Source organism: Lactococcus nasutitermitis, from assembly GCF_018403765.1.
GTDB lineage: Bacteria > Bacillota > Bacilli > Lactobacillales > Streptococcaceae > Lactococcus > Lactococcus nasutitermitis.
The window spans coordinates 57,672-115,342 of the sequence record NZ_BOVQ01000002.1 but is presented as its reverse complement, the minus strand read 5'-3'; the positions used below and the strand labels follow the sequence as shown (position 1 = coordinate 115,342).

The 57,671-nt window shown below is 38.2% G+C and carries 56 protein-coding genes and 1 other annotated feature (2 of these 57 cut by a window edge); of the genes, 49 read left to right on the top strand and 7 right to left on the bottom strand.

All coding sequences use genetic code 11. The features are described from left to right. From KJS36_RS01055 to KJS36_RS01035, 5 genes are all read left to right on the top strand, one after another. On the top strand, window positions 1-70 hold the final stretch of the coding sequence (locus tag KJS36_RS01055; RefSeq protein WP_213533436.1) for a 1-deoxy-D-xylulose-5-phosphate synthase. The gene continues 1,676 nt to the left of window position 1, outside the view; the window shows 70 of its 1,746 coding nt (coding positions 1,677-1,746); its start codon lies off the left edge, out of view; its stop codon occupies window positions 68-70. Between the two features lie 147 nt (window positions 71-217). After that, entirely contained in the window at window positions 218-475 is a 258-nt protein-coding gene (gene yidD / locus KJS36_RS01050) for a membrane protein insertion efficiency factor YidD (RefSeq protein WP_213533434.1), read from the top strand. 104 nt (window positions 476-579) lie between these two features. Then, window positions 580-2,007 carry a 6-phospho-beta-glucosidase gene (locus KJS36_RS01045; RefSeq protein ID WP_213533432.1) on the top strand — a complete coding sequence of 476 codons (1,428 nt, stop codon included), beginning with the start codon at window positions 580-582 and terminating at the stop codon, window positions 2,005-2,007. Between the two features lie 45 nt (window positions 2,008-2,052). Further along, window positions 2,053-2,769 carry a demethylmenaquinone methyltransferase gene (locus KJS36_RS01040; RefSeq protein ID WP_213533430.1) on the top strand — a complete coding sequence of 239 codons (717 nt, stop codon included), beginning with the start codon at window positions 2,053-2,055 and terminating at the stop codon, window positions 2,767-2,769. A 9-nt stretch (window positions 2,770-2,778) separates the two neighbouring features. Further along, window positions 2,779-4,341: a ClC family H(+)/Cl(-) exchange transporter gene (locus tag KJS36_RS01035; protein WP_213533428.1), complete on the top strand. Its 1,563-nt coding sequence runs from the start codon at window positions 2,779-2,781 to the stop codon at window positions 4,339-4,341. A 90-nt stretch (window positions 4,342-4,431) separates the two neighbouring features. Here KJS36_RS01035 and KJS36_RS01030 read toward each other — a convergent pair whose 3' ends face one another. Next, window positions 4,432-4,812, bottom strand: coding sequence for a thioesterase family protein (locus KJS36_RS01030; RefSeq protein WP_213533426.1), 381 nt, complete (start codon window positions 4,810-4,812; stop codon window positions 4,432-4,434). 235 nt (window positions 4,813-5,047) lie between these two features. Here KJS36_RS01030 and KJS36_RS01025 point away from each other — a divergent pair, with 235 nt between their 5' ends. The 17 genes from KJS36_RS01025 to KJS36_RS00945 all read left to right on the top strand — a co-directional run bounded on the left by KJS36_RS01025 (window position 5,048) and on the right by KJS36_RS00945 (window position 21,329). Further along, on the top strand, window positions 5,048-5,521 hold the full coding sequence (locus tag KJS36_RS01025) for a glutathione peroxidase (protein WP_213533424.1): 474 nt from the start codon (window positions 5,048-5,050) through the stop codon (window positions 5,519-5,521). Window positions 5,522-5,621: 100 nt separating this feature from the next. Then, window positions 5,622-6,302 carry a DUF1361 domain-containing protein gene (locus KJS36_RS01020; protein WP_213533422.1) on the top strand — a complete coding sequence of 227 codons (681 nt, stop codon included), beginning with the start codon at window positions 5,622-5,624 and terminating at the stop codon, window positions 6,300-6,302. Between the two features lie 34 nt (window positions 6,303-6,336). Then, the gene (locus KJS36_RS01015; protein ID WP_213533420.1) at window positions 6,337-6,540 is read left to right on the top strand and encodes a DUF2969 family protein; all 204 of its coding nucleotides are present in this window, start codon (window positions 6,337-6,339) and stop codon (window positions 6,538-6,540) included. Between the two features lie 128 nt (window positions 6,541-6,668). Continuing rightward, window positions 6,669-7,355, top strand: coding sequence for a type I 3-dehydroquinate dehydratase (gene aroD, locus KJS36_RS01010; RefSeq protein WP_213533418.1), 687 nt, complete (start codon window positions 6,669-6,671; stop codon window positions 7,353-7,355). A gap of 147 nt (window positions 7,356-7,502) precedes the next feature. Beyond that, on the top strand, window positions 7,503-8,798 hold the full coding sequence (gene purB / locus KJS36_RS01005) for an adenylosuccinate lyase (protein ID WP_213533416.1): 1,296 nt from the start codon (window positions 7,503-7,505) through the stop codon (window positions 8,796-8,798). A 132-nt stretch (window positions 8,799-8,930) separates the two neighbouring features. After that, window positions 8,931-9,914: a LacI family DNA-binding transcriptional regulator gene (locus KJS36_RS01000; RefSeq protein WP_213533414.1), complete on the top strand. Its 984-nt coding sequence runs from the start codon at window positions 8,931-8,933 to the stop codon at window positions 9,912-9,914. Window positions 9,915-9,920: 6 nt separating this feature from the next. After that, window positions 9,921-10,832, top strand: a complete 912-nt coding sequence (rbsK, locus tag KJS36_RS00995) for a ribokinase (protein ID WP_213533412.1) — start codon at window positions 9,921-9,923, stop codon at window positions 10,830-10,832. Further along, window positions 10,807-11,205, top strand: coding sequence for a D-ribose pyranase (gene rbsD / locus KJS36_RS00990; protein ID WP_213533410.1), 399 nt, complete (start codon window positions 10,807-10,809; stop codon window positions 11,203-11,205). The genes rbsK and rbsD overlap by 26 nt, the downstream gene beginning before the upstream one ends. 18 nt (window positions 11,206-11,223) lie before the next feature. Next, window positions 11,224-12,699 (top strand): sugar ABC transporter ATP-binding protein, encoded by a 1,476-nt coding sequence (locus KJS36_RS00985; protein ID WP_213533408.1) that lies wholly within the window; start codon window positions 11,224-11,226, stop codon window positions 12,697-12,699. Between the two features lie 125 nt (window positions 12,700-12,824). Continuing rightward, window positions 12,825-13,712, top strand: coding sequence for an ABC transporter permease subunit (locus KJS36_RS00980; RefSeq protein ID WP_213534021.1), 888 nt, complete (start codon window positions 12,825-12,827; stop codon window positions 13,710-13,712). Window positions 13,713-13,735: 23 nt separating this feature from the next. Beyond that, window positions 13,736-14,701 carry a substrate-binding domain-containing protein gene (locus KJS36_RS00975; protein ID WP_213533406.1) on the top strand — a complete coding sequence of 322 codons (966 nt, stop codon included), beginning with the start codon at window positions 13,736-13,738 and terminating at the stop codon, window positions 14,699-14,701. A gap of 157 nt (window positions 14,702-14,858) precedes the next feature. Next, window positions 14,859-16,853, top strand: coding sequence for a BglG family transcription antiterminator (locus tag KJS36_RS00970; protein ID WP_213533404.1), 1,995 nt, complete (start codon window positions 14,859-14,861; stop codon window positions 16,851-16,853). 1 nt (window position 16,854) lies between these two features. Beyond that, window positions 16,855-17,154, top strand: a complete 300-nt coding sequence (locus tag KJS36_RS00965) for a PTS sugar transporter subunit IIB (protein WP_213533402.1) — start codon at window positions 16,855-16,857, stop codon at window positions 17,152-17,154. A 22-nt stretch (window positions 17,155-17,176) separates the two neighbouring features. Further along, entirely contained in the window at window positions 17,177-18,550 is a 1,374-nt protein-coding gene (ulaA, locus tag KJS36_RS00960) for a PTS ascorbate transporter subunit IIC (RefSeq protein ID WP_213533400.1), read from the top strand. Between the two features lie 156 nt (window positions 18,551-18,706). Next, complete coding sequence (gene tkt, locus KJS36_RS00955; RefSeq protein ID WP_213533398.1) at window positions 18,707-20,683, top strand: transketolase; 1,977 nt, start codon at window positions 18,707-18,709, stop codon at window positions 20,681-20,683. A gap of 156 nt (window positions 20,684-20,839) precedes the next feature. Next, window positions 20,840-21,022, top strand: coding sequence for a hypothetical protein (locus KJS36_RS00950; RefSeq protein WP_213533396.1), 183 nt, complete (start codon window positions 20,840-20,842; stop codon window positions 21,020-21,022). Window positions 21,023-21,077: 55 nt separating this feature from the next. Continuing rightward, the gene (locus KJS36_RS00945; RefSeq protein ID WP_213533393.1) at window positions 21,078-21,329 is read left to right on the top strand and encodes a hypothetical protein; all 252 of its coding nucleotides are present in this window, start codon (window positions 21,078-21,080) and stop codon (window positions 21,327-21,329) included. 31 nt (window positions 21,330-21,360) lie between these two features. Here KJS36_RS00945 and KJS36_RS00940 read toward each other — a convergent pair whose 3' ends face one another. Continuing rightward, window positions 21,361-22,512 carry an MFS transporter gene (locus KJS36_RS00940; protein ID WP_213533391.1) on the bottom strand — a complete coding sequence of 384 codons (1,152 nt, stop codon included), beginning with the start codon at window positions 22,510-22,512 and terminating at the stop codon, window positions 21,361-21,363. A gap of 155 nt (window positions 22,513-22,667) precedes the next feature. Between KJS36_RS00940 and KJS36_RS00935 the strand changes: the two genes are divergently transcribed. The 4 genes from KJS36_RS00935 to rplS all read left to right on the top strand — a co-directional run bounded on the left by KJS36_RS00935 (window position 22,668) and on the right by rplS (window position 26,047). Further along, a complete protein-coding gene (locus KJS36_RS00935; protein WP_213533389.1) occupies window positions 22,668-23,060 on the top strand; it encodes a winged helix-turn-helix transcriptional regulator in 393 nt (130 codons plus the stop codon). Between the two features lie 282 nt (window positions 23,061-23,342). Further along, entirely contained in the window at window positions 23,343-24,425 is a 1,083-nt protein-coding gene (locus KJS36_RS00930; RefSeq protein WP_213533387.1) for an aspartate-semialdehyde dehydrogenase, read from the top strand. A 258-nt stretch (window positions 24,426-24,683) separates the two neighbouring features. Then, window positions 24,684-25,577 (top strand): 4-hydroxy-tetrahydrodipicolinate synthase, encoded by an 894-nt coding sequence (gene dapA / locus KJS36_RS00925; protein WP_213533385.1) that lies wholly within the window; start codon window positions 24,684-24,686, stop codon window positions 25,575-25,577. Window positions 25,578-25,696: 119 nt separating this feature from the next. Then, window positions 25,697-26,047: a 50S ribosomal protein L19 gene (rplS, locus tag KJS36_RS00920; protein ID WP_213534019.1), complete on the top strand. Its 351-nt coding sequence runs from the start codon at window positions 25,697-25,699 to the stop codon at window positions 26,045-26,047. A gap of 175 nt (window positions 26,048-26,222) precedes the next feature. Here rplS and KJS36_RS00915 read toward each other — a convergent pair whose 3' ends face one another. Then, window positions 26,223-27,182: a ribose-phosphate diphosphokinase gene (locus KJS36_RS00915; protein WP_244842516.1), complete on the bottom strand. Its 960-nt coding sequence runs from the start codon at window positions 27,180-27,182 to the stop codon at window positions 26,223-26,225. A gap of 261 nt (window positions 27,183-27,443) precedes the next feature. On the opposite strand from KJS36_RS00915, the gene KJS36_RS00910 reads away from it, so the two are divergent. The 9 genes from KJS36_RS00910 (at window position 27,444) to KJS36_RS00870 (ending at window position 38,377) form a co-directional block, all read left to right on the top strand. Beyond that, window positions 27,444-29,360 (top strand): KxYKxGKxW signal peptide domain-containing protein, encoded by a 1,917-nt coding sequence (locus KJS36_RS00910; RefSeq protein ID WP_213533381.1) that lies wholly within the window; start codon window positions 27,444-27,446, stop codon window positions 29,358-29,360. Window positions 29,361-29,501: 141 nt separating this feature from the next. After that, the gene (locus KJS36_RS00905; protein WP_213533379.1) at window positions 29,502-30,479 is read left to right on the top strand and encodes a glycosyltransferase family 2 protein; all 978 of its coding nucleotides are present in this window, start codon (window positions 29,502-29,504) and stop codon (window positions 30,477-30,479) included. Between the two features lie 18 nt (window positions 30,480-30,497). Then, window positions 30,498-31,403, top strand: coding sequence for a glycosyltransferase family 2 protein (locus KJS36_RS00900; protein ID WP_213533377.1), 906 nt, complete (start codon window positions 30,498-30,500; stop codon window positions 31,401-31,403). A 7-nt stretch (window positions 31,404-31,410) separates the two neighbouring features. Further along, the gene (locus KJS36_RS00895) at window positions 31,411-32,964 is read left to right on the top strand and encodes a glycosyltransferase family 39 protein (protein ID WP_213533375.1); all 1,554 of its coding nucleotides are present in this window, start codon (window positions 31,411-31,413) and stop codon (window positions 32,962-32,964) included. A gap of 29 nt (window positions 32,965-32,993) precedes the next feature. Beyond that, entirely contained in the window at window positions 32,994-33,809 is an 816-nt protein-coding gene (locus KJS36_RS00890) for a LicD family protein (protein ID WP_213533373.1), read from the top strand. After that, complete coding sequence (locus tag KJS36_RS00885) at window positions 33,806-34,702, top strand: glycosyltransferase family 2 protein (RefSeq protein ID WP_213533371.1); 897 nt, start codon at window positions 33,806-33,808, stop codon at window positions 34,700-34,702. Before KJS36_RS00890 ends, KJS36_RS00885 begins: the two co-directional genes overlap by 4 nt. Beyond that, the gene (locus KJS36_RS00880; RefSeq protein ID WP_213533369.1) at window positions 34,699-35,655 is read left to right on the top strand and encodes an alpha-1,2-fucosyltransferase; all 957 of its coding nucleotides are present in this window, start codon (window positions 34,699-34,701) and stop codon (window positions 35,653-35,655) included. Before KJS36_RS00885 ends, KJS36_RS00880 begins: the two co-directional genes overlap by 4 nt. After that, on the top strand, window positions 35,652-36,608 hold the full coding sequence (locus KJS36_RS00875) for a glycosyltransferase family 2 protein (protein WP_213533367.1): 957 nt from the start codon (window positions 35,652-35,654) through the stop codon (window positions 36,606-36,608). The genes KJS36_RS00880 and KJS36_RS00875 overlap by 4 nt, the downstream gene beginning before the upstream one ends. Further along, window positions 36,605-38,377, top strand: coding sequence for a putative glycosyltransferase family protein (locus KJS36_RS00870; protein ID WP_213533365.1), 1,773 nt, complete (start codon window positions 36,605-36,607; stop codon window positions 38,375-38,377). Before KJS36_RS00875 ends, KJS36_RS00870 begins: the two co-directional genes overlap by 4 nt. Here KJS36_RS00870 and KJS36_RS00865 read toward each other — a convergent pair whose 3' ends face one another. Next, window positions 38,378-39,916, bottom strand: a complete 1,539-nt coding sequence (locus KJS36_RS00865) for a lipopolysaccharide biosynthesis protein (RefSeq protein WP_213533363.1) — start codon at window positions 39,914-39,916, stop codon at window positions 38,378-38,380. Window positions 39,917-39,927: 11 nt separating this feature from the next. After that, window positions 39,928-40,788: a LicD family protein gene (locus tag KJS36_RS00860; protein WP_213533361.1), complete on the bottom strand. Its 861-nt coding sequence runs from the start codon at window positions 40,786-40,788 to the stop codon at window positions 39,928-39,930. Window positions 40,789-41,061: 273 nt separating this feature from the next. On the opposite strand from KJS36_RS00860, the gene pnp reads away from it, so the two are divergent. The 9 genes from pnp to KJS36_RS00815 all read left to right on the top strand — a co-directional run bounded on the left by pnp (window position 41,062) and on the right by KJS36_RS00815 (window position 50,917). Further along, window positions 41,062-43,353, top strand: coding sequence for a polyribonucleotide nucleotidyltransferase (gene pnp / locus KJS36_RS00855; protein WP_213533359.1), 2,292 nt, complete (start codon window positions 41,062-41,064; stop codon window positions 43,351-43,353). A 146-nt stretch (window positions 43,354-43,499) separates the two neighbouring features. Beyond that, the gene (locus tag KJS36_RS00850; protein ID WP_213533357.1) at window positions 43,500-44,273 is read left to right on the top strand and encodes a hypothetical protein; all 774 of its coding nucleotides are present in this window, start codon (window positions 43,500-43,502) and stop codon (window positions 44,271-44,273) included. A gap of 98 nt (window positions 44,274-44,371) precedes the next feature. Next, window positions 44,372-44,962, top strand: a complete 591-nt coding sequence (locus KJS36_RS00845; RefSeq protein WP_213533355.1) for a TMEM175 family protein — start codon at window positions 44,372-44,374, stop codon at window positions 44,960-44,962. Further along, entirely contained in the window at window positions 44,963-45,562 is a 600-nt protein-coding gene (gene cysE, locus KJS36_RS00840) for a serine O-acetyltransferase (protein ID WP_213533353.1), read from the top strand. A 94-nt stretch (window positions 45,563-45,656) separates the two neighbouring features. After that, the gene (cysS, locus tag KJS36_RS00835) at window positions 45,657-47,015 is read left to right on the top strand and encodes a cysteine--tRNA ligase (RefSeq protein WP_213533351.1); all 1,359 of its coding nucleotides are present in this window, start codon (window positions 45,657-45,659) and stop codon (window positions 47,013-47,015) included. After that, window positions 47,008-47,409 (top strand): Mini-ribonuclease 3, encoded by a 402-nt coding sequence (locus tag KJS36_RS00830; protein WP_213533349.1) that lies wholly within the window; start codon window positions 47,008-47,010, stop codon window positions 47,407-47,409. Before cysS ends, KJS36_RS00830 begins: the two co-directional genes overlap by 8 nt. A 67-nt stretch (window positions 47,410-47,476) precedes the next feature. Then, window positions 47,477-47,851, top strand: coding sequence for a DUF1033 family protein (locus tag KJS36_RS00825; protein WP_213533347.1), 375 nt, complete (start codon window positions 47,477-47,479; stop codon window positions 47,849-47,851). A 470-nt stretch (window positions 47,852-48,321) separates the two neighbouring features. Then, on the top strand, window positions 48,322-50,202 hold the full coding sequence (gene mnmG / locus KJS36_RS00820; RefSeq protein ID WP_213533345.1) for a tRNA uridine-5-carboxymethylaminomethyl(34) synthesis enzyme MnmG: 1,881 nt from the start codon (window positions 48,322-48,324) through the stop codon (window positions 50,200-50,202). A 28-nt stretch (window positions 50,203-50,230) separates the two neighbouring features. Beyond that, window positions 50,231-50,917, top strand: a complete 687-nt coding sequence (locus KJS36_RS00815; RefSeq protein ID WP_213533343.1) for an HAD family hydrolase — start codon at window positions 50,231-50,233, stop codon at window positions 50,915-50,917. Window positions 50,918-50,949: 32 nt separating this feature from the next. Here the strand turns inward: KJS36_RS00815 and KJS36_RS00810 are convergent, their stop codons facing one another. After that, a complete protein-coding gene (locus KJS36_RS00810) occupies window positions 50,950-51,498 on the bottom strand; it encodes a hypothetical protein (protein WP_213533341.1) in 549 nt (182 codons plus the stop codon). A 207-nt stretch (window positions 51,499-51,705) separates the two neighbouring features. Then, window positions 51,706-51,828: a sequence feature (ribosomal protein L20 leader region), on the top strand. Window positions 51,829-51,960: 132 nt separating this feature from the next. Here KJS36_RS00810 and infC point away from each other — a divergent pair. The 4 genes from infC to KJS36_RS00790 all read left to right on the top strand — a co-directional run bounded on the left by infC (window position 51,961) and on the right by KJS36_RS00790 (window position 55,111). Further along, the gene (infC, locus tag KJS36_RS00805) at window positions 51,961-52,455 is read left to right on the top strand and encodes a translation initiation factor IF-3 (RefSeq protein WP_280520322.1); all 495 of its coding nucleotides are present in this window, start codon (window positions 51,961-51,963) and stop codon (window positions 52,453-52,455) included. Between the two features lie 120 nt (window positions 52,456-52,575). Then, window positions 52,576-52,776: a 50S ribosomal protein L35 gene (rpmI, locus tag KJS36_RS00800; protein ID WP_213533337.1), complete on the top strand. Its 201-nt coding sequence runs from the start codon at window positions 52,576-52,578 to the stop codon at window positions 52,774-52,776. Between the two features lie 133 nt (window positions 52,777-52,909). Continuing rightward, complete coding sequence (gene rplT / locus KJS36_RS00795) at window positions 52,910-53,269, top strand: 50S ribosomal protein L20 (protein ID WP_213533335.1); 360 nt, start codon at window positions 52,910-52,912, stop codon at window positions 53,267-53,269. A gap of 138 nt (window positions 53,270-53,407) precedes the next feature. Next, window positions 53,408-55,111, top strand: coding sequence for a bifunctional lysylphosphatidylglycerol flippase/synthetase MprF (locus KJS36_RS00790; RefSeq protein WP_213533333.1), 1,704 nt, complete (start codon window positions 53,408-53,410; stop codon window positions 55,109-55,111). A 92-nt stretch (window positions 55,112-55,203) separates the two neighbouring features. Here KJS36_RS00790 and KJS36_RS00785 read toward each other — a convergent pair whose 3' ends face one another. Then, window positions 55,204-55,641 carry a universal stress protein gene (locus KJS36_RS00785; RefSeq protein ID WP_213533331.1) on the bottom strand — a complete coding sequence of 146 codons (438 nt, stop codon included), beginning with the start codon at window positions 55,639-55,641 and terminating at the stop codon, window positions 55,204-55,206. Between the two features lie 197 nt (window positions 55,642-55,838). On the opposite strand from KJS36_RS00785, the gene KJS36_RS00780 reads away from it, so the two are divergent. Further along, window positions 55,839-57,671 carry the 5' portion of a helicase C-terminal domain-containing protein gene (locus KJS36_RS00780; protein ID WP_213533329.1) on the top strand. Its footprint extends 534 nt past the window's final position, so 1,833 of the gene's 2,367 nt are visible here — the first part of the coding sequence; its start codon is at window positions 55,839-55,841; the stop codon falls past the right edge of the window.

Below are 57,671 nucleotides of genomic sequence, written 5' to 3'. Positions count from 1 at the left end.
ACTCTATACACGTTATCACCTCACACCAGAACTCATGACAGCAGACATTTTGACAGCTCTCAAGGACTAAAATATTTTTGACAGACTGGCACAGAATTCCCACTTTTCTTTTGAAAGGGTACAAACTTACAACTTCGTTATAAGTTCACTCTGTCCGAGAAGGCTGAGAATAAATTATCTAGTCTCTAAGACATTCTGTCAAAAAAATAATAAACATATGAAAAAAATTTTTATCGCTTTTGTCCGATTTTACCAACGTTTTATCTCACCTTTAACGCCACCATCTTGTCGCTACTATCCGACTTGCTCAAACTACATGATACAGGCAATTCAAAAGCACGGCGCAGGAAAAGGCATTCTCATGGGAACGGCACGTATCTTGCGTTGTCATCCTTTTTGCAAGCCAGGATATGACCTCGTACCAGAGCATTTTAGTTTAAGAAGAAATTGGGAAAGACCAAAAAAAGAAGATTGATTTATCTTCTTTTTTTTCTCACAAAATCATCAAGAAATCGTTATCATTTTTAAGTTAATTTTGCTATAATAATTAGAGAAAACAAAGAAAAAAAGGAGAAAATCATGGCATTAAAAAAAGATTTCCTGTGGGGTGGCGCAACAGCTGCTAATCAATGCGAAGGTGGCTACAACCTTGATGGACGTGGACTAGCAAATGTCGATGTCGTACCACATGGAAAAGACCGTTTTCCGATTATTTTGGGCGAAATGAAGCATCTCGATTTCGATGACACGCATTTTTATCCAGCAAAAGAAGCGATTGATATGTATCATCATTGGAAAGAAGACCTTGCTCTCTTTGCAGAAATGGGCTTCAAGACTTACAGAATGTCGCTTGCTTGGACACGGATTTTCCCAAATGGCGATGAAAATGAACCCAATGAAGCAGGTTTGGCATTCTACGAAGAAATTTTCAAAGAATGTCAACGTTTGGGCATTGAACCGCTGGTCACGATTACGCACTTTGACTGCCCGATTCATCTGATTAAAGAGTACGGTGGCTGGCGTAATCGTAAAATGGTTGACTTTTATGAAAATCTCGTGCGCACGATTTTCACGCGTTACAAAGGTTTGGTGCATTATTGGCTGACTTTCAATGAAATCAATATGTTACTTCATGCACCATTTATGGGCGCAGGAATTGTCTTTGAAGAAGGCGAAAATAAGGAGCAGGTCAAATATATCGCCGCCCATCATGAACTCCTCGCTTCTGCACTCGCCACCAAGATTGCACACGAGATTGACCCAGAAAATAAAATCGGTTGTATGCTCGCAGCGGGTGATTTTTACCCTTACGACTGTCATCCGGACAATGTCGCCGAAGCCCAAGCAAAAAATCGCGAAAATTTCTTTTTCATTGACGTCCAATCACGTGGAAACTATCCGAATTATGCTCTGAAATCCTTGGAACGCCAAGGAATAAAACTTCCGATTGAAACGGGAGATTTGGAAATTCTCGCAGAAAATACCGTCGATTTTATTTCCTTTAGCTACTACTCAAGTCGCGTGGCGAAAGTGACCGGCGAGAGCGAAAAGTCAGCAGGAAATATCTTTGAAGCCGTTAGCAACCCTTATCTGGAGTCGAGCGAATGGGGCTGGCAGATTGACCCGAAAGGTCTGCGGATTACGATGAACACGATTTACGACCGCTACCAGAAACCACTTTTTATTGTAGAAAATGGCTTGGGAGCAGTGGATACACCAGATGAAAAGGGTGAGATTAACGACAATTACAGGATTGCTTATCTCGCGGCGCACATTGCCGAGATGAAAAAAGCGGTTGAACTTGACGGCGTAGAGCTACTTGGTTACACAAGCTGGGGCTGTATTGACCTCGTCTCAGCAGGGACGGGCGAAATGAGTAAGCGTTACGGCTTCATTTATGTTGACCGTGATGATGTTGGCAATGGTAGTCTCAAACGCACAGCGAAAAAATCTTTCTATTGGTACAAAAAAGTCATTGCCACAAATGGCGAAGATTTGGAAAATTAGACGGAAAAGACAGCGATTGAGCTGTCTTTTTGTTATAATAAAATTATGACGAAAGTAAATGAAGAGCGTGTTCACGAGATTTTTAATACAATTTCTGGCGATTATGATAAAATGAACGCGATTATTAGCTTTAAACAGCATGATGTCTGGCGTGCAAAGACAATGAAGAAAATTGCCAGCGAACTTCCGACAGACAAAACACTCAATGTCCTTGATTTGTGCTGCGGAACAGGCGATTGGACTTTTGATTTGGCTGATTTTGTTGGGAAAAATGGCAATGTTACAGGACTTGATTTTTCAGAAAAAATGCTGGCTATTGCTGAGGAAAAAAAGCGAAAATCTGACCTTAAAAATGTGACTTTACTTCAGGGAAATGCAATGGCTCTGCCTTTTCCTGATAAAAGTTTTGATTTGGTGACGATTGGTTATGGATTGCGCAATACACCTGATTATTTGACTGTTTTGCAGGAAATGCAAAGAGTGCTAAAAGCGGGCGGTCTTGCGGTTTGTCTGGAAACGTCACAGCCAAGCTTTCCTGTCTATAAGCAGTTGTTCGGCTTTTATTTTCATACTATTATGCCACTTTTTGGGCGAATTTTTGCGAAATCTTATGCTGAATATCGTTGGCTCCAAAAGTCGGCGCGCGAATTTCCAGACGCAAAGAAGTTGAAACAGCTTTTTGAGCAGGCGGGATTTGTCAATGTGGAAGTGCAAAAACATAGTGGTGGCGCAGTTGCCAGCCACTACGGATATAAAAATTAGAAAAATAAAATGAAAAATCATTTCAAAGATTTGGAAAAATCTTCAAATAAAAATCTTTATCTGTTATTTTTGAGCGGGCTTGTCGGACTTACGGCAGGCTTTTTGGCGAGTATGTATCGTTTAGCATTGGAAATCGCAGAAAATCTCGGACGAGGGCTGTATCGTACACTCGTGTTACAACCAATTTATCTCTTAGTTGCCTTAGCAGTGATTCTGTTATTGGTTTTGCTTGTCACTTTCTTGATGAAAAAATACCCGATGTCTGCTGGGAGCGGAATTCCGCAGGTCAAAGGACAGTTGCAAGGCTATTTTAAGATAAATTGGTTCACAACAGCTTTTGCAAAATTCATCGGCGGAACTTTGGCGATGTTTGCAGGACTTTCTCTGGGACGTGAAGGGCCCTCTGTTCAACTCGGCGCATCAATGGGACAAGCTGTGAGTGAAAAATTGGCGCAGACAGAACGACACAGACGGATTTTGATTGCTTCGGGAGCGTCAGCAGGACTTTCAGCGGCATTCAATGCACCTTTATCAGGTGTGATGTTTACCTTGGAGGAAGTTTTTAAGTATTTTTCTCCATTGATTTTGCTGACGTGTATGACGTCGGCAATCGTGGCAGATGGTGTGTCGCGCCTTATTTTTGGCTCAGCGCCAGTTTTTCATTTTAAAATTATTGCGAGCATTCCTTTGCATGATTATTGGATTTTGTTGCTTTTAGGTGTAGTTTTGGGATTTTTTGGTGCTTTTTATAATATCAGTTTGCTTGCCAGTCAGCGCTGGATGAAAAAAATCAAATCCCTTTATCTGCGCGTTTTATTGAGCTTTTTGGTAGCTGGTATTTTTGGTTTGACTTTTCCTGCGGTGATTGGGAGCGGACATACGTTGATTAATTCGCTCAATCTGAGCCTTGGTTTGGGATTTTTAGCCTTACTTTTTATTTTTAAATATTTTATTTCGATTGTGAGTTATGCGTCGGGTGTTCCCGGTGGAATTTTCTTTCCTCTCTTGGTTTTGGGGGCGAGTTTAGGTTCTGTTTTTGCAACGTTGGTCATTAACGGACTGCATTTACCAGAGACTTTATTTGCCAATCTGGTGATTTTGGCGATGGCGGGAACTTTCACAGCGATTGTCCGCGCGCCAATGACGGGGATTTTGCTCTTGGTGGAAATGACTGGAACTTTTGACCATTTGCTACCTTTGGCTCTGGTTTCACTGGTTGCTTATGTTGTTGCGGATTTACTGCATTCTGCGCCGATTTATGATTCTTTACTTGAAAATATGCTGGTGGGAAATGAGCAAAAAGAAGCTGTTTCAGAGGAAGGGCAGATGATGTTTGAAACGATGGTACAGTTTGATTCGCAGGCAGATAAGCAACTTTTGGGAAATTTGGCTTTACCTGAAAATTGTCTGTTGGTGGCTGTTCATCGTTCGGGAAAAGATTTAATTCCGCAAGGAAATACACAGCTTCAAGCTGGCGATTATCTGACTTTTTTAATTCAACGTTCAGAGGAAAAATTTGCTCGTGCAGAAATTCAGAAAATTTTTATGGAAAAAGAAAATGCCGCTCAATGAGAGTGACATTTTTTTGATTAAAAATTTTTGATGGAATTGTCAAAAATGTTTGAGTGACTTGTATGTTTAGATTTTTCTGTCAAAAAATATTCAGATAAGTTTGTCCAAAAATTTTTGACTATCCACGATAAAACGGCTGTGAGTGCCTTTGCCAATGATTTTACCATTTGCAGTTGCTTGCACTTCAAAGTCAATTCTGCGGCGGTCAAGCGCTGTAACGATTGCTATGGCTACGATTTGACTTCCAACAGGACTTGCAAGTTCGTGGCTGACAGACATTTGCGTACCGACCGTTGTTTGCCCATTTTCGAGAAATGGGGCAAGACTGGCACAAGCTGCTTTTTCCATGAGCGCAATCATCATCGGTGTTGCAAAGACTGGCAAGCTCCCACTACCAACAGCAAGCGCAGTATTTGTAGCATCAACAGTAGTTTCAGCAGTTCCACGACTGCCAATTTTTATTTCAGACATGATTTTTCTCCTTCAAAATTTTTGACAGAACTGCCGTAGGGCTAGAGAATTTATTCTCAGCCTTCTCGGACAGGGTGGACACCCTATCAAAAACTCTGTCAAAAATTTTTATCAAATTAATTTTATCACAAATTGGTAAAAGTAAGAAAATTTATCACAAAAAAGTGAACAACTTTTTTGACAAAACTGTCAAATTTGCTATAATCGTGGTAACAGAAAGAACGAGGAAGAAAAAATGGGATTTTATGATTATAAAGCTGTCAAAATGGACGGCACAGAAATTTCGATGCAAGATTTTTCAGGAAAAGTTGTATTGGTTGTCAATACAGCGAGTAAATGTGGTTTCACACCGCAATTTGAAGAATTAGAAAAATTATATGAAAATTACAACGAAGAAGGACTAGAAATTCTAGGCTTTCCTTGTAATCAATTCGCCAATCAGGACAGTGGGACAAATTCAGAAATCGAAGAATTTTGTCAGCTCAATTATGGCGTGAAATTTACTATGTTTCAAAAAATTGATGTCAATGGAGAAAAGGCAGCGCCACTGTATAAATATCTGAAACAAGAAGCGAAAGGTGTTCTCGGCGGTGCCATCAAATGGAATTTTACAAAGTTCTTAATTGACCGCAATGGAAAAGTCGTTGACCGCTTCGCACCAGCCACTAAACCACTTGATATCGAAGATGTCATCACAAAATTGCTTTAAAAATTTTCAAATCATTGACAGCTAAGTCAGTGATTTTTTTGTAGAAAAAATATAAAATAAACGCAATTTACTTTGCAAAATTTATGTTATAATGTAACTCATGTTAAAAGATAAGAAATTTATAGGATTACAAGTATTTACTTTGGCTTATATTATGTTTTGTATTCTGGCATCCTTGATTTTTACAGGAGAAATCACTTTACATACAAATATAAATCTACCGATGAGCATGGCATGGAACATCATTCTAGCTTTGATTGCTTTTGATTTTTCCTACTTTTTCGTAACTAGCAAAAATATCATTGGACAAGTGATTTTCGGCTTGATTTGGCTGATTTTTTATCCCAATACTTTTTATTTATTGACAGATGCAAAGCACTTTTCTGACTGGTTTCCAGCCGATAGTGTGTCAAATCTAAGTTCCATTCGCACCGTCGTAAATTTCAATATTCTCATTTTCGGAATAATCTTCGGAGTTGTTCTTGGTGCTTGGTCGGCAAGACTTGTTTTAGAGCGTTTTACAAAGAAAATCACATGGAAAATTCTCATTACTATTCTTCTCTCATTTTTAGGAGCTATCGGGATTTTTGTTGGACGTTCAGCCTCTCTACGACTGAACTCATGGGATTTATTTACCCAACCTTATCAAACTTTTTTACTCATTTTGCGGTCAATCTCGCAAGAAAATCTGCCCTTTATCCTTAGTTTTATGCTAACGCAATGTGCAATTATCCTGCTCTTTTATCTCGCAGTGGATTTCCCAAAAAAGGCAAGAAAATGATATAATAGAACATATACTATTTAAGGAAAAAAAGATGAGTAAGAAAAAAGATACAGAAGTTGAAGTTGTAGATACTGCCACAGGCGTAGCGATTAATGTTGGAAAAAAGACAATCGCTGAAATTAACGAAGAAAATGGACAATTCATTGTTCGGATTTCAGGCAAAGAAGTAGCCGTTAGTCGCACTTTTGAAGATGCCTTAGAAGAAGCGATTAAAGCTTATAATTTATCTGTTTAAGCTCAAATCTAATTATCCCAGCAAAAGGGAGCGAAAGCTCTTTTTTAATTTTCAGAGGAGATTTGAGCGTGAGAAAGAGTTATGTTACAATAAAAGTAAGAAAAAACTAAGAAAGAAAGGAGAAAAATATGAAAAACACACAAATCGTAGTCCCAATTATGCCAACAAATCAAGCAGATATTGCTGAAATTTCTGTTGTTGATTATAAAGACGCAGATATTATCGAATGGCGTGCAGATTTTTTGCCAAAAGAGGAGATTTTAGCAGCTGCAACACAGATTTTTGAAAAATTTAAGGATTTTAAAATTCTATTTACCATTCGTACAGCGCGTGAAGGCGGAAATATTGAACTTTCCGTGAAAGAATATAGCCAACTTTTGCAAGAAATTTTGGAATTTAAACCCGATTTCATTGATATTGAGTATTTTTCCTACAAGCCAGCACTTGCTCAGTTAGAGGATTATCGCGATAAAATCGTTCTTTCCTATCACAATTTTCAAGAAATGCCGACAGATTTAACGCGCCGTCTCATTCAAATGTGGCAAGAAAAAACAGCCTTTGTCAAAGCAGCTGTCATGCCGCAACGCGAATGTGATGTGCTTGATTTATTGCAAATTACGCGTGATTTAACACTGGAATATGGCGACAATTTCATCACAATGGCAATGGGAGATTTAGGAAAAGTCACACGTTTGTCAGGTTATTTAACAGGCAGCCGCTGGACATTTGCCAGTCTCAAGGAAGCCAGTGCCCCAGGACAAATCGCCTTGTCAGACGTTAAACACATTTTAGATATTTTTGAAAATGAAAACTGATTGTTCGTCTTTGACGGATGATTTTTTTATTTACAGAAAATTTGACAGAAATTTCCGAATAAGAAAAGTCTGATCATGTTATAATAAAGTGAAAAAAGTTTTTGACAGTTCTGTCAAAAAATAATCCAGTCCTAAAAGGAGAAAAAAGTGGTAATTAGCAGATACTCTCGTCCAGAAATGGCAGAAATATGGTCAGATGAAAACAAGTACAAAGCATGGCTCGAAGTCGAAATTCTCGCCGACGAAGCTTGGGCAGAATTAGGCGAAATTCCCCACGAAGATGTCGCAAAAATCCGCGCCAATGCAACATTCAGTGTTGAACGCATTCTCGAAATAGAAGAACAAACGCGCCACGATGTCGTCGCTTTTACCCGCACAGTCTCAGAAAGTCTTGGCGAAGAACGCAAATGGATTCACTACGGATTGACGTCAACTGATGTCGTTGATACAGCTTACGGCTATCTTTACAAGCAAGCAAATGACATTCTGCGCCGGGATTTGCAAGAGTTCACAGCCATTATCGCCGATAAAGCGCGTGAACACAAATATACCGTGATGATGGGGAGAACGCACGGTGTCCACGCAGAACCCACAACATTTGGCTTAAAACTCGCCACATGGTACAGCGAAATGAAGCGTAATATTGAACGCTTTGAACAAGCAGCGCGCGGTGTCGAAGCAGGTAAAATTTCAGGCGCAGTTGGTACTTTTGCCAATATCCCCCCTTTTGTTGAAAAATACGTGACCGAAAAACTCGGCACGCGTGTCCAAGAAATCTCCACGCAAGTCCTGCCACGTGATTTGCACGCCGATTATTTCGCCACACTTGCCCTGATTGCCACATCTATTGAGCGCATGGCAACCGAAATTCGAGGACTTCAAAAATCTGAACAACGCGAAGTCGAAGAATTTTTCGCCAAAGGTCAAAAAGGCAGTTCAGCCATGCCTCACAAGCGTAATCCCATTGGCTCTGAAAACATGACAGGTCTGGCGCGTGTCATTCGCGGACACATGATTACTGCCTATGAAGACGTCAGCCTTTGGCACGAGCGCGACATCAGCCACAGCTCAGCCGAACGCATCATCACACCAGACACGACTGAGCTTCTCGACTATATGCTTCACCGTTTTGGAAATATCGTGAAAAACCTGACCGTTTTCCCAGAAAATATGAAACGCAACATGAACGCGACTTTTGGTTTGATTTACAGCCAGCACGTCATGTTAGAATTGATTGCCAAAGGAATGACCCGCGAAGCCGCTTATGACCTCGTTCAACCGTTGACTGCAAAATCATGGGACGAACAAATCATGTTCCGCCCACTCGTCGAAGCAAATCCAGAAATCCGTAGCTACCTAACAGACGCAGACATTGATGCAGCCTTTGATTACCACTACCACCTCAAACGCATTGATGAGATTTTTGAGCGAATTGGCTTGTGAAAATAAAAAAAGTTGCAGTAAAGCACTTTTTTATTTTGTAACGAAAAAGAAATAAAATTCTCTTGACAAATTTAAAAGAAAGCGGTATATTTATTTTGTAAATAAATGGGAACGGTACCATAAGGAGGAAATGTGGTTACAATTAAACAAGTTGCACAAGAGGCTGGAGTGTCAAAATCAACAGTTTCGCGTTATATTTCTCAAAATGGCTATGTAGGAAAAGAAGCGCAAGAAAAGATTGAAAAAACAATTAAGAAATTAAAATTTGTTCCTAATCTTTCAGCACGTTCTCTAAAGACAAAGAGAAATCAGCTTGTTGGCTTACTTTTACCAGATATTTCCAATCCATTTTTCCCCATGCTTGCCAAAGGTGTAGAAGAATTTCTGCAAGAAAAAGGTTACAGAGTGATGCTTGGAAATATCGGAGAGGACGAAGCATTAGAAGAAGATTATCTTAAAGTTCTTGTTCAAACAAATGCTGCTGGAGTTATCACAACTCACGATTTTTCAGAGAAATTTCCTGACATTGACCTTCCAATGGTTATCGTTGACCGAGTAGGTCATAAAAGTAATTATGGTGTTTTTTCCAATAATGAAGAGGGGGGCAAACTTGCAGCAAAAATCGTAGTAGAAGCAGGTGGAAAAAATATTGCTGTTGTTAGTGGACCAGTAACAGCCATCAATATCAATAATCGTTTTAAAGCAAGTGTTGATTTTCTTGAAACCACCAATGTTCATTATCAAAAGTTTTATAGCAATAGTTACAATTTTGAAGATATTCAAGTGGAAGCCAATAAACTACTTAATGAATTTCAAGAAGTAGATACTATCATTGCACCATCGGATATTCATGGTATTGCATTTATTCATGAGATTTTGGCTAGAGGTAAGAAAATTCCAGAAGATATTCAAGTGATAGGCTATGATGATATACTCATTAGCCAATTTGTGTATCCAGCCTTATCAACGATTCATCAATCTGCTTATAAAATGGGAGAAGAAGCTGCAAAACTCATTTATGAGATTGACAACGAACAGCATATTGAAAAAAAGAGAATTGAATTGCCCATCCATTATGTAGAACGGGAAACTTTAAGAAAAAGAAAGGAACACTAAAAAGGAATGAAAAAGATAACAGTCGTTGGAAGTATTTCCATGGATTTAGTGACAAGTACTAAAAAAATACCAGAAGCAGGAGAAACAATCGTCGGACAAAGTTTTTCAATGGTTCCCGGAGGTAAGGGAGCAAATCAAGCTGTTGCGATCTCAAGATTATCTACCGAAAAGACAAGCGTAACAATGCTGGGAGCAGTAGGAGATGACACTTTTGGCAAAGAACTTATTTTAAATTTGAAAAATAATCAAATTTTTTGTGATAATGTGGGAACGATACCACAAATAACAGGGATTGCTCAAATTACGATTTATGATAATGATAATCGCATCATCATCATTCCAGGAGCGAACAGTGCAATCACCACCGAAACATGGACACAAGAATGGGAAACAATAAAAGAAAGTGAACTTGTTGTTCTTCAAAATGAAATTCCTCATGAGGTAAATTTACAAATAGCAAAATTTTGTAAGGCAAACACTATTAAAGTATTGTATAATCCAGCACCAGCAAGAAAAACAGATACAGAAATGCTTGACTTTGTAGATTATATTACCCCCAATGAGCATGAATATAAAGATTTATTTCCTGATCTGAGTTTAGAAGACGGATTAAAAAAATATCCGAATAAATTGATTGTGACATTAGGTATAAAAGGTGTGGCTTTACATGATGGCACTCAATTTCAAGTGATACCAGCAATTCCAGCAAAAGCAATAGATACAACTGGAGCAGGAGATACTTTTAACGGTGCTTTTGCAGTTGCAATCAGCAAAAAGTTGGAAATTAAAGAAGCGATAAAATTTGCTGTTATTGCCTCACATCTCTCTGTACAAAAATTTGGTGCACAAGGAGGAATGCCGACGTTGAAAGAAATAAAGGGGCATGAGAACTATGAAAAAAAATGGAATCTTGAATAGTGAGTTAGCAAAAGTTGTAGATGACCTAGGACATACTGACCAAGTATGTATTAGTGACTTGGGCTTACCAGTTCCAAAAGATATCAAAAAAATTGATTTGGCATTAAGAAAGAACTTACCAAGTTTTCAAGATGTGATTGATAGTTATCTTGAAAATGTCCTCGTTGAAAAAATATATCTTGCTGAGGAAATTAAAGAAAAAAATCCCTTGCAATTAGAAAAGTTTTTGGAAAAACTTCCGCAAGATGTAGAAGTAGTCTTTGTCAGTCACGATGAGCTAAAAGCAATGACAAAAAATGTAAAAGCTATTGTGAGAACAGGAGAAGCAACACCATATTCTAATGTTATCTTACAATCTGGTGTGATTATTTGAAAGGAAAAAAGTGTAGAAATGAAAATTGAAATGCACAATATTTCAAAATCCTTTGGCTCAAATAAGGTACTTGAAAACATTGATTTAACGATTCGTTCAGGTGAGGTTCATGCACTGATGGGAGAAAACGGTGCAGGAAAATCTACTTTGATGAATATTTTAACAGGTTTATTCCCAGCAACTGGAGGAAAAATTATTATTGATGGTGTAGAAAAAGTTTTCCATAATCCACAAGAAGCCGAACATTTTGGCATTAGTTTTATTCATCAGGAAATGAATACTTGGCCTGATTTAACTGTCCTTGAAAATTTATTTTTAGGACGTGAAATCAAAAATAAATTTGGTTTGTTAGATACAAAAAGTATGCAGAAAAAAGCGAGTGATGCTTTTGAACAACTTGGTGTAGATATTCCTCTCAATATTGAAATTTCACATCTTTCCGTTGGGCAGCAACAAATGGTAGAGATTGCAAAAAGTTTTTTATCATCACTAAAAATTCTCATCATGGACGAGCCAACAGCAGCGTTAACAGAGCATGAAGTTGAACGACTATTTAATGTCATTCATGGATTGAAAGAAAAAGGTGTAGGAATTGTTTATATTTCACATCGTATGGAAGAAATTTTTAAAATCACAGATTTCGTTACAGTAATGCGTGATGGATTAGTCATTGACACTCAGCTAACAAAAGAAACAAACGTTGATGATTTAGTACGAAAAATGGTAGGACGAGAAATCACGGATTATTATCCTGAGAAAACAGCGACAATTCGAGAAGTAATATTTGAAGCTCAAAATCTCACAGGAGGATTATTTAAAAATATATCTTTTGAAGTAAAAAGTGGAGAAATTCTAGGATTTTCAGGATTGATGGGCGCAGGGCGAACAGAAGTGATGCGCGCAATATTTGGAATTGATAAACTTCATTCGGGAACAATCAAACTCAATAATCAAGAAATCAAAATTAAAAATCCAGCAGAAGCAATTAGACAGGGCATTGGATTTTTAACAGAAGATAGAAAAGAAGAAGGGTTAGTACTTGATTTTTCAATCAAAGATAATGTCACTTTACCAAGCACAAAAGATTTCATTCATCATGGACTCTTTGATGACAAAACAGCTCATACTTTTGTTAAAAGTTTAGTTGAACGTCTAAAGGTTAAAGCAACCGATGAAGAAATGCTCGTTGGAGATTTATCAGGTGGTAATCAGCAAAAAGTTGTTTTAGCTAAATGGATTGGTATTGCTCCTAAAGTGTTGATACTTGATGAACCGACACGAGGAGTTGATGTCGGAGCTAAGCGTGAAATTTATCAGTTGATGAATGAACTTGCTGAGCGTGGTGTACCTATCATCATGGTTTCCTCTGACCTTCCAGAAATTCTCGGTGTCTCTGACCGTATCGTTGTGATGCACGAGGGCGAGATTGCAGGAGTATTATCAAAGGCAGAAGCAACGCAAGAAAAAGTCATGTCACTTGCCACGGGAAGTTAATGATAGTGTTCAATAAAAATATGTAAATAAAAAACTTTGCCTTGCAAAGTGATAAGGAGAAAGAAGTGAAAGCACTCACTAAAAAATTGAGTAGTCTAACGACACTCATTGCTTTAATTGCTTTGATGATAATTATTACAGCGATTAATCCAAACTTTTTAACAACGAATAATCTTTTAAACTTACTTTTACAAGTAACTGCAAATGGCTTTATCGCCTTTGGTATGACTTTTGTTATCTTAACTTCAGGAATTGACTTGTCTGTTGGTGCGATTTTGGCATTATCTAGTGCGATTTCCGCGGGACTAATTGCACAAGGAATGCCGTTACCTTTGGCTGTACTCATTGCTATTTTACTTGGTGGATTTTTGGGAGCAATCAATGGATTGTTAGTTGCATATGGAAAATTGGCACCGTTCATCGTCACTTTAGCAACACAAATGGTGTATCGTGGTGCAACCTTAGTTTTTACTAATGGAAATCCCATTACTAAACATATGAGCGGATTTTTCTTAGCTTATATTGGACAGGGGTATTTATTTGGCATCCCTTTTCCAGTTATTTTAATGGTTATTGTGTTTATCATTTTATATATTTTACTTCACAAAACAGCATTTGGAAAATCAGTATATGCTCTAGGAGGAAATGAAAAAGCAGCGTATATTTCAGGTGTTAAGCTCAATAAAGTTAAAGTTATCATTTATACGATTTCTGGTGTAATGTCAGCTTTGAGTGGTTTAATCATCACATCACGCTTATCATCAGCAACACCACAAGCAGGTACTGGCTATGAGATGTATGCGATAGCCGCTGTTGTTCTTGGCGGAACATCATTGATGGGCGGAAAAGGTCGAATGACTGGGACGATTATTGGTGTATTGATTATAGGCGTATTAAATAATGGACTGAATATCATTGGTGTCTCTGCTTTTTGGCAACAAGTGATTGAAGGAATTGTTATTCTTATCGCTGTATTAGTCGATGTTTTGAGAAATAAAACAAGTAAATCTTAATAAAAATAAAGGAGAAAAATTTCATGAGAAATTTAAAGAAAATCATTTTAACAGCAGTAGCAACAGCTGCTCTTGTAACGCTCGCAGCGTGTGGTGGCACAGGGTTAAGTAATGGCTCTGGAAATAATAGTTCTACCAGTCATAAAAAGCCAAGCGAATTGAAAATCGGTGTGTCAATTTCAACAACGAACAATCCTTATTTTGTCTCAATGGATAATGCTATCACAAAAATGGCAAAAAAAGATGGTGCAAAAGTGACAATTTCTGATGCACAAAATGACTCAGCAACGCAACTGAATGATGTTCAGAACTTTGTAAGTCAGAATGTAGATGCTATTTTGATTAATCCTGTAGATTCCGATGCAGTAGTACCTGCAATCAAAGCTGCAAACAATGCACATATTCCTGTGATTTGTATGGACCGTGGGGCAAATGGCGGAACAGTGCTTGCAACAGTAGCTTCAGATAATGTAAAAGCAGGGAAGATGGCAGCAGAAGCTGTTGAAAAATACGTAGGAAAAGATGCAAAAGTGTTAGAACTCTCTGGTACTCCAGGTGCTTCATCAACGATTGACCGTGGAAATGGCTTTAATAGTGAAGCAAAAAGTCTTGGTTTAAGTATTCTTTCTAGTCAATCAGCGAATTTTGACCGGACAACAGCCTTGAATACAACACAAAATATGCTTCAATCTCATAAAGATGTTCAAGCAATCTTTGCACAAAATGATGAAATGGCTCTTGGTGCTGCAAAAGCTGTACAATCTGCTGGACTGAAAGTGGCTATCTTTGGAATTGATGGAGAAGATGAAACGCACACAGCTATTAAAGATGGTACAGTGACAGCAACAGTTGCTCAACAGCCTGCAAAGATTGGACAAATGGCTTTACAAGCTACATTTGACCATTTTGATGGTAAAAAAGTAGATAAGACAATCAACTCACCTATTTATCTCATTACTAAAGATAATGTGAATGAACATAAATGGTGAAAGTCATTCATTAGAATTAAAAAATAATCAGCTTTTAAACTGATTATTTTTTATACATCGGTCAAGTTGAAACAAAATATGATAGCCCTAAATTGTACCAAGTAAGTGATTTTATGAGGAAATTTTGTATTATAATAAATGCTGTAAGGAGGAAAAAATGATTGGCTATAATCTTGATAGGTTCTTTTATGCAAAACAAAGCTTTTGGAAAGTAGAAGCAATCTTAAAAGAGACACGATTGAATAAAAAAGAATTGTTTAAGTTAGTTGAAGCAATCAATAGAAATTTAAAAACTTTAAATATCAGGGAAATTGAAGTTCAAAATAATGTTTTGGCTTTTCCTCAGCAAGCTATAAATCTTGAAAGAGTTCGTTTTGCTATTGATAATCCTTACTGGCTTTCGATCAAGAAAATAGAACGTCAAAGTTTGATTTATTTGATATTTTTCATGGAATATGAAGGAGCATCTGTGAGTGTTCTCAAAGAATTTTTTGAGACGAGTAAAAATACTATTTTGGCAGATATTAAGCAGTTGAGAGAAGAGTTAAATTTAGAAAAAATAAGCATTAATTATTATGCTTCACAAGGCTTTTTACTCAAGGGGGAAGAAATTCTCTTGCGAAAAGTTGCCTATCAAAAAATCCAAAATTTAACTGAAAATGCTGGCTATTATCTTCTTTCAAAAATTCTCAATGAAAATAATCCCTTAGCAGTTTCTCAAACACATCAACTTTTACAGGAAATTATTCATGAAAGTAAGCTAAAGATTGTTTATAGCAGATATTATCCTTTGTTATTTTTTACTCACCTTATCGTGTTGAGAAGAGAAAACCATAGTATTACGACAAATCTTCCACATTTAGTGACAGCATTTGACTTTCGAGAATTAGAATTGCGTGCGAGTGAAAAAGATTATTTGACTGCCTTAATCATTGGTGCAAGTGATGCAGCTTTTCAAGATAGACAACTTGATTTTCTATATCGGATTAGTTTTCAAATCATGGAAAATATTATGAAGTTAGCAGCAATGGAATTTGATGATTTCAGCAAGACTTTTGATGTTTTACTTGCTCATTTAATTCCTGCATATTTTCGTTTGACTTATAATTTTGAATTGGGAAATCCTTTGTTATCAAGGATAAAACAAGAGTATTCGGAACTTTTTCCTTTAGTGAAAAATGCTCTAAAACCTTTACTTTCCTTGACTGGGAACATTTCAGAAGAAGAACTTGCTTATTTTGTGATTTTATTTGGTAGTGAGATTTATAAAAAGAGAAATAATAAGACGATTAAAGCGATTATACTTTGCGCCAATGGGATTAGCTCAAGTTTAATCATGAAAAAACGTTTGGAAAACTTATTTCCTAGTATGGAATTTGTATTGGCAACTTCGATTGTACAACTTGATGAAATTCCGCTAAATTCCTATGATGTTATTTTTTCAACTTTGGAAGTCAGAACAACTAAAAAAATATATCTGTTTTCTCCTTTTCCAGATGAAGAAGAAATTCGTCTGCTCTATAATCAAGTGGTGCAGGATTTAGCATTACCAAGTTTTATTGCCTTATCAGCAGAACGTATCTTGAAGTTAATGACACCTTTTCTAAAGGAAAATGTGGATTATGAAGAAATTAAAAAAATACTTTTAAAAAAAGTAACGATTATCAATAATAGAGAGAAGGAGAAAAATAATCCGATGCTTTCAGAGCTTTTAACAACAAACACCATTCAGTTTACTACTGAAAAACTCAACTGGGAAGAAGCGATTGCGCGTGCTGCTCAGCCATTACTTGATTCGGGAGCGATTGAAGAAACTTATATTGCGGCAATTATAAATCGTATTAAAGAATTTGGACCATTCATAGATTTGGGGATGGGAATTGCACTTCCTCATGCCCGTCCAGAAGATGGAGTCAATAAGGTTGGAATGTCACTTTTAAGATGCGAAAATCCTGTTAATTTACTGGAAGATTCAAAGCATGAAATAAAAATGTTTATCGTTCTTTCAGCAGTCGATAATGAAGCTCATCTTCGTGCATTGTCTTCACTTACGAAAATCTTATCAAACAAGGATGAGCTACAAAGGTTATTAAATGCAACAACAGTTGCAGAAATACAAACAATATTAGCAACAGAAGAAAGGAGCGAATAAAATGAAATTTGCTTGTGTATGTCAATCAGGATTGGGAACCAGTTTTATGGTTCAGATGAATTTGCAATCTATTTTGCAAGAGGAGGGACTTGACTTGGATCAATTTCAATTAGACCATATGGATGTTGGCTCAGCAACACCAGATGCTGCGGATTATTTCTTTGTCGAGGCAACATTGGTGAGCGCACTTCCTAATATTCCAGCGGAAAAAATTGTGCCATTGACAACAATCATTGATAGAGAAATTGCCCGTGAAGCACTTAATAAAGTATTGGATATTGAAAATATTTCACATCAATAGTGAAAATGGAGGAGAATAGAAAATGAATGGCTTTTTGAATTTTATTGTTTCATTTGCGACAACGCCGGCTTTATTGGTCGGAATTATCGCGATGATTGGCTTGATTTTGCAAAAGAAACCAGCAACTGCTGTTATTCAAGGTGGTGTGAAGACTTTTGCAGGCTTTCTAGTATTGACTGGTGGAGCAGGGATTTTGGTAAATTCTTTAACACCTTTTTCGGCAATGTTTCAGCACGTTTTTAATGCAAAAGGGATTGTTCCATCAAATGAAGCAGTGGTGGCACTTGCTTTGGTCAAGTTTGGAACACCGGCTGCTTTGATTATGCTTGTTGGCTTTTTAGTTAATATTATTTTGGCGCGTGTGACACGTTTTAAATATATTTTTTTGACGGGACAAGCCATGCTTTACGTATCAACAATGTCTGCTGTTGTACTTATTTCAGCTGGACTTGGTAATGGTTGGCTGACGATTTTACTTGGGGGAATTTTTGAGGGAACATTATTGACGGTAACACCTGCACTTACGCAACGTTATATGCGTAAAATGACGGGAAATGATGGTGTTGCAATGGGACATACTGGGAATATGGGCTATGCGCTTTCTGGTTGGCTTGGTGAAAAATTTGGAAATAAAGATCCAGAAAAATCAACTGAAAAACTGAATATCCCTCAAAATCTAGGATTTTTGCGAGATTCAACGGTTTCGATTTCTTTAGTCATGATGGTTGTTTATATTGTTTTGGCTTTGATTGCTGGACCACATTTTGTTGAAGCAAAAGATATGTCTGCTGGGACAAACTATATTGTCTATGCCATCACGCAAGCAGGAACATTTGCAGCTGGTTTTGTTGTTGTCTTGCAAGGAGTACGAATGATTTTGGCAGAAATTATTCCTGCTTTCCAAGGAATTGCTCAAAAATTAGTTCCAAATTCTAAACCTGCACTTGATGTACCGATTGTTTTTCCTTATGCTCCTAATGCTGTTCTGATTGGTTTCTTCGTGTCATTTATTGTGGGGATTTTCTCAATGCTTGCGATGTTAGGCTTGCATACAACGGTTATCATTCCTGGTGTTGTTGGAATTTTCTTTTGTGGTGGTGCTGCTGGTGTCTATGGAAATTCTTTTGGTGGTGTCCGTGGTGCTGTGATTGGTTCATTTGTTAATGGTTTGATTTTGGCTTGGGGACCATTATTAATCATGCCAGCGCTTGGTTCGTTTGGTGCTGGAGCTGCTTCCACTTTTGCAGATTCTGATTATATTGTTTCTGGAGGTTTGTTAGGATTGACTGGAAAAGCAGGAAGCGCAGCATTAATTGCTTTGATTATTGGCTTCTTGATTGTCGTTCTCATTCTAAACACTGTACTCAATGCGCGTGATAGAGCAAAAATAAAATAATTTAAATGAAGTCAGATTTGAATTCTGACTTTTTATCATGAAAATTTTTTTCATAAAGAAAAGGTAAAAAGAAAAATATTTGATTTTTATATGAAAAAACATAAGAAAGTTATGATATAATTAGATTAAAAATAATGTGAAAATTGGAGAAAAAATATGTTTGACTACACTGATGAACTCGCTGTCAACACAATTCGTACTCTGTCTATGGATGCGATTCAAAAGGCAAATTCAGGACATCCAGGATTGCCTATGGGCGCTGCGCCGATGGCTTATGTGCTTTGGAGCAAGTTTTTGAATGTAAATCCAAAGACAAGTCGTAAATGGTCTAATCGTGACCGTTTCGTGCTTTCTGCTGGTCACGGTTCTGCAATGTTGTACAGTTTGTTGCACCTTGCAGGCTATAAAGTGACGATTGATGATTTGAAAAATTTCCGTCAATGGGAATCAAAAACACCAGGGCATCCAGAAGTTGATTGGACAGATGGGGTTGAGGCAACAACAGGTCCGCTGGGACAAGGGATTGCAAATGCCGTTGGTATGGCAATGGCTGAGGCACATTTGGCTGCGCAATATAACAAACCTGGCTTTGATATCGTTGACCATTACACTTATGCGTTGAATGGTGATGGCGACTTGATGGAAGGCGTGTCACAAGAAGCAGCATCACTTGCTGGAAAATTGAAACTTGGCAAATTGATTTTGTTCTATGATTCAAATAATATTTCCCTTGATGGCAAGCTTGATATGGCTTTCATTGATGATATCAAAATGCGTTTTGAAAGTTACGGTTGGCAACATATCTTAGTCAAAGATGGCAATGATTTAGATGAAATTGCTGCGGCAGTGACGGAAGCACAACTTGAAAAGAATAAACCAACGATTATCGAAGTGAAGACGGTTATTGGTTTTGGTGCGGAAAATGAAGGAACAAATAAAGTTCATGGCGCACCACTTGGTGCTGAGGGAGTTGAGCACGCAAAAGCTGCTTATGGTTGGAATTATCCTGACTTTACTGTGCCTGCGGAAGTTTCAAAACGTTTCCTTGAAACACTTGTTGCACGTGGCGAGAGCATGGAACAAGTCTGGAATGAAATGTTCAAAGAATACAGTGAGAAATATCCTCGTGAAGCCATGCTTTATGCACATTCATTCGATAATTTGACACCACCAAACTTGACATTGACGAAGCACGAACTGGGCTCATCAAAAGCTTCACGTGTGACATCACAAGAAGCTATCCAAGAACTTTCTGCACAACTTCCTAATTTCTGGGGCGGTTCAGCGGATTTGTCGGCTTCAAACAATACAATGGTTAAAGTTGAAAATGACTTTATGCCTGAAAATTATGCAGGACGTAATATTTGGTTTGGTGTTCGTGAGTTTGCGATGGGCGCAATCATGAATGGGATTGCGTTGCATGGTGGCACACGCGTTTATGGTGGCACATTCTTTGTTTTTAGTAACTACATGCTACCAAGCGTTCGTATGGCAGCTTTGCAAAAATTACCTGTCACTTATGTTTGGACACATGATTCGATTGCCGTTGGTGAAGATGGTCCAACGCATGAACCTGTGGAACAGTTGGCAGCAGTACGTTCAATGGTTAATCTTGATGTCATCCGTCCAGCAGATGGAAATGAAGTCATCGCAGCTTGGCGTCGTGCAGTAACAAGCACAGAACGTCCAACAGCGCTCATCTTGACACGTCAAAATTTGCCAGTGCTTGACGGTACGGCTGAACTTGCTGAGGAAGGTGTGAACCGTGGCGCTTACATCATTGCCAAAGAAGAAGGCGCACTTGAAGGCATTATCATCGCGACAGGTTCTGAGGTTGCGCTCGCTGTTGAAGCGAAAAAAGAACTTGGCGCTGGTATCCGTGTGGTTTCTATGCCATCTATGAATATCTTTGATGAACAGTCTGCAGAATATCGCGAAGAAATCTTGCCTCAATCAGTCACGAAACGTCTCGCTGTTGAAGCTGGGACAAGCTTTGGCTGGGGCAAATATGTTGGTCTTGCTGGGGGTACGGTAACGGTTGATAAATGGGGAGCTTCTGCACCTGCAACGAAAGTTTTGCCAGAATATGGCTTTACAGTAGAAAATGTTGTTGCGCAGTTTAAAAAATTGTAATTTCTGATGAAAGTCTGTCTTTTGACAGGCTTTTTTATTTTTGACAGTTCTGTCAAAATTCTCACCTTGTCAAAGAAATTTGTATTTTATTCTAATTATTAAGAATATCATGATAAAATAATAATAAGAAAATAAGAAAATGGGAAGGGATTTATCATGAAACCACAAAATTTGATGCACAATAAAAAACATAATAGATTGGCGACAATCGGTATTTTTGCAGGATTTCTAGCATTATTTGTTGGAACTGCTGTTACATTTTTTATTCCAGCACATCCTGATTATGGAAGTGTAACGGAAGATACGATTGTTCTCCAGCAAAATGAAAACAGTGAATAACTGCATTTCATTTCCTAAAATGATATAATAGGTTCAAAAATTAAGGAAATTGAAAATGGGAATTTTACTCGCACTCATTGCAGGTGTCGCTTCGCTTGGAAATTATATGTATCTAAGCAATACAGCGCTACAAATCGTTTTGACAGTTCTGTCAATTGTATCAATGGCAATTTACGGAGGACGTAGAACGCGTAAATCTTATGCACATGATGGTACACGGATTTTTACCTTCGGCTTTGCGATTTGCTTTGTTGCATTTATCGGCTCTGCTGCGATTTTACTTGCTTATTTGCTACATTTGAATTAAAAAAACTTTCGTCTGTGAAGGACGAGAGTTTTTATTTTTTAGTCAGTTGATGTGCTAAGAAAGTAGCCACAGCAAAAGCCAGCGCGGAAAGAACGCCGAGCAACCAGAAGCCAACATTTTCAAAAATAAATCCTCCCAGAGCTGAGGCAATGGTTAAGCCAAGATAAAGCGCAGAGCTATTGAAAGACATAAGAGTAGAGCGATGGTTCGCAGAAAGACTTGCGAGATAAGCCGAAATCGCAGTCACACCAAAGCCCATTGAAAAAGCTATGCAGATAAGAAAGAGAAGCATGAGAGGAAAACTTTTACCGAGCAAACCGAGACAAAGTACAAAAACAATGGAAGCACAGCCATTGATGAAAATAGATTTCTCGCGTCCCAAATGATTCATGATGAAGCCACCTGTACTTGCTGCAATGAAATTTGCAAATCCGTAGATGAGAAAAATTGTTCCAGTTGTTGCAACATTAAATTGAAAGTTCAAAGTCAAAAAACTTCCGAGGAAAGTATAAAGAATGTAAAATGCAAACATCCAAAAAAGGTCGGTTAATAAAGCTTGTGGCGCATTTTTTGTCTTAAAAACAGCCTTGAAGTTTGCCAGATAAGTCACTTTTTGACTTTGACTTCTTGTGTTAGGAATGGCGATAAAAACAATCAGCACAACGATGGCACTTAGAATGCCAGATGCCCAAAAAGCACTGTGCCAACTGGAAAGCTGAGCGAGAAAAGAACCTAGAGGAACGCCTAAAGCGACAGAAAGTGATAATGCCGACATGACAAGACCCATGATTTTATTCATTGTTTTATTTTCAAAATAACTGCCAATAAATGCCCAAACATTTGGCAAAAAAAGTGCAGCACCAAGCCCTGCAATCGCGCGATAAATATAAAATGGCACTAAACTTGTCGCGATAGCGCAAAGAAAAGTTCCCAATAAAAAGATGCTCAAGCCAACCAACAAAAGGCGACGCTTGCTGAAACGGTCGCCCAGCGGACCAAAAAGTGGCGCACCAATCATCTCACAGAGCGCATAAGTTGTGACACCCAGTGCTGTTTGGGAAATGCTGGTATGAAAATCATGAGCAATTTCTGGAAGCAGCGGGGAAATGATAAAACTATCGGCACCGACAACAAAAACGCCGAGAAAGAGGGCGATAACGATGGTAACTTTTTTGAAAGTCATAAAAACTCCTTTTTTCTAAACAATAAGTTAATGATAGCAGGCATTTTTTGAGGCTTCAAGTGAAGAAAAAACAACTAGGTTACATTTTTGATACTACTTGTAGTTTCTGAAAAATGCGATATAATTAGTCTTGAAAGGGAAGAGGACGTTTAAAAATGGAACTCGAAACAAGCAACACTTTTATCAAAAATAGTCAAATTCATGGTGAATTTTGTCCCTTAGATACAACGATAAAAATTCTTTCTGGACGTTGGAAAACAATTATTCTCAATCGTCTGATGAAAGAAGAATTACATTTTAACGAGCTTGTAAGACGGATTCCAAACTGCACACGTCGAATGCTTGCCTTGCAATTAAAAGAATTGATTGAAGCACAAATTGTCGATAAAAAAATATTGACTGATAAATTTCCCGTCCAAACCTGTTACACTTTGACGGAGCAAGGAAAAAGTCTTTTACCGATTGTCTGGTCAATGAACCAATGGGGCGAACAATATATCAAAAAAATAATGCAGATAGATACGCTAGAACCCTCTTGCGGCGATTGACAGTTCTGTCAAATTATGTTAAACTGATTTCATGCGATGAGCTGACTTTTGACAATTTTGTCAAAAATTAGAGCATAGGAATTCTGGGCTGTTCAGTCAGCCGAGGAGGAACCTTGAGAATTTGTCAAAGTGTTGTGAACCTCTTTGACACAGCGAAAACTGCCTAGTAAAAGTCTGTCAAATTTGACAGACTTTTTTTGACAGTTTTGTCAAAAATTATCTCTTGCTCAAAAATACGAAAAGGAGTATAATAGTGTTAATTTACTAAAAAAGGATAGACAAATGAAAAAAGAATACAATGTCGCAGTCGTCGGAGCTACAGGAGCAGTCGGCACAAGAATGCTTGAACAACTCGCCCAATCAACACTTCCAGTCGCTTCAGTCAAAGCACTAGCAAGTAAACGTTCCGCTGGAAAAACTGTAAAATTCGCAGAAAAGGAACTCGTCATTGAAGAACTGACAGAAAATTCTTTCACAGATATTGACATCGCACTTTTCTCAGCAGGTGGTTCAGTTTCAGCGAAATATGCACCCTATGCAGTCAAAGCTGGCGCCGTTGTCGTAGATAACACAAGTTATTTCCGCCAAAATCCTGATGTTCCCCTCGTTGTTCCAGAAGTTAATCCACACGCACTTGATGCACATAACGGTATCATTGCTTGCCCCAACTGTTCAACAATTCAGATGATGATTGCCTTAGAACCTATTCGTCGTGTTTACGGCTTGAAACGTGTGATTGTCAGTACTTATCAAGCTATCGGTGGCGCTGGAAATCGTGCAATGGACGAAGCTCGTGAACAACTCAAAGAAGTCCTCAACAATAACATTGACCCAACAGAACTCAAAGCAGAAATTCTCCCTTCAGCTGGGGACAAAAAACATTATCCGATTGCTTTTAATGCACTTGCCCAGATTGACGTATTCACAGACAATGACTACACTTACGAAGAAATGAAAATGACCCATGAAACCAAAAAAATCATGGAAGATGACAACATTGCCGTTTCAGCAACTTGTGTCCGTGTCCCAGTTCTCATTGGACATAGCGAATCCGTCTATATTGAGACAGAAAAAGTAGCGGATATTGACGAGGTAAAACGACTTATCAGCGAATTTCCTGGAGCTATCCTTGAAGACGATGTTGCTCACCAAATTTATCCACAAGCGATTAATTCGGTTGGGCGTCGTGAAACCTTTGTTGGTCGCATTCGTCGTGACCTCGACCAAGAAAATGGTATTCACCTCTGGTGCGTGAGTGACAATCTTTTGAAGGGGGCAGCATGGAATTCCGTTCAAATTGCCGAAACACTACACGAACGCGGATTAGTTCGCCCCACAGCAGCCTTGAAATTTGAACTAAAATAAAGTATAATAATAACAATTAAATAAAAAATTAGAGGTTGCGAAAACTAAAAATTCGGACAGAGCAGTGAGTGCAAAGAAGTCTGAACGCGGAGTTTCTCGCCGAAAGTTGATTTCTCACAAAAATCAGCTTGGGTCGTCAGGTTAAATCCTGCGAACTGTCTTGGAAATCTTCCAAGTTGCGCTAATGTATAAAAAGAAATTTTATGCGGCGACCTCTATTTTGGGGTTGCTTTTTTGCAACAAGAAAGAGAGAACAAGATGACATCACAACAAACGCTTGATACATTCAAAAACGTGGAAATTATCACAGCCCTGATTACCCCTTTTGATGAAAATGGCGATATTAACTTTGAAGTATTACCAAAACTAATCGAAGATTTATTGGCACATCACACACAAGCTCTTATTTTAGCTGGAACAACAGCCGAAAGCCCAACCTTAACACATGATGAAGAATTAGAGCTTTTTGCTTTTGTCAATACGACTGTAAAAGGGCGCGTGCCACTTATTGCAGGAGTTGGTACAAATGACACACGTGATTCGATTGAATTTGTCAAAGAAGTCGCAAAACTTGGCTACATCTCAGCAGGGCTTGCCGTTACACCCTACTACAATAAACCGAGCCAAGAAGGTGTTTATCAGCACTTCAAAGCAATCGCTGAAAGTTCTGAACTACCAATCATCATCTACAATATCCCAGGACGTGTTGTCACTAAAATCGAACCCGATACCATTTTACGTTTGGCAAAATTGCCAAATATCCTCGCGATTAAAGATTGCGTGGACGTTGAAAATCTTGCCTTTCTTGTAGAAAATGCTCCAACAGATTTTTTGATTTATACAGGAGAAGATGGATTAGCTTTTCATGCCAAAGCGCTTGGCGCACAAGGAGTTATCTCAGTAGCCAGCCATGTTTTAGGAAATGAAATCTACGAAATGTTTGACGAATTAAAAAATGGAACAGTTGCACGTGCTGCAGCCATTCATCGTTTGATTTTACCGAAAATCAATGCTTTATTTTCACTCCCAAGTCCAGCTCCAATCAAAGCCGTTCTCAACAAACGCGGCTACAATGTAGGAGGCTTGCGCTTGCCACTTGTTGCAGCGACAGAAGAAGAAGTCAAGAAAATTAACGATATCCTTGATAAATAGTAGCTCTTGCTAATTTACAAAATTTTTGTTAAACTAGATAAGTGCTTTTATGCACACAAATAAAACTGTCTATCCGCTGAGCGGGATGCTGAATGATGGGCAAAAAGGAGAAAAATCAGATGGCTAATCTCATCGAAGAAATCAATGCAGGACAACTCCGCACAGATATTCCAGAATTTCGTGCAGGAGATACAGTACGTGTTCACGCGAAAGTCGTTGAAGGAACACGCGAACGTATCCAAATCTTTGAAGGCGTTGTAATCGCACGTAAAGGAACTGGCGTTTCAGAAACTTACACTGTTCGTAAAATCTCAAACGGTGTTGGTGTAGAACGTATCTACCCACTTCACACACCACGTGTTGAACAAATTGAAGTTATCCGTCACGGACGTGTTCGTCGTGCGAAATTGTATTACCTCCGCGCTCTGCAAGGTAAAGCTGCTCGTATCCCTGAACGTCGTGCAAAATAAACAAATTAAAATCGCTCAATAGAGTGGTTTTTTCTTTTCGTGTTTTCATCTTATTCTAAATTATTATTTTATTTGGTAGGCGAAAAGTGGGCAAATAAAAAATGTTAGAATTGTTCTAACATTTTTTATTATAGTTTTAAGTTTAACACTCAAATTTTCAAATGATTAAAAGAGGTTAAGGTTTTTCGTGTTCAAAAAGTGGAGAAACGGGACGTCCTTCGTGGATACGCAAGATAGCACTCGCTAAGTACTCAGCAGCACTCAAATATTTGACATTATCAGGTTTTGGATGGTCTGTAACGACAGAGTCAGTCACTAATATTTCTTTAATGTCTGCCTTATTCAAAATGTCAGCTGCATTTGTTGTAAATAAACCATGGCTTGAAACAGCATATATTTCTTTTGCACCAGCTTCGCGGACGACAGCAGCAGCATTGGCAAATGTCACACCAGTATTCAAGATATCATCAATCAAAATAACTTTTTTACCTGTTACATTACCAATAACATAACCATTTTCACGATGTTTATCATCGTCTTCATAATCAACAATCGCGATTGGTGACTCTAGGTATTCAGCTAAGCTTCTTGCGCGTTTAATACCAGAGTTTTTTGGAGCAACGACAACAACATCATCCCCCTCCAATCCCATATCATGATAATAATGTGCAAAAAGTGGCACAGTAAATAAATTATCAACAGGGATATCAAAGAAACCTTGTACTTGAACAGCGTGCAAATCTAAAGTCAACACGCGGTCAGCGCCAGCTTTAACCAGCATATCTGCCACAAGTTTTGCCGTAATCGGCTCACGAGAAGTTGCTGTGCGGTCTTGACGCGCATAGCCAAAATAAGGCATTACAATACTTACAGAACGAGCAGAAGCACGCTTGCAAGCATCAATCATAATCAACAATTCCCAAAGATGATCGTTAACTGGACAGCTCGTTGATTGTACCACATAAACATCGCGGTTACGTACGCTCTCCTCCATGTTAATCATTATTTCACCATCAGAAAATTGTTTTGTTGTTACTTTTCCCAAAGGTACACCAGTAAACTGGCTAATTTTCTCAGCCAGAGCAGGATTTGAACTCAAAGCAAAAAGTTTTAAATGCGAATCAGAGTAAACCACGTCATTTCTCCTATTTTTATAAATATGATAAAACCATTTTATCAAAAATAGCTGACATTTCATAGTACCTATTCACAAATTTTGATAAATTTTTTTGAAACTTAAAATGAAAGCGTATGAAAGATTGTGAACTTTGTGAAAAAATGAACTTTTTGTTGACAAAACACAATAAAAGCGATATAACATAATTGAACATATTTTTTTAGAATCAATTAAGCTAAAAAAATAGAGTTATTATTTTTCTTAAAAGGAGAAACAAAAATGAAAACACCTTCACAAAACAAGAACACACATTTTCGTTCTTGGAAATCAGGCAAAACGTGGCTTTTTGCTTCAGCAACACTTGTTGCTCTCGCAGCAGGTACAGGTGCAGTTTATGCAGCAACAAACCCATCTGCAACTACAATGCCACCAGCTGCCGACATTTACACAGGTGCCTCAACTGGTACAGCAACAGTAGCTGCAAGCGGTGGGGCAAACTTTGGTGGAGAAGCTCACGCAACAGCAAGTTTGGCACCTATCCTTAGCCAAAATGCTGGTCATTCTACATTTGCGGCTATCCTTGGAGTGCCAAGTGACTTCCCAACAGCAATGCCAGTTTCTTCTGGTGCGACAGTTTTAGGCGATGCTGTTACAAATCCAATTGAATACTTCCTTTACAATCACACAGCACAAGCAGTTAGTGCGACAGCTTCAGCTGGTGTTATTGCGTCACAAGCCTCTGCACTTGCTTGGCAAAATCCAACATCTGATAATCAAAGCCTCGCCACAGTTGCTCAATCAGCAGCGACAGCAGCAAGTAGCATGACACAACAAATTATTGCTTCTCTTGGAAGTCTTGAAGTTGAAGCATCTACTTATTACTCAGACTATCAAGCTGCCGTTACAGAATATTCAGCAAATGGTTCAACAGCAAGCTATACTGCTGATATGGCAGCTGCTAACTCAGCTTATGCACAAGTTGACGTTTGGGGTGGTCATTCATTTGCTGTTTCAAATGGTACGATTACTGTTGCTGCAACTGATAAATCAGGGAACTCAAACGGTTCTCAAGCATTTAGCCTTTCGGATAATGCAAATGCCTATCACGATGCCAGCGGTTTGGTTTATGGCTTAGAAGGTGAACAAGCGGTAGTTGGTACTGAATTAACAACTGCAACTTCAGCTCTAGCTAAAATGCAAGCTGCATCTTCAGGTGCAGATGTAACAACTGGAGCGACTGCATCTGGTAAAGCTGGTGCGCTTGGCCTTTATGCAACAACACCAGTACAAGTTTCTGAAGGAGCAACATTTGACCCTACTGCAGTAAGCACTTATAGTGGCTACTTGATGGCATTCTACACAGATTACTATGAAACTGCAGGAACAAACGGTAAGTTTGAAAACTTGATTACGCCAGATAAAACAACAGGCGATATGACTGTAAATGCTTCAGCTAAAATCACAGCATCAGGTACTGTCAATACTGCAAAAGCAGGAACTTATCCTGTAACATACACTCTGTCAATCCCAGCAAGCACAGGATTGACACCTGCATCAGTAACTGTTAATGTGGTTGTAGGTTCTAGTGAATCTAGTAGCTCAAGTTCATCATCTAGTAGCAGTTCTTCATCAAGTAGCTCTTCAAGTTCTTCATCTGCAAGCTCAGCAGCACCTAGTGCAGTAGCAACTCAAGCAGTTTATCGTCTTTACAATAAGACAACAGGTAAACATTTCTTTACAACAAGTGCTTATGAAAGAAATGCTGATGCGAAATTGGGATGGACAGAAGAAGGAACAGCATTTTATGCACCTAAGACTGGTGTAGCAGTTTATCGTGTCTATAATAAGAATTCAGGAGAACATCTCTACACAACGAGTGCTTACGAAAAGAGTAATCTTGTAAAAGCAGGTTGGAAATCTGAAGGAATTGCATTCTATGCCGCTAAGAAAGGTACTGCTGTTTATCGTATCTATAATCCAAATACAGGCGAACACTTCTACACAACAAGTGCTTATGAAGTAAAAGCAGATGTAAAAGCAGGTTGGAAATCTGAAGGTGTAGCTTTCTACAGCTCTTCAGCAAATAAAACAACAACAACTACTGCAGCACCGGCTGCAACAACACCAAGCACAGGTGGAACTGCGACAACTACAACACTAGCAGCAGATACAAACACTGGTGCATCTACAGATTAAGTTTAAAAAAATGAATAAATTAAAAAGCGAGTAGAGTATTCTACTCGTTTTTATTAACTGTTCAAACTAAAAAAACTCGCAAGAAATTTTTTAATTTTATGATATAATAAAGCTTATAAATGTCGAATTAAAGGACGATAAATGACCATTCAACCAGACTTATCTGTCATTCTACCTGCTTACAATGTAGAAAAATATATAAAAAAAAGTATTCAGTCTATTTTGAGCCAAAGTACGATAAATTTAGAAATTATCGTGGTTAATGACGGTTCAACAGACAATACTCTTGAAATTATTAAAGAAAATTTTTCACAATTAGAAAATCTCACAATCATTAATCAGACAAATCAGGGTTCTGGTTTTGCAAGAAATAACGGCTTTAAAGTTGCCAAAGGAAAATACGTTCTTTTTATGGACCCAGATGATAGTCTTGTACCAGATAGTTTAAAAAATCTTTTTCCAAAGATAGAAAAAAGTGCGCCAGATATGGTTATTTTTGGTTTAAAGATTAATCGGGAAAGTACAGGAAAAATTGAGGACAGTTTTACCATCTTACCAGAAAAGTTTTATCAGAGCAATATAGAATTGCAAGCAGATATTTATCAGCATCACCAGCAAATGACTTATACGCCACCATGGAATAAACTTATCCGCAGAGACTTTCTTGAAAAGTCTGGCTTGTTATTTACCAATCAACGGACTGGACAAGATGTTGTTTTTGCGATTGATTTGTTCAATCTTGTTGAAACAACTTACTGGGAGCCAGCCCCTTATTATATCTATCTTTTAGGCCGTAAAGATGGCGCAGCGCACAAACGTAATCCAAATATGGTCAATGATAATGTGACGATTTCAAAAAAACTCATTGAAAATGCAAAAGATGAGGCGAGACAGAAAATTGCGAATGAAATGATTGTTTCTTTTGGAATGCGTGAATTGCGTCATTGCGTTCCATCAAGCAATAGTTTTAAAGATTTTAGAGACTATTGTAAAACGTCAGCACTCAATCCTTATTTATCCAAAGTAAGGTTCGCACAACTCCCAAGAATGAGAAAATTACAATATCTCACTAGGAAAAATCTCTTTCTCTCTTACCAATATTTTAAGAAAAATCTATGAAAAAACTATGAAAAAACTATGAAAAAACAACCCTTACAACTTATCATTCGTTTGGCAAAAATTGTCCTACTTTACGAGCTACGTTTTAAAGCAAAAGAAAAGCAAACACAAGCGATTATCAATCAACAGAAAAGTCAGCATCATAAAGAAGCTAAAGTTTCTATTTTGCTCCCCGTCTATAATGTTGAAAATTTTCTTGCGCAGTGTTTAGAGAGCATTCTCAATCAAACCTATCAAAATTTAGAAATTATCTGTGTCAATGACAGTTCAACAGACCAATCTTTGACTATTTTAAAAAGTTATGCAAAAAAAGATAAACGGATTAAGGTAATTGAAAAACCTCAAAATGAAGGCTTGCCTCAAGCTCGAAAAACAGCATTAGAAAATGCAACAGGAGATTATGTTCTTAATGTAGATAGTGATGATTGGATAGAGCCAGATATGGTGGAAAGTCTCTATTATTTCTTGAAAAGTGGTTATGATATGGTAGTTTGTGACTATATCAAAGAGACAGCAACAAAGCAAGAAATTGTCCGTACCCCCAATATTTTGATTGAAGGAGACAAATTGCAACGGATAGAAAATCGTTCTTTTGGCTATGGAAATACGATTTGGAACCGTTTTGTAAAGCGGGAATTGATGGAAAAAGTTGTTTTCCCTACTGAAAATATTGGTGAAGATATTGTAATCAATACACAACTTTATTATTATGCAGATAAGATTGGTTACTGTGTGAAAGCTCTTTATCATTGGCAATACAATGAAGCTTCAATGACGCGAAAACTGACAGAAGCAACATTTGATAGTTTGGCTAAAAATTATAGACTGATTTGGCAATTTTGTGTGGAAAAATTTGGTGAAAATGTTAAACAGCTAGAACCTGCCTACAAAAAACGTTTAGAAAAAATCCATCGGAAACCTTAAACTTAAAATGAAACAAGAAAAAATAAGTGAAAATAGAGTGTTTGTGTTACTGCTCATAGTGATTGCTTGCCTTACTCTTTTTATCTATTCAAGAAATTCTCCTTTTTATTTTACGAATAACTGGGTGGATTCTAATGCTTATTTAACAATGGGACGTGGCATTTTACATGGTTTGGTGCCTTACAAAGATTTATTTGAACAGAAAGGGCCTGTTTTATATTTTATTCATGCTTTGGCGAGTTTGACTGGCGATAATTTTTATGGTGTTTTTATTATAGAATGCTTACTGATGTCGTTCAATCTTATCTTGTTTTTCAAGATAGGGAAGTTATTTTTATCAGAAAGCGGGGCATTTTTTGCAACACTATTTTTGCCTCTGCTGTTATTAAGTAGCACCTGGTTTGAAACAGGAGATTCTGCGGAGGAATTTGCCATTCCTTGTTTACTATTTTTGATTTATAGTGTTTTAGCGGATAAACATTCGATGTCGGTAAATTTTTATAGTCAGGGTGTGCTGGTTGGACTGCTTTTTTGGATAAAATATACGCTTATTGGCGCTTGGATTGCTCTGTTTCTCTTTTTAGCGGTACAGTTTATTTTCAAGAGAGAATTTAGTAAGTTATTTAGGCTCTGTCTTTTTGAGCTTTTAGGATTTTTGACTGTGACGGTTCCCGTTTTAGCCTACTTTCTTTTCAATCATGTACTCCAATCATTATATAATGTTTATTTCAAAATAAATATGGGAAGTTATGGTAGTGGAAATTTATCATTTACAGCAAGAATAGGGCGAGCGCTTAGTACAGGAGCGGATTTTATAAAGCAAAATTGCTTGATTTATCTTGTGTTATTGATTGGCGTGCTTTTGTTTGTAGTTTTGACTTGGCATAAACTTTCTAAGAGAAATGTGTTCTTATTTTTCCTTTGTTTTTTAGCGACAAGCGCTCTTCAGCTTTATGCAGGTGTTGGTTTGCCGTATTATCAATATGTGGCACTGCCTTATTTTGCTTTGGGGATTATTGGTTTTGTTTTAGGGCTTGTTTACTTAACTTCAAAGAATGTTTCTAAACCTGTGCTTGTTTTATTTTCAGTTTTAGGAATTGTAATGCCTTTTGCACTCAATCAAAATCCACAATTTTCACGATATTTTCCTAATAATTCAGATGGTGGGAAAAATTCGGCTCAGACGGAATTTGCTCATATCATTGATAAAGTTCCTCATTCTACTTTATTGAATTATGGAATGTTGGATTCAGGTTTTTATCTGGCAAGTCATCGTCTGCCAACGGTTCGCTATTTTGAATTGCAAAAAATTCCTTACGCGAATTATCCAGAGAATGGAGATGCACAAAATCGGGCTGTCAATGATGAGAAAGTGGATTTTGTCGTAACAACTTTTGATGTCAATCAAGAGAAATCACAAGAGCAATCGCGCTGGACGGTGCCTGTGCCAAAGGCTTTGATTACTAAGTACAAAATTGTGGCGCAACATAGTCAGACACGCGATAGTTCGCATTACACTTATTATCTTTATGAGAAGAAAGAGTTGATGAGTAAGGGATAAATTTATCCCGAAAGAGTATAATAAAAGAAATGAAGAAAAAATTAACCTTAAAAGAAGTTCAAGAAAGAGAATTAATTATTTTAAATTATGTCCATCAGCTCTGCATAGAGAATGATATTCACTATGCCTTGATTGGTGGTGCTTTACTTGGCGCTCATCATCTGAAAGGTTTTATTCCTGCCGATGATGATATTGACATTGGCTTGTTGCGCCCAGAATATGAAAAATTGATTGCTTTGTTGGAAGGTCAGTCAGAGTTTCCTTTGATGGCACTTGAAATGGGAAATTCTCCTTATCTGTTTGCAAAATTGACAGACAGTGAAACGGTTCAACGTTCAAGTCATTTGGAGCTGAATGGTTTTGGTGTCTATGTGGATATTTTTCCTTTTGATATTTTACCTGATGATGTGAAAGAAGCAGAAAATTTTAAGTTGCAAGTGCGTCGTAATGGGGCAATCAAATCAAGTTTTAAAGCGAAAGCAACCAGTGGGAAATGGTGGCAAGTAGCTGTGAAAACTATGCGTTTTTCACCTGAAATTTGTTATAATCGCTTGGTAAAAGGTAAAATGAGTGAGCGATTATTGAAAGTAAAAGAATTGTCCAGTCGCTATGCAAGGACAGATGGAAAAAGTTGTGCTTTTATTGCGTCGAAGTACGGCGATAGAGATACTTTGCCTAGGGAAAATTTTCAAGATTTTGTAGATGTTGAATTTGAGGGAAAGATTTATCAGACTTTTGCAGGTTATGAAGATTATCTTTTGCGAATGTATGGAGAATATAATCCAAATAAAAGCCATCAGACACATGGCTATTATCACTTTTATTGGCGGAAAAAATCAAAATGAATAAAATAATAATTCAAATAGCAAAAAAAGTGCTATTTGTGGAAACACGGGCAAAATCGCGCGCAAGAAAGCTAGAGCAGCGTTTGGAGAAATTAAAGGAACAAAAGATGGAAAGCTCCTTGATTTCTGTGATTGTTCCTGTTTATAACGTAGAAAATTACTTGATAAGATGTTTGGAAAGTATTGTCAATCAGACTTATCAAAATATTGAGATTCTCTGTGTGAATGATGCGTCAACAGATAAGTCTTTAGAGATATTGCAGACCTTTGCTGAGCAAGATGACCGCTTTAAAGTCATTGATAATCAGGAAAATGAGGGAGCGCCGTTGGCGAGAAAACGAGCATTGGCACTTGCTCAAGGTGAGTTCGTCCTTCATGTAGATTCTGATGATTGGCTGGAGGAAACGATGCTTGAGGATATGTTGTTGCTTGCTCAGGCAGAGAGTGCGGATATAGTTTATTGTGATTATTTTAGAAACGACGATGTTGTGCATACGAAAAAGCCTGCTGCTGAGGATAAACTGGAACGGATTCAGAAATGGTCTTTTGATTTTGGAAATACATTATGGAACCGTCTGATTAAGCGGGAGGTACTTGAAAAAGTCGAATTTCCGGCGGCAAATATGGGTGATGATGTGGTAATCAATGCACAGTTGTATTATTATGCGGCAGTGATTAGTTATTGCCCAAAAAGCCTTTACCATCATGCTTATTTGGTAAATCAAGGGTCAATTTCGGCAGCGAATTCTCAGAAAAATTTTAAGGAAATGTTAGAAAATTATCAACAAGTCTTAGAATTTTGTCAAGAGAAGTTTGGCGATAATCCAAAAATCAATCAACTTTATCAAAAGAAAGTAGCACAGATTAGAGAGCGGCAAAGAATAGTAAAATGAAACATTCGGATAAAAAAATTGTGGTGGAAGTTCACGGTCGGCTGGGGAATCAGCTTTTTCAGTATGCCTTTGCGCGGAGTATTCAGGCGCAAGTTGGCGGTGAGATTTTGATGAATTTTCAAGCTCTGGAGATGCAGGCGCAGCGTCAACCCGATGAAAAAGGTTGGGAGGATAGTTTGCAAGGTTTTCAGACGATTTATGAGCGGAAGGATGCGGTTGAGTTGACAGTGTTGCAGCGTTTGATTGTTGCTTTGGGGAAATTGCTGAAAACGCGTGCTGGTTTTCGGACTCTGAGGGGGAAGCCATATGATGAGCTGACAGGCTGGGCGAAAGCTTTTGCTGATTTGTCTAGGAAACATTCGGTTTATCATTTTCCTAACCTTGGTTTGCCTTTTGTCGCTGGAAAAGAAAAGACGATTTTTTTGAAGGGTTTTTTTGAAGATGAACAGTTTGCTAATCCTGTGAGAGAGCAACTTTTGGAAGAATTTCAGCCACGAGAGGCATTGCGCGAGCAAAATAAGGAATTGATGCGCGTGATTGAAGAGGAGAATTCTGTTTGTGTGACCATTCGGCGTGGAGATTTCGTGGGGAAAAAACAACTTTTTATGTGTGATGAAGATTATTTTAAACGCGGAATGGCTATTATTAGGGAAAAAGTGGAAAATCCTGTTTTTGTCTTTTTCAGTGATGATTTGGCTTATGCGCAAGAATTTGCGGAAAGTGCGTTGGGAGAAAATGAGCGCTATTTTATTGAAACGCCAGATAATTCCTTGCCTGAAAAATTACGTTTGATGGCTGCTTGTAAGCATTTTATCATTTCAAATTCGACTTTTTCTTGGTGGGCGCAATATTTGGGACAAGCAGAGGATAAAATCGTGGTTGGACCAAAACGTTGGATGCCAGCGAAGCCTGTGGGACAAACGCCTGTGATGGAAAGTTGGATAAAGTTATGACAGCATTAATTAGTATTATTATTCCAATTTACAATGTCGAAGAATTTTTGACAGAATGCCTTGAAAGTGTGCAAAAACAAAGCTATCAAAATATTGAGGTGCTATTGATTGATGATGGCTCTTTTGACAGTTCTGTCAAAATTTGTGAGGACTTTGTCAGTGCTGATAACCGTTTCCGACTGGTTCATCAGGAAAATCAGGGACAGTCGGTGGCAAGAAATCATGGGCTTGATTTGGCTTTGGGCGATTATATTATCTTTATAGATAGTGACGATACGATTTCTCGGACACACGTAGAAACCTTGTATCAAGGGATTATAGAAACGCATTCGCAGGTCGCAATGTGTCGCCCCACACGTGAAAAATCTGGTTTAGAAGAAGTGAAAAAACCGGCAATGAGTTTGATTAAGGGAAATTATCGAGAACTTCTTGAAAATGAGGACCATAGTTTTGCACGAATGGGATGTTGGTGTAAGATTTATGCGGCTGAGATTTTGAAAGATGTAAGATTTCCTGCGGGGATTTTGCATCAAGATAATGTTTTTTTCTTTGAAATGCTGGATAAGATTGAGCAGATGGCGCTGGTGCATACAACGACCTATCATTATCGCAGACGGGCGAATTCTGCGGTTCAAGGGGGAATTCGTGAGAAGAATTTTGATTTGTTCAAACGCAATCAGCTTTTGATGGATTGGTTTTCTGAGAAACATCCAGAATGTCTGGATTATATTCGGCAAGATTGTTTGAAAATGAATGATGGTTATGCCCGTAAAGCGGCACGAGAACAGACAAAAATTGCAGAAGAATTTTTTGACAGAATTGTCAAAGAAAATGAAAGTTACGGACGAGGAAAATGGGCAAGAAATAAACGACTGTATCTCACTTTTCTTTCTACACAGCGAAATTTTTGGCGCGCACGGCGTACGATAAGAAAGCTGGTGAGTAAAAAATGAAAAGAAGAAGTCGAGAGAAGAAAGAACTGTCGTTTTGGCTCGTTATTGTCAGCATTTTTTTGCTATCCTTTTTCGTGCTTGTCCCTGAAATAGTAATGGGTGGCGGCACGGGAATTCTCGGGAACGATGGATTTTTTCACTTAAATCGTTTTACGGAAGCGGCAATGCAGATAAAAACGGGACATTTTTCCTATTTTCAGCAATTTTATACTTTTAATTATTCGGGGAAGATTGTCAATAGTTTTTATGGTCCTTTAAATGCTTATTTGCAAGGGGCGATTTTACTGATGGTTCATTTTAAAACGCTGGTTTGGTGGTCAATTTCACTCTGGCTGACAAATGTTTTTGGACTTTCAAGTATGTATTATTTGCAGCGGACATTGAAAGTGAAACAAGTCTATGCCTTAGTTTTGGGACTGGTATTTATCACAACGGGGGCAATGGTTGCGCCGGTAGTGGCTGGAATGTACGCTGTCGGTTATGCTTTTATACCGCTGATAGTAGCTGCTTCTTTGCGCTTGGTACGCGACAATCAACGACCTATTGTATTTTGGGAATTAACAGTTGCGCTGACTTTATTGGCACAAACGCATATGCTCTCCTTGGTTTTAGGACTTATCGCTTATGCACTATCGTTTATCATCTTTTTAGTGAGAAGTATTTGGCAGAAAATTAACTGGAAAATCTGGCTATTTCCGCTGGTCAAAGCTGTTGGACTAGTTTTACTTCTTAATTTCAATATTTATGGTGGCTATTTTGAAGTGAAACATTCTAATCCTCAGATGGTCATGCCTTTTCAGTCAGATATTTTGTACTGGCCATCAAAAGTTAGTTTGTTGGGACTCAATTTTGCCAATATTTCTGTTTTTATCGCCCTTGTGATTGCTTTAAGTGTGCTTATCATCTTGTGGCGAGCAAAAAAAGTGCCTGCTTGGGTTTGGTTGGCGCTTGGAATGACAGCTTTATTTAGCGCAATAGCGACAGGGATTCTGAATATTGCTGTATTGCCAGAAGCAACGATTTTTCAATTTTTCGGACGTTTCATGGCACTTGCTTTTCCTTTTGCCTTAGTACTCGTAGGCTATGCGTTAAGTTGTCAGACAACGAAAAGAAAATGGTTCACGGTTGTGACAATCCTTTGTACGCTTTTAAGTGTTGTGATGTATATGGGAGTGACGGCAAATAAAAGCTTAAATGTTCAGCGTAACTTGCAAAATCCCGCTGATAAGGGAATTTTTACCTCAATAGAAGCACGGGCTAAAGTATATCAAGATGCATCACTATTAACAGGAAATCAGTTGAGTTCCGTGATTACAGCACCTATTAGTGAGACGATTGATTATTTGCCAAATCATACTACAATAACAAACCCTGTAAAAATGTTTAAAAATGAATCGATTTTTTATAACACTTTTTATGCAGACATTATCAAAATGCAGAACTTCACTGGAAGTAAGCTACAACGTAAAGTGACAAATGACGGACTGATGATGACTTGGCAGTCAGCGAATGCTCAAAAAACAGGATTGCCAGTCATAAAATACGGTCACACAGTTCTTAAGCTCAATGGGAAAAAGCTCACAAATAAGGATATCCAGCTTTCTGTGATTGGTGGTGTCTCTGTCAAAGCAAAAGAAGGGGGAAATGTGCTTACTGTGCGCTATCAACCGTCTAGCTGGTTTATCGTTGGAAGTTTGCTACAAGTGATTGGGAGTTTACTGGTTCTGATAATTATTATCGTAAAAAAGAGAAAGAAAAAAGCTGAATAATCAGCTTTTTTGTGTTTTTCTTTGGAAGAAATGTTGGATAAAACCTTTAAAATATTGAAATTCTGGACGCTTGTGAAAGAGCAACAGAAGTAAAACGTTTGGGACAATGAGCGCAATTAGTAAACTGACGAAGAATTTTGCCCAAGGATTAGGAACTGCTAGGAGAGAAAGGCTGACGAACTCTGAAATTGCTAAAATTGCAAGGAAAGTAACAAGCCAACGAATTTGTTCCCAGACGTACTCGGAATTTTTTCTGCCGAATGTTGGGGTGTAAATGTATTTTGGAAAGCTATAACCATAGACAATCATTGTGGAAACGAGCGTTCCAAGAAGAACACCAGCAAGTCCTAAGAAATGTACAAGGACGAGAGAAGCGATGAAATTGACGACCGCTTCAACAACCGGAACATGTCGATTTTCATAATAAATACCTGCGGCGGATTGAAAAACACCGAGAGGTTTGCGCATACCTGTGATGTAAAAATTGAGGACGATGACTAGGAGGACGGCAAGGGATAAAAGGCTGTCTTTGCCGAGCCAGATGATGATGAAAGGCTGCATGACAACAAAAAGTGAAGAAGCAACGAAGCTACAAATCCAGAAAGTGACAAAAGTCAGTTTTTGGTAAGCATCAAATGATTTTTCTTGATTTTTTTCAGTGAGTAGGTCGCCGATACTGGCGGTAACACCAGAGATAATCGCGACTAAAATTCCTGAAAAACTGTTGGAAATGAGGATATAGTTACTATAAAGTCCAAGGCTGGCAAGTCCGATAAATTTGGAAATAATCAGACTGTTTGTTCCGGAAACAATAAAAGTTGCAATATTATGATAAAGCATACCATAAATCTGTTTGCGGAACTTTGCGATAATGCCGTGGTCTAATTTTTGAATGTTGCTTTCGCGCAGATAAGGATATTGTTGATTGGCATAGAACCAGATAGCTACATTTTCTATGCAGTTTAACACAATCTGTGCGATAAGATAGAAAATGAAGTTGTGCGTTGTGAGTAAAATAATAAGAAAGACAGCACTTGAGATGATATTTTCAACACTATCAAAAAGACTTAATAAATATTGTTTTTGGTGGGCATAGAAAATATCTCGTTTGTAGCTTAAGAAGTAACTGGAGACGCTCCCTGCAAGGAAAAGTAGGTAAATAATATAGATATTTTCTGAAATACCGTGATAATTATTTTTACTAAAAAATTGTAGAAAGGGAAGAAGAATTAGCCCGACGGCGGTAACAAAAGCTGCGACGACCCAATAACAACGCTGATAGAAGCGCATGAGACTTTTGATGGTTTCTGTATCTTTTTTGGCAATCGGGACGTACATATTGAAGATGATGGCTGTACCGATACCGAGTTCGGCGATTGAAAGCATTGAGATAATGCTGGTAAAGAGGGCATTTAGGCCATTGTAATCATTGCCGAGGGTGTGAATGAAGACGGTACGTACGGCAAATCCGATGAATGTGCTTAAAAGCATCTGCAGCATTGACATGGCGGAGTTACGAAGAGAATTGATGACGCGCATAATTTGCCTTTCTAATCGTTTTCTGAGCTACTTGATGGGATATTATTTTCATCTTTCCAATACCAATGATAATAATCATGATTTCTTTGTTGATTTTTGCGTGGTGGCTGCATATAATCACCGTAGAGTTCACTGAGATAAGGCGCGTGATTTTTGATTTTACGTAGTGTGAGCTGTTCAAAGGGGATATCTTCGTACTCTGTGAAGAGGTTTTTATCAAAATATGCGGTCCGTTTTGGTGGAGAAAAAACGTAATTGCAGTATTTTGTGTCTTTGTCATTGTATTTTTGCATGAGATTATCCACTTTTTCAGCAAGAGTACGATATTTTCCGAAATAATGAATATGATAGGGAAACCATAAGATGAGTTTTCCTATAAAATATTCCCATTTCTCAGAACTTGCATAGGAAAGTCCGTGTGGTGCTGATGCGGTAAGATGGGTGACTTCTTTACGGATTTGTTTTTTGAAAGTTTCACCTTCTGCTTTATCATCTGGCAGGCTATCAAGTGGGAAAATATCAATGAAAATTCCTGATGTTTGATTGAGTGTGTCAAGCACACTTGTTACGCTGGTACGATTGTCATAGAGCTTTGCCATTGGAAGATAAGCTTCATGGACTTTGTAGTAAAGAAGGCTGTATTTTTCGGGACATTCTTGCATTAGAACTTCCATGAGTTTGTTGTAGTTTGGACGTGTCAACATGAGGTCAATATCATCGTCCCAAGGAATATAGCCTTGATATTTGATTGCGCCTAAAAGGGTACCTGCACTGATGGAATAGGCAATATTATTTTTGCGACAAATTTGGTCAATATAGGCGACCATGTCTAGTTGTATTGTGCGAAGTTCGTCTTTGGTTACTTCTTTCATTGTTTCTCTCTAAAATTAATTTAACTGTAAAAAAGCCATTAAAATGGCACTGATTTCATTATGAACTCTTTAAGTATAACAAAGTTTATTTTTTATTTCAATGTTCTCTTCTGAGAATACTTTTTTTGATAAAAATTTGTGATATAATGAAGCATACGTGCTGTTCTATACAAAAATGAATTTGACAGTTTTGTCAAATAATAAATCAAAATTTATCAAATTGATTTTTGTTTAGAAAGACGTAAAAATTAAAAAATTTTGAGGTAAAAAATTTTGTCTAAAGAAGTATTTTCAATTGAATTTGCTGGACGGACCTTGACTGTCGAAACAGGTCAAGTCGCTAAGCAAGCAAATGGTGCAGTTGTCGTACGTTATGGGGATACAACAGTTATAACCGCAGCAACAATGGGGAAAATGACTTTGGGAGATTTCTTCCCATTGACAGTTAATTACGAAGAAAAAATGTATGCTGCTGGGAAATTTCCTGGAGGTTTTAACAAACGTGAGGGACGTGCGTCAACAGATGCAACGTTGACAGCTCGATTGATTGACCGTCCGATTCGTCCAATGTTTGCTGAGGGATTTCGTAATGAAGTACAAGTGATTAATACGGTGCTTTCATATGATGCAAATGCAACGGCGCGAATGTCAGCGATGTTTGGTTCTTCTTTGAGTTTGGCGATTTCAGATATTCCATTTGATGGGCCGATTGCCGGAGTTGAAGTAGCTTATGTCAATGGTGAATATGTCATTAATCCATCTCTTGAACAAAAAGAACTTTCGGAGTTGGAACTTTCTGTTGCTGGGACGGACAAGGCTATCAATATGGTTGAGTCAGGGGCAAAAGAACTTTCAGAAGAAGTGATGCTGGGTGCATTGCTTGCTGGACACGCTGCTGTAAAGGAATTGATTGCTTTTCAAAAGGCTATTGTTGAAAAGGTTGGCAAGGAAAAAGCAGAAGTGGAGCTTTTGCAAGTAGATAACGCACTTGCTGAGGAAGTTCAAGCTACCTACAATACTGAGCTTCAAGTCGCTGTGAAAAATGCGGATAAAGTTGTGCGTGAGGCTGAAACAAAAGCGGTGAAAGACAAGGCACTTGCTGAATATGAAGAAAAATTTGCGGAAGATGAAAATCTTAAGATTATCTTGCGTGATGTGGCTGAAATCTTGGAACAAATGGAACACGCAGAAGTGCGTCGTTTGATTATTGAGGAAAAAGTGCGTCCTGACGGTCGTCAGATTGATGAAATCCGTCAATTAGATGCAGAAATTGACTTTTTGCCTCGGACAATTACACATGGTTCAGGTTTGTTTACACGTGGACAAACGCAGGCTTTGTCAACATTGACACTTGCTCCAATGGGCGAAGCGCAAATCATTGATGGGCTTGATGTAGAGTACAAAAAACGTTTCATGCATCATTATAATTTCCCACAGTATTCTGTTGGGGAAACTGGTCGTTATGGTGCACCAGGTCGTCGTGAAATTGGTCACGGCGCATTGGGCGAACGAGCTTTGACACAAGTGTTGCCAAGTTTGGAAGAATTTCCTTATGCGATTCGTTTGGTTGCTGAAGTGCTGGAGTCAAATGGTTCGTCTTCGCAGGCTTCTATCTGTGCGGGAACATTGGCATTGATGGCAGGTGGTGTACCAATCAAAGCGCCAGTTGCTGGGATTGCGATGGGCTTGATTTCTGATGGTTCTGATTATACTATCTTGACGGATATTCAAGGCTTGGAAGACCACTTTGGCGATATGGACTTTAAGGTTGCTGGAACGCGTGATGGGATTACTGCTTTGCAGATGGATATTAAAATTCAAGGGATTACGGCTGAAATTCTCGCGGAAGCTTTGGCTCAGGCAAAAGTTGCGCGGATGCAAATTTTGGATGTGATTGAAGCAACGATTGCGGCTCCTCGTTCTGAATTGGCACCGTCAGCACCGAAAATCGATACGATCAAGATTGATGAAGATAAGATTAAAATCGTCATTGGTAAAGGTGGCGAAACGATTGATAAGATTATCGCTGAAACTGGCGTGAAGATTGATATTGATGAAGAAGGATTGTGTTCTATCTTTTCATCTGATCAGGCGGCGATTGACCGGACGAAGGAAATTATTGCTGAACTTGTTCGCGTGGCGAAAGTTGGCGATATTTATGATGCAAAAGTTGTGCGGATTGAGAGTTTTGGGGCGTTTGTCAATCTCTTTGGCAAGACGGATGCGATGGTTCATATTTCTGAAATGGCTTGGGCGCGGACAGCGAAAGTTGAAGATGTTGTGAAATTGGGCGACATTGTCAAAGTGAAAATCATGAAAATTGATGATAAGGGCAGAGTTGATGCGTCAATGCGTGCGTTGCTTGAAAAGCCTGCGGACTATGTTAAGCCTGAACGCAAACCACGTGAACGTCGTGAGAATAATGGCAATCATCGAAATAATTTCCGAAAAAATGACCATCGTAATGGCAATGGAAATACTGGCGAACATCGTTTTGAACAGCGCGAACGTCACACACACGTTGACAATGAATTTCCTGAACTTTCAACAAAAAAACCTGAATAAAAAGCTGTAAAATAGAGTGAAAAAGTTTTTGACAGGGTACAAACTTACAACTTCGTTATAAGTTCACCCTGTCCGAGAAGGCTGAGAATAAATTCTCTAGCCCCTACAGCAGTTCTGTCAAAAAACTTTCGCTCTCAGCATTGAAAATGAATAAATATAATTTAAACTCTGATGTGGATGAAAAACTCCGCGCATCACTTGAAAATCCTGCAGAATTTTTGACAGACTTGTCATTTACTTATGCGCTGCAAGGTCTGTCAATTCTGGTTCCTGCGGAATTGTTTTATGTGGAAATTGAGGGAAAAAAAGCAGTTCCTGTTTTTACGACTGAGCAGGATTTGGACATTTTCATGGCAAATCTGAATGATGTCAATACAGACTGGACAACGCAAAAATTGAATGTTTTATTGGATACTTTGATGCCAACAGAACTTGAAGTGATTGCTTTTAATCCGAAACTTTCAATGGATGAAAATCGTGGAAATACTGCTTATTTTGAGAAAAATAGCTTGTTGACATTTCTTAATCATTACACAGAAATCCTGAATGCGATGCTCAATCCAGAAAATCAGAAAACAGAACGTTTAAGTCGCACTTATTTGGTGCCAACATTTTTATGGAAAGATGATAATGATGCGATTCATCGAGGTTTTGAAAGTCTGACGGCTGGAGATGAGCAGGATTACATCCCAATTTTTGATAATCTGGACAGTTTTTCGACTTGGTATAATAGCGAATTTTTTGGCGAGCCTTTCCAAGAAAATAATGGTCAAGTTCTCGTGATGACATTTTCAGAGTTGTTAGAGCCAAAAGAAGCGGAAAATATTTTCGGAAAAACAGTCGGTGTAACGATCAATCCGCTAGATGTGGATATCGAAGACTATCAAAAAACAATCATAACTTGGGAAGAATTACGCTAGATTTTTGAATTAAATAGCTGTGGAAAGCGCCAAAACACTACTTATGGTATAATTTTATCATAAGTATTTTTGCTAAAATCTAAAAAAGTAGAAAGTTTATGAAAAGAAAAAAACTAGATATTGCTGAATATGGCGAGGCAATGTTGGAGCGCCTCAAAGCTTTTACAGATGCGATTTTGTCGATTGCGGCGACGATTATGGTACTTGAAATTCCTGTACCAAAGGGAAATTTGGCTGAGATGTCATCTTATCGCACAATGGTTAGTCCACTGATTATTTTTGTTGTGAGTTTTCTAGTGATTGTGAGTTTTTATTTTGAAACGATAAGAGTTTTTTCGCAGATTAAGAAAATATCTGGTTGGCAAGTATTTGCTTATTCACTTTTTTTGATGGGTGTCTCAGTTTTTCCACTGATGACGCGGATTGAAGCTTCATCTAGCAGTACGTCATTTCTGTTTGTGTACATTATTTATGTTGTTGGAATTTCGCGCCTGCATGATAATTTGCTGAAAAGAATAATGGATTTCAATCATGTTTTACGCAATAAGCGGCAATTCTTGGTTGTGAGTTATTATTTAGTGATTATTTTAGCATTTGCTTTTAGTTTTACAGCTTGGAATAACATTGGTGGCATTTTCATGATATGGGTGCCAATACGTAGTTTAATAAAGAATGTGGTAATAAAATAAATGAAAAATGAAAAGAAAGGTTTCTGGCGAGAAGCCATTCGCGTGACAAAGGAAAATGACCCTGCTGCACGGACGGCTTTAGAGGTTTTATTGACCTATCCAGGTGTCAAAGCGCTGGCTGCACACAAGATTTCGCATTGGCTTTGGCGACATGATTTGAAATTGTTAGCAAGAATGCACTCGCAGTTCTGGCGTTTTTGGACGCAGATTGAGATTCATCCCGGTGCTGAGATTGAAAATGGTGTTTTTATTGACCATGGCTCAGGGCTTGTAATTGGCGAGACTGCTGTGGTTGAGCGCAATGTCAAACTTTATCATGGTGTAACGCTTGGCGGCACAGGAAAAGATAAGGGAAAACGGCATCCGACTGTGCGTCAAGGTGCGCTGATTTCGGCACATTCACAACTTTTGGGGCCGATTGAAATTGGAGAAAATTCTAAGGTTGGTGCCGGTGCAGTTGTCGTGATTGATGTGCCAGCAGATGTGACAGTCGTTGGTGTGCCCGCGCGCGTCGTAAGGATTAATGGTAAAAAAGATGTTGAGAAGATTATGACGCTGGAAGAGCTTCGTGAAGCCAGTTATCACTCATCTCATCTGTAAAATTTTTTGACAGAACTGTCAAAAAGTTCAAAACAGACTTTTTTGACCAAAAATATTTTTGACAGCTTTGTCAAAAACTTCAAAGAGAGAAAAAATGAAAATTTACAACACAATGAGCCGTCAAATTGAGGACTTTGTTCCTCTTGAACCTGGAAAAATCAAAATGTATGTCTGCGGACCAACCGTGTACAACTACATTCATATCGGCAATGCGCGCAGTGTTGTCGCTTTTGACGTGATTCGTCGTTACTTTGAATATCGTGGTTTTGAGGTTGATTATGTGTCAAATTTCACAGATGTGGATGATAAGATTATCAACGGCGCAGCTGCGGAAAATATCACAACAAAAGAGTTCTCAGAGCGCTATATTAAAGCATTTTACGAAGATATTGATGCACTTGGAGTAGAGCGTGCCACGCAAAATCCAAAAGCCAGCGATTATATTGACAAGATGATTGATTTTATCGCAGAGCTTATCGAAAAAGGCTTTGCTTACCCTTCGGATGGCGATGTTTACTTCCGTGTGGCAAAGTCGCAGGATTACGCAAAACTTGCCAATAAAAACCTCGCAGAGCTTCTGGACGGTGCTTCTGGACGGACAGATGAAGAAACACAGCGCAAAGAATCGCCAGCAGATTTCGCACTTTGGAAAGCAGCAAAAGCGGGCGAAATCTCTTGGCAATCCCCTTGGGGAAATGGTCGCCCGGGCTGGCACATTGAATGTTCTGTGATGAGTACTGATTTGCTTGGAAATACACTCGACATTCATGGTGGTGGGCAAGATTTAGAGTTTCCCCATCATACCAACGAAATCGCGCAATCTGAAGCGAAAACAGGGCAAAAATTTGCCAATTATTGGATGCACAATGGCTTTGTCAATGTTGATGGCGAAAAAATGTCAAAATCATTAGGAAATTTTAAGACAGTCCACGAAATGCTCCAAGTCGTCAATCCACAAGTTCTGAGATTTTTCCTTGCAACAACACATTATCGCAGACCGGTAAATTTCACTGACGAAGCCATCACAGATGCACAGAATAACGTCAAAAAAATTGAAAATGCCTACCGAAATATGGCAAATTCAAGCACAAATCCATCAGAAAATATTTTGACAGAACTGTCAAAATATAAAACAGACTTCATCAGCAGTATGGATGACGATTTTAACATCGCCAATGCCTTGACAAGTTTTTACGACTTCATCAGTTGGGTCAATAAAGGTAATAACGGTCAGGAAGTCAAGCAATTTTTTGACGAAGTGCTCGCAATTTTAGGAATGACATTTGCCGAAGAAAAAACACTCGATGCAGAGATTGAAAAACTTATTGAAGCACGTCAACTTGCCCGTGAAATGCGAGATTTCGTCCAGTCAGATTTGATTCGTGACGAACTCAAAGCCAAGCATATTGTTCTTGAAGACACAAAAGAAGGTGTAAGGTGGCATCGTGAATAAAAAAAACGCAGAACTTCTCAACGGAATAGCTCTCGCCTACATTGGTGATGCAGTTTACGAAGTCTTTGTTCGTGATTATTTGCTCGCACAAGGGATTACAAAACCAGCAGCACTTCAAAAAAAGGCGACAAATTTTGTCTCTGCCAAAGCGCAAGCGCTCATTATCAGCAAAATGATGGATGCAAATTTTCTAACAGAAGAAGAAATGATTTATTTCAAACGCGGACGCAATGCACATTCAAAAACAACTGCAAAAAATACAGATGTTGTGACTTACCGCATTTCTACTGGATTTGAAGCGGTAGTTGGAATTTTACATTTGACAAATCAAGAAGAACGCTTACAAGAATTTTGGAAATTTTGCTTAAAAAATACAGAAATCCTAAAAAAATAAGCATATTATTTCAAAAATCTTCAAAAATTCGTTAGAATAGAGAAGTGAAATGGTGGCGGAATAAAAAATGTATAGAGTTGTAACAATGTATGGTATTGATGAACCTTGGTGGTTCTTTGATGATTGGAAAAATGATATTATCTCAGTAGATGAGTTTGAAGATTTCTACAAAGCTTTAAAATTCTACAAAAATGAATGGCTAAAAATGGCAAAATCATTTGAAGAATATAAGAGCCAAGAAGATTTACTTTCAGCATTCTGGGAAGAAAAAGACCAGGTTTGGTGTGAAGAATGTGCAGGCTATTTGCAACGCTATCACAGCTTGGCATTGCTAGAAGAATGGCACCAACTTCCTAGAGAAAAAAAGCGCTGGGCATATGAAAAAAAATCAGGACAAGTGCCTCACAAGTGTTGTAAAAGACTCAATCAAGATGAAGAATAAGATGAGAAAAGCTTAGATTATCTAAGCTTTTTTTAATATAATTAAACAATTCTAAGAATATTAAAAAAGTATTAACAGTATTATAAATGTCACATTACTTCCAAAAACGCTCTAATTATATTATAATTTAATTATAATAATATTCTCATAGAAAGACTGACATGAAAAAGATACTTATTATTTTTGATATTATACTTGTTCTGGTAGCATTTGCGCTCATTTTCATGTTGCAACGCCATCTGGTTCAAGTACATAATATTACTCCGCCAGATATTTATATTGAACCCAAAGAATAAAGAGAAAGCAAGCATACTTGAAAAATATCTAAAAAAGAGTTAAAATATCTCTATCATAAAACTCGATGGTCAAAGCTCGGGAAAATATGTGCTTTTTCAGCATATATTTTTCTAAGGCTTGACCTTTTTTGTTTTCATTTTGAGCAAAAAATTGAGTGAAAAATTGGAGATAAAATGGATTTTCAAGAAAATTATGACGTTATCGTCGTTGGTGCAGGTCATGCAGGAGTAGAAGCAGCGCTTGCCTCAGCTCGTATGGGGACTAAAACTCTCCTTCTCACAATCAATCTCAACATGGTTGCATTTATGCCCTGCAATCCTTCAGTTGGAGGCTCTGCAAAGGGTATCGTTGTCCGTGAGATTGATGCTCTTGGCGGCGAAATGGGCAGAAACATTGACAAAACTTATATTCAAATGAAAATGCTCAATACAGGGAAAGGGCCAGCGGTTCGTGCCTTGCGTGCGCAAGCAGATAAAAATCTGTATTCAGAAACGATGAAAAGAACGATTGAAAGACAGGAAAACTTGACTCTGCGTCAAGGTATGGTTGAAGAAATCCTCGTTGAAGAAGGCAAAGTAATCGGTGTTCGTATGGCGACATCTACAAAATACGGGGCGAAGTCAGTCATCATCACAACAGGAACAGCTTTGCGAGGCGAAATCATCATCGGAGAACTAAAATATTCCTCAGGACCAAATAATTCACTTGCCTCAGTCGGACTTGCTGACAATCTGCGCAATCTTGGCTTCGAAATCGGACGTTTTAAAACTGGAACACCACCACGTGTGTTGTCAAGCAGTATTGATTATTCTAAAACAGAGATTCAACCAGGTGATGAAGCGCCAAATCATTTTAGTTTTTTGAGTAAAGATGAGGATTATCTTAAGGACCAAATCCCTTGTTGGTTGACTTATACTAGCAGCTCAAGTCATGATATTATCCGAAAAAACCTTCATCGTGCGCCAATGTTTTCAGGCATTGTCAAAGGTGTCGGTCCACGTTACTGTCCATCTATTGAGGATAAAGTGGTTCGTTTTGCTGATAAACCTCGCCATCAACTCTTTTTAGAGCCAGAAGGTCGAAACACAGAAGAAGTCTATGTTCAAGGACTTTCAACAAGTCTTCCAGAAGATGTCCAGTTTGACCTTATTCGGAGTATTCCAGGTCTGGAAAATGCGGAAATGATGCGGACAGGCTATGCGATTGAGTATGATATGATTTTCCCTCATCAGCTTCGTCCAACTCTTGAAACAAAACTCATCTCAGGACTTTTTAGTGCAGGACAAACCAATGGAACATCAGGTTATGAAGAAGCAGCAGGACAAGGTTTAATTGCTGGGATGAATGCAAGTTTGAAAGCACAAAATAAAGAAGAACTTATTCTCAAACGTAGTGATGCTTATATTGGTGTCATGATTGATGATTTGGTCACGAAAGGCACAGTAGAACCTTACCGTCTCCTCACCTCTCGTGCTGAGTACCGTCTTATCCTTCGTCATGACAATGCAGATGTTCGTTTGACAGCAATCGGACATAAAGCAGGACTTGTCACAGACTTACGTTGGAGCGCTTTTCAAACAAAAATGGAGCAGTACAATGCAGAAGTGAAGCGGCTCAATCAAGAAAAGATCAAACCTCTCCCAGAAACACAAGAAAAGCTAGAAAAAATGGGATTTGGTCCCATAAAAGATGCGCTAACAGCGACTGAATTTCTCAAACGTCCTGAAGTTCACTATACTGACCTTGCAGCCTTTATTGGCGACGCACCAGAAGAAGTAGAACGTGCAATCATCGAACTTATCGAAACTGAGATTACCTACGAAGGCTATATCAAAAAAGCGATGAGTGAAGTTGAAAAAATGCATCGTTTGGAAGAAAAACGGATTCCTAAAGATATGGATTGGGATATTCTTGATAGTATCGCTACAGAAGCACGTCAGAAATTCAAGAAAATCAATCCAGAAACACTTGGACAAGCCAGTCGTATTTCTGGGGTAAATCCTGCGGATATCAGTATTCTCATGGTTTATCTCGAGGGACGCTCTCGTAAATAATTCTCTTAAAAATCAAAGGAGAAAAATGATGAAAAACATAAAAAATATCATTTTTGACTGGGATAATACCTTATTTCCTTTTAAAAAATATTGGTTTATTGCTAATCGGCGCGTGTTTCTTGATTTGCTTGATTTTGAGCAGGATTTTTCGATTGATGATGTGATGGATAAATTTGTTTATTTTGATACATTGATGTGGACAGATGTTTATGCAGAAAAAATAACGGTTCAAGAAGCGCGTGAAAATCGTGTTCGTCTGACTCTTGATTATTTTGAGATTTCTTATGAAGAAACATTTATTGATAACTTTTGGGATATTTTCTTACAAGATTTGATGAAAGAAATCAAACAAGAAAATCAATTAGTAGAAAAAATGAAGCAACTTTCTAAACGTTATTCTATTGCTATTTTAAGTAATGGCGAGAGTTGGGAGCAAAGAGAAAAAATTCGTCGTTTTGGTTTTGAAGATTTATTTCCAGTCTATATTTCGGGAGAAACAGGCTGGACAAAGCCAGATTATCGTGCTTTTCAAAATATATTGGAGCAAGAAAATTTTCAAGCGGAAGAAACACTGATGGTTGGAGATTTGATAGGACATGATATTTTGCCAGCAAAGCAATTAGGAATGGTGACGGTCTATATTGGAAGCGAAAAAGATACTATAGCTGATTATGAATTTTCAAATTTACAAGATTTTTTGGAAAATCTTGAATAACAAAAAAGCGAGTAATCTCTCGCTTTTTTTATTTAAAGTGTTAAGAATGTAAGAGCCGGACGATTTATAGGTAAAAAGAGTTTGTGACCCAAAGTGTTTAAGCGATAAACTCCATTTTGTGTGAGATGTATCGTGTGAGAGAGGAGATTTTTTTCATGGTCGTGACTATAAAAAGTCAATACAGCTTTGATTCCTCCTGTGACAACAAGGACTAAGGTTTGCTGGTTGTCATTAAGTTTTTCCAGCCAGATATTTTTGTGAAAAATGTGAAGAATGCCTTGTTCTTCTTTGATAGGGAGTTTCTGTTCATCTTTTTGCTTTTTGTTATGTAAGGTCAACATTTTCGCATTTCTGAGTCCGACATTTCCAAAAGAAATGAGTTGATTGATGATATCAGCAGTGAGATGATGAAAATTTTCTTTCTGTTTTGGTCTCATTTTTGAGTTTATACTATTATATTGCTCTCGTGCAAGCGATAGTTTGGAAAGTTGGGCAATTCCGTACATTGCTTTTTTATGATGAGACCAGTTTTGAGTTTTAGAAATTTCTCGTCGAAGATGTTCAAGTTCATAAGGTGTCATTTTTTCCTCCATTCTTGTTTAATTAAGATAATGCACTGTTTAGTAAGCGCTTTTCGATAAGTTTATTATAATTATTTTATCATTTTTTTCTTATTTAAATAAATTAAATGCTTTTTTTGAAGTAATGGACAATGGAGCAGTAAATTTTAAGCAAAATAAAAGATAAAAAAATTTGACAAGCTGTAAGAAGTATGATAGAATAATAAAGTTGAAAAGCAGAAGCTCCCGCTTCTCGCCTGAGTGGCAATAGTCCTGGGCAAACAAAATGGAATTATTCAAATGAATGTTTTCATCAGCGGGGCGCATTGCGTTCCGCTTTTGTTTTTCTAAAAATATAGGAAGCTGTCAAGCGAATGATTGTTTTAATTCTCGGCTGACAATACAAGTTTCCACAAATCGAAGAACGGTTTGTTATATGCCGAAAGGAGAACGAACATAGCAAAGCAAGACAATAGAAAACCTTTGATGAACGGTGCAATCCGTGCACGTGAGGTTCGTCTGATAGGCGCTGAAGGTGAACAGCTTGGAGTAACACCAACTGCTGAAGCACTGACGCAAGCCGAAAATCTTAACATGGATTTGGTATTGATTTCCAATCAAGAACCACCTGTTGCGAAAATCATGGATTATACAAAATTCATGTTTGAGCAAAAGAAAAAACAAAAAGAAGCGAAGAAAAAACAAGCGATTGTGAATGTCAAAGAAGTGCGTTTATCGCCAGTCATTGACCAAAATGACTTTGATACAAAGCTTCGACAAGCCATTAAATTCCTTGAAAAAGGAGATAAAGTTAAGGTTTCAATCCGATTTAAAGGTCGGATGATTACTCACCAAGATGTGGGTCGTCAAGTCATGGATAAGTTTGCTGAAGCAACGAAAGAAGTTGCAACAGTTGAACAAAGAGCCAAAATGGATGGTCGCCAAATGTTTTTACAACTCGCTCCTATTAAAAAATAAGACGAGTGACAGTTGGCAACAATCAAAAAAGGGTCAAACCTTCAATACTTTAACCGTTGATGGATAAAGTACGCAGAATGTTTAGTTTCTGTGAACCTATACAAATTAAGGAGAATTAAAATGCCAAAACAAAAAACTCACCGTGCATCTGCTAAACGCTTTAAACGCACTGGTTCAGGCGGATTGAAACGTTTCCGCGCTTATACTTCTCACCGTATGCATGGTAAGACTGTAAAACAACGTCGTCAACTTCGTAAGGCTGCAATGGTTTCAAAAGGTGACTTTAAACGTATCAAACGTATGCTTGTAGGGATGAAATAATTTTTCATTGCTCAGGAGATAGTAAGTTTTTCCATTATTGGAAATGAACTTCTATCATCAAAATATTTAATTTGGAAATGTTCTGCTATGATGGCAGACGAAGATAATTCTAAGAAATAAAGGAGAAACACACATGGCACGTGTTAAAGGTAGCGTCGCTACACGCAAACGTCGTAAACGCGTTTTAAAACTCGCTAAAGGTTATTATGGTGCTAAGCACCGTCTGTTCAAGACAGCTCATGAACAAGTCATGAACTCATACTACTACGCATTCCGCGACCGTCGTCAGAAAAAACGCGACTTCCGTAAATTGTGGATTGCGCGTATCAATGCAGCTGCTCGTATGAATGGACTTTCATATAGCAAATTGATGCACGGTTTGAAATTGGCTGAAATTGATATCAACCGTAAAATGTTGGCTGACTTGGCTGTTACTGATGCTGCTGCATTTACAGTATTTGCAGAACAAGCTAAAGCTGCACTTGCAAAATAATTTTGTATGAATAAATGACCTTTTGGGGTCATTTTTTTTGTAGATGTGCTGAAAGTTCATTCTATGTAATTTTTTGATGAATAAAGTGAATTGTGATAAACTTAGTAAGTTGGATTTTTTAATGTAGAAGGAAGAGATATGTATCGAGTGAAGCGAAGTGCCCAAAATTTGGCGATTGGTTTGTCGCTTTTGATTAGTTTGGCAAATGTTGTGGGTTTTTATGTCTGGCGGCTCCATCCTTTTGGTTGGCATCGGACGATGGCTTTTTATGATTATGTGGCGCCCTATGGCTTGATGACACATCGGGTACTGGCGTTTACGGTTGGTTTTCTTGGATTTTGGGTTTCTTTTCGTTTGTTTCGACGTTTGCGCTCGGCTTGGGTTTTGACGATGATTGGGCAGAGTATGTTATTTGTACTGCATTTTTATTACTCTGGGCAGATTTTTTCTGTATCTTCTTTGATTTCGCTTTATATTTTATTGGTTCTAGGTGTGACTTTTCAGGATTTCAGACGTGTGTCTGAGACTGCAACACGTTCACGGGCGATTATTCTTGCTTGTATTCCCTTGGCTTTGGCGATTATCAATGCGGCACTTTCAGTTTGGTTTTTACCGGGCTATATTGGCACGCGAAATTTTATGGGCGCACTGAATCATTCTTTTCGTTTTTTGTTATTGATGAATACTTCGGGAGCTGATTTTGCACGTCATGATAACTTTTTATATATTGTATCGTTGATTGCTGTGAGTTGGGTTTGTTTGATTATTGCACTTATTCTTTTTTTGAAGCCTTTGATTATTAGCCCTATCGTGAGTAGTTTGGATAGAAAACGTGTGTTAAATCTGGTTGAAAAATATGGGCAAAATCCGATGGCATATATGGCTTTGATGCGCGATAAACATTATTTTTTTGGCGAAATGGTTAATGGTGTGATTGCTTATACTATCGTGAATAATGTTTTGGTGGTGGCAGGAGATATCATCTGTGCGCCGGAGGATGCGGTGAAATTTATGGGTGAAGTACAACGTTTTACTTATAAAAATGACTGGAAATTGCTTTTTGTTGATATCACAGATGTGCTACGTGAGACTTATGAAGCTTATGGTTTGAATGTTGTTAAAGTGGGTGAAGACGCTTGTATTCGGCTGGAAGATTATAATTTGAAAGGAAAAAAAGCGGCGAAAGTGCGTGCAAACATCAATCATGCCAGACGTTTGGGTGTGAGCGTGGCTGAATATAAACCTTTAGTTCAGCGTGATTTGGTGATTGAACATGAAATGAATGATATTTCACGAGAATGGTTCAAGGAAAAAGGTGCGGAAATGGGATTTATGCTTGGAGGATTGGAGCTTGCTAATCCTTTGAACAGGCGCTATTTTTACGCGAAAGATGGTGAGGGGAAAATGCTGGCTTTTGTTGTGTTTATCCCGTATGATGCTGGAAATGCTTATATGGCGGATGTGACACGACGGCGCTCTGCGGCTCCAAATGGAACGATGGAAGTCATCATGTTTGACGCTTTTACGGTGATGCGCGATGAGGGCGTAACTTGGGGAAATCTTGGACTTTGCCCTTTGGCAAATGTGAAGTCTGAGGAATCAAGCTCAATGACAGCGCCAATTTTTGAATTTGTTTTTGAAAATTTGAATGGAATTTATGGGTTTAAAGGACTTTATCAGGCAAAGAAAAAATTTGCACCGACGGATTGGCAGGCGCGTTATGTTGCTTATGCACCGAAACCTTTTGGAGCAAGCTATGCTTATGCTTTGATTAAAGCGCAAAATCCGAAGGGAATTGATAGATTAATTTTGGAGAAGCTACGCGGACGATTTGGAAGATGAAAAAAGTTTTTGACAAAACTGTCAAAAACTTTTTTACTCATTTTTTAGGATAAAAAAACGGATTTGAAAGAAAATCCGTTTTATTTTCGATTTTATTGTCGAACGACAAGGACGTCACATGGCGCATTTTTGATAATGTAATCTGCGACTGAACCGATGAAAATTCGCTCAATGTAGGAAAGTCCCGTTGCTCCTAGGACGATGAGGTCGATATTTTCTTCTTTCGGCAAGGTTTGTCCGAGCATGACTTTTGGTGAACCAAATTCGACACGAGTGGTAATTTTGGTAACACCGGCAGCTTTTGCATCTTCTGCGAAGTCGTTGATGAGATTTTCTGCCCCTTTATGTGTGTCGTCGGCGACAACGGAATCGTAGGCTGAGATGGATTGGAAAGCGCGCAAATCAATCACGTTTGCGATGACGAGTTCAGCGTCGTTTCGGATAGCAGTGGCAACGGCTTTGTCAAAGGCTTTAGTTGCTTCAACTGATCCGTCCAGTCCAACAAGAATTTTTTTATAATTGTCTAACATAGTCGATTCCTCCGTGGATCTTTTTATTTATACTCTCATTTTACTCTAATTTTGTTAATTTGTAAAAAGAAAACTGTTACAAAGTCGGAATGTGATATAATTGAATGAGTGTTTTTCCTGAAAAAGTTTTTTGACAGACTTGTCAAAAATATTTTCTAATAAAAAGTTAAAAAGAATCGTGTAAAAAGGTGAAAAATATGACTCGATATGCTGTGGTGGATTTGGAAGCGACCGATGCTCATAGTAGTGAAAATAAAATTATTCAAATTGGAATTGTCATTGTAGAAAATGACGAAATTGTGGAAACTTACGAAACGGATGTCAATCCGCATGAGCCACTGATGCCGCGAATTAAGGAATTGACAGGCTTGTCAAATAATCGTTTGAAACAGGCACCAGATTTTTCTGAGGTGGCACAAGACATTCACAAAATGCTGGAAAATACAGTGTTTGTCGCGCACAATGCAAAGTTTGACTATGGTTTGCTCTGGAAAAGTTTGGCGCAGCTTGGGCTAGATATTGACTTGACGCGGATTGACACGGTTGATTTGTCACGTGTTTTCTATCCAACTTTTGAAAAATATGGTCTGGAATCGCTCTCTGACTGGCTTGATTTGTCACATGAGCATCCGCACGCAGCCGTTTCAGATGCTTATGCAACAGCGGAATTACTCGTGAAAATTCAGCAAAAAGTGCGCCAGTTACCGCGGGCTGTGCTGGAAGAACTCTTGCGTCACGCGGATAATCTGCTCTACGAAACAAAAAGTTTTTTGCAGGAACAGCTGGCGCAAACGCAATTACAAGTTGACGGCTTGTCAGTAGTGCATAATATTGCCACAAAATCACTGACAAATGATGAAAATCTGTCAAAAAAAGTTTTGACAGAACTGTCAAAAAATTTCGATGAGAATATCAAGACATTAGGACTGTCATCACGTGAAAAACAGGCGCAACTGGCAGAAATTATCACGGACGAGCTGACAGGAAAACTTCCGACATTTATCGAAGCACCGACAGGAATTGGTAAAACTTACGGCTACTTGCTTCCATTGCTTGCGGCAGGGAAAAGAATCATTGTTTCCACTACGACAAAAGTTCTGCAAAATCAACTCGTACAAGATGTTGCACCTATTTTAGACGAAAAATTTGGTATCAAAATGAGTAAATTGCTCGGTCTGTCAAATTATATTTCTTTGGAAAAATTTTCCCAGATTTTGCAAAATAATACGGACGGCAAAAATTTTGAGATTTTCAAGATGAAAGTGCTGGTTTGGCTGACAGAGACTGAAACCGGCGAATTGGATGAGCTTTCAAGAGTGATGACAAATGACGATTATTTTGCCCGACTTGCCTATGGTGGCTATCTCGGTGCAAGCCAGCTCCACTACGAACAAGAGTTTTGGCTCCGTGCGCAGAAACGCTCGAAAATTTCTGAAATTTCCGTGGTCAATCATGCCTATCTGATTGAGCGATTGGCGGATTATCCAGAGACATTTTTGGAAAATCGTGTGCTTGTGGTTGACGAAGCTCAGCAACTTTTCCCGATTATGGAAAATCTTGGACAGCAGAGTATAAAAATTACTGACGAACTTGTCAAAATTGACACGACAGGCTCACAACTGACAAAACGTCTGCAAGAAAGTTTGATTTTCCAGTTGAGTAAAAAACAACTTGATTTAGATAAAATTCGCCTAGATGCAGAAGAACTCGGTTTGACAGAACTGTCAAAAATAGTTTCTGTCCCTGACAGCTTTGTCTGGCGTGAAAATGACAGACTTTTCAGCAGTCAAAAAGATTTTTACAACTTTGCGCAACGTGTCCCAAAAACCAGCAAACTTTTCATGCTGGGCGCGACCTTATCACTCTCTGACGAAAAACCGACTTTCCCAGAATTACTCGGTTTTGACGACTATCAGTTCTTCAAAATTAAAGGCAATGTCGCCGAAAATCAACAACTTTTTGTCATCAATGACGGACCAAATGTAAAAAACACAGGAACCATTGATTATGCGCACTACACCGCAGAAGCA

What these genes read in the sequence shown, in the direction of transcription:
- KJS36_RS00975 (WP_213533406.1), top strand. Translation starts at nt 13,736, where the DNA reads ATGAGAAATTTAAAGAAAATCATTTTAACAGCAGTAGCAACAGCTGCT.
- KJS36_RS00850 (WP_213533357.1), top strand. Translation starts at nt 43,500, where the DNA reads ATGAATAAATATAATTTAAACTCTGATGTGGATGAAAAACTCCGCGCA.
- KJS36_RS00905 (WP_213533379.1), top strand. Translation starts at nt 29,502, where the DNA reads ATGACCATTCAACCAGACTTATCTGTCATTCTACCTGCTTACAATGTA.
- rplT (WP_213533335.1), top strand. Translation starts at nt 52,910, where the DNA reads ATGGCACGTGTTAAAGGTAGCGTCGCTACACGCAAACGTCGTAAACGC.
- cysE (WP_213533353.1), top strand. Translation starts at nt 44,963, where the DNA reads ATGAAAAATGAAAAGAAAGGTTTCTGGCGAGAAGCCATTCGCGTGACA.
- KJS36_RS00930 (WP_213533387.1), top strand. Translation starts at nt 23,343, where the DNA reads ATGAAAAAAGAATACAATGTCGCAGTCGTCGGAGCTACAGGAGCAGTC.
- KJS36_RS00875 (WP_213533367.1), top strand. Translation starts at nt 35,652, where the DNA reads ATGACAGCATTAATTAGTATTATTATTCCAATTTACAATGTCGAAGAA.
- KJS36_RS00980 (WP_213534021.1), top strand. Translation starts at nt 12,825, where the DNA reads ATGATAATTATTACAGCGATTAATCCAAACTTTTTAACAACGAATAAT.
- KJS36_RS00935 (WP_213533389.1), top strand. Translation starts at nt 22,668, where the DNA reads ATGGAACTCGAAACAAGCAACACTTTTATCAAAAATAGTCAAATTCAT.
- KJS36_RS00810 (WP_213533341.1), bottom strand. Translation starts at nt 51,498, where the DNA reads ATGACACCTTATGAACTTGAACATCTTCGACGAGAAATTTCTAAAACT.
- rplS (WP_213534019.1), top strand. Translation starts at nt 25,697, where the DNA reads ATGGCTAATCTCATCGAAGAAATCAATGCAGGACAACTCCGCACAGAT.
- KJS36_RS01020 (WP_213533422.1), top strand. Translation starts at nt 5,622, where the DNA reads ATGTTAAAAGATAAGAAATTTATAGGATTACAAGTATTTACTTTGGCT.
- KJS36_RS01015 (WP_213533420.1), top strand. Translation starts at nt 6,337, where the DNA reads ATGAGTAAGAAAAAAGATACAGAAGTTGAAGTTGTAGATACTGCCACA.
- KJS36_RS00785 (WP_213533331.1), bottom strand. Translation starts at nt 55,641, where the DNA reads ATGTTAGACAATTATAAAAAAATTCTTGTTGGACTGGACGGATCAGTT.
- KJS36_RS01040 (WP_213533430.1), top strand. Translation starts at nt 2,053, where the DNA reads ATGACGAAAGTAAATGAAGAGCGTGTTCACGAGATTTTTAATACAATT.
- mnmG (WP_213533345.1), top strand. Translation starts at nt 48,322, where the DNA reads ATGGATTTTCAAGAAAATTATGACGTTATCGTCGTTGGTGCAGGTCAT.
- KJS36_RS00940 (WP_213533391.1), bottom strand. Translation starts at nt 22,512, where the DNA reads ATGACTTTCAAAAAAGTTACCATCGTTATCGCCCTCTTTCTCGGCGTT.
- aroD (WP_213533418.1), top strand. Translation starts at nt 6,669, where the DNA reads ATGAAAAACACACAAATCGTAGTCCCAATTATGCCAACAAATCAAGCA.
- KJS36_RS01035 (WP_213533428.1), top strand. Translation starts at nt 2,779, where the DNA reads ATGAAAAATCATTTCAAAGATTTGGAAAAATCTTCAAATAAAAATCTT.
- tkt (WP_213533398.1), top strand. Translation starts at nt 18,707, where the DNA reads ATGTTTGACTACACTGATGAACTCGCTGTCAACACAATTCGTACTCTG.
- yidD (WP_213533434.1), top strand. Translation starts at nt 218, where the DNA reads ATGAAAAAAATTTTTATCGCTTTTGTCCGATTTTACCAACGTTTTATC.
- KJS36_RS00860 (WP_213533361.1), bottom strand. Translation starts at nt 40,788, where the DNA reads ATGAAAGAAGTAACCAAAGACGAACTTCGCACAATACAACTAGACATG.
- rpmI (WP_213533337.1), top strand. Translation starts at nt 52,576, where the DNA reads ATGCCAAAACAAAAAACTCACCGTGCATCTGCTAAACGCTTTAAACGC.
- cysS (WP_213533351.1), top strand. Translation starts at nt 45,657, where the DNA reads ATGAAAATTTACAACACAATGAGCCGTCAAATTGAGGACTTTGTTCCT.
- KJS36_RS00970 (WP_213533404.1), top strand. Translation starts at nt 14,859, where the DNA reads ATGATTGGCTATAATCTTGATAGGTTCTTTTATGCAAAACAAAGCTTT.
- KJS36_RS00845 (WP_213533355.1), top strand. Translation starts at nt 44,372, where the DNA reads ATGAAAAGAAAAAAACTAGATATTGCTGAATATGGCGAGGCAATGTTG.
- KJS36_RS00790 (WP_213533333.1), top strand. Translation starts at nt 53,408, where the DNA reads ATGTATCGAGTGAAGCGAAGTGCCCAAAATTTGGCGATTGGTTTGTCG.
- KJS36_RS00880 (WP_213533369.1), top strand. Translation starts at nt 34,699, where the DNA reads ATGAAACATTCGGATAAAAAAATTGTGGTGGAAGTTCACGGTCGGCTG.
- rbsD (WP_213533410.1), top strand. Translation starts at nt 10,807, where the DNA reads ATGAAAAAAAATGGAATCTTGAATAGTGAGTTAGCAAAAGTTGTAGAT.
- ulaA (WP_213533400.1), top strand. Translation starts at nt 17,177, where the DNA reads ATGAATGGCTTTTTGAATTTTATTGTTTCATTTGCGACAACGCCGGCT.
- KJS36_RS01045 (WP_213533432.1), top strand. Translation starts at nt 580, where the DNA reads ATGGCATTAAAAAAAGATTTCCTGTGGGGTGGCGCAACAGCTGCTAAT.
- KJS36_RS00950 (WP_213533396.1), top strand. Translation starts at nt 20,840, where the DNA reads ATGAAACCACAAAATTTGATGCACAATAAAAAACATAATAGATTGGCG.
- KJS36_RS00895 (WP_213533375.1), top strand. Translation starts at nt 31,411, where the DNA reads ATGAAACAAGAAAAAATAAGTGAAAATAGAGTGTTTGTGTTACTGCTC.
- KJS36_RS00985 (WP_213533408.1), top strand. Translation starts at nt 11,224, where the DNA reads ATGAAAATTGAAATGCACAATATTTCAAAATCCTTTGGCTCAAATAAG.
- KJS36_RS00910 (WP_213533381.1), top strand. Translation starts at nt 27,444, where the DNA reads ATGAAAACACCTTCACAAAACAAGAACACACATTTTCGTTCTTGGAAA.
- KJS36_RS00945 (WP_213533393.1), top strand. Translation starts at nt 21,078, where the DNA reads ATGGGAATTTTACTCGCACTCATTGCAGGTGTCGCTTCGCTTGGAAAT.
- KJS36_RS00890 (WP_213533373.1), top strand. Translation starts at nt 32,994, where the DNA reads ATGAAGAAAAAATTAACCTTAAAAGAAGTTCAAGAAAGAGAATTAATT.
- KJS36_RS00965 (WP_213533402.1), top strand. Translation starts at nt 16,855, where the DNA reads ATGAAATTTGCTTGTGTATGTCAATCAGGATTGGGAACCAGTTTTATG.
- rbsK (WP_213533412.1), top strand. Translation starts at nt 9,921, where the DNA reads ATGAAAAAGATAACAGTCGTTGGAAGTATTTCCATGGATTTAGTGACA.
- dapA (WP_213533385.1), top strand. Translation starts at nt 24,684, where the DNA reads ATGACATCACAACAAACGCTTGATACATTCAAAAACGTGGAAATTATC.
- KJS36_RS00865 (WP_213533363.1), bottom strand. Translation starts at nt 39,916, where the DNA reads ATGCGCGTCATCAATTCTCTTCGTAACTCCGCCATGTCAATGCTGCAG.
- KJS36_RS00885 (WP_213533371.1), top strand. Translation starts at nt 33,806, where the DNA reads ATGAATAAAATAATAATTCAAATAGCAAAAAAAGTGCTATTTGTGGAA.
- KJS36_RS01025 (WP_213533424.1), top strand. Translation starts at nt 5,048, where the DNA reads ATGGGATTTTATGATTATAAAGCTGTCAAAATGGACGGCACAGAAATT.
- KJS36_RS00825 (WP_213533347.1), top strand. Translation starts at nt 47,477, where the DNA reads ATGTATAGAGTTGTAACAATGTATGGTATTGATGAACCTTGGTGGTTC.
- KJS36_RS00900 (WP_213533377.1), top strand. Translation starts at nt 30,498, where the DNA reads ATGAAAAAACAACCCTTACAACTTATCATTCGTTTGGCAAAAATTGTC.
- KJS36_RS00870 (WP_213533365.1), top strand. Translation starts at nt 36,605, where the DNA reads ATGAAAAGAAGAAGTCGAGAGAAGAAAGAACTGTCGTTTTGGCTCGTT.
- KJS36_RS01030 (WP_213533426.1), bottom strand. Translation starts at nt 4,812, where the DNA reads ATGTCTGAAATAAAAATTGGCAGTCGTGGAACTGCTGAAACTACTGTT.
- KJS36_RS00815 (WP_213533343.1), top strand. Translation starts at nt 50,231, where the DNA reads ATGAAAAACATAAAAAATATCATTTTTGACTGGGATAATACCTTATTT.